Origin of the sequence: Acidaminococcus sp. AM05-11 (genome assembly GCF_003472805.1) — a bacterium.
Lineage (GTDB): Bacteria > Bacillota > Negativicutes > Acidaminococcales > Acidaminococcaceae > Acidaminococcus > Acidaminococcus hominis.
The window spans coordinates 114,485-166,073 of the sequence record NZ_QRMX01000005.1; the positions used below are offsets into that span (position 1 = coordinate 114,485).

At 54.3% G+C, this 51,589-nt stretch carries 54 protein-coding genes, 2 pseudogenes, 1 riboswitch and 1 other annotated feature (1 of these 58 only partly in view); of the genes and pseudogenes, 51 read left to right on the forward strand and 5 right to left on the reverse strand.

The window, feature by feature from the left end:
• The 19 genes from DW089_RS04545 to nrdR form a co-directional block, all read left to right on the forward strand.
• Positions 1-528: the 3' portion of a dihydroorotate dehydrogenase gene (locus tag DW089_RS04545; RefSeq protein WP_118286857.1), read on the forward strand. It extends 417 nt beyond the left edge of the window; the window shows 528 of its 945 coding nt (coding positions 418-945); its start codon lies off the left edge, out of view; the stop codon is at positions 526-528.
• The gene (pyrF, locus tag DW089_RS04550; protein WP_105327226.1) at positions 528-1,250 is read left to right on the forward strand and encodes an orotidine-5'-phosphate decarboxylase; all 723 of its coding nucleotides are present in this window, start codon (positions 528-530) and stop codon (positions 1,248-1,250) included. Before DW089_RS04545 ends, pyrF begins: the two co-directional genes overlap by 1 nt.
• The gene (gene pyrE / locus DW089_RS04555; protein ID WP_105327227.1) at positions 1,247-1,819 is read left to right on the forward strand and encodes an orotate phosphoribosyltransferase; all 573 of its coding nucleotides are present in this window, start codon (positions 1,247-1,249) and stop codon (positions 1,817-1,819) included. The genes pyrF and pyrE overlap by 4 nt, the downstream gene beginning before the upstream one ends.
• 95 nt (positions 1,820-1,914) lie before the next feature.
• Positions 1,915-2,133, forward strand: a complete 219-nt coding sequence (locus DW089_RS04560; protein WP_105327228.1) for a DUF1858 domain-containing protein — start codon at positions 1,915-1,917, stop codon at positions 2,131-2,133.
• Between the two features lie 347 nt (positions 2,134-2,480).
• The gene (gene mraZ, locus DW089_RS04565; protein WP_105327229.1) at positions 2,481-2,912 is read left to right on the forward strand and encodes a division/cell wall cluster transcriptional repressor MraZ; all 432 of its coding nucleotides are present in this window, start codon (positions 2,481-2,483) and stop codon (positions 2,910-2,912) included.
• A gap of 13 nt (positions 2,913-2,925) precedes the next feature.
• Entirely contained in the window at positions 2,926-3,855 is a 930-nt protein-coding gene (rsmH, locus tag DW089_RS04570) for a 16S rRNA (cytosine(1402)-N(4))-methyltransferase RsmH (RefSeq protein ID WP_199614568.1), read from the forward strand.
• A 184-nt stretch (positions 3,856-4,039) separates the two neighbouring features.
• The gene (locus DW089_RS11585; RefSeq protein ID WP_233547552.1) at positions 4,040-4,297 is read left to right on the forward strand and encodes a septum formation initiator family protein; all 258 of its coding nucleotides are present in this window, start codon (positions 4,040-4,042) and stop codon (positions 4,295-4,297) included.
• A 94-nt stretch (positions 4,298-4,391) separates the two neighbouring features.
• Entirely contained in the window at positions 4,392-5,885 is a 1,494-nt protein-coding gene (locus tag DW089_RS04580; RefSeq protein ID WP_105327231.1) for a UDP-N-acetylmuramoyl-L-alanyl-D-glutamate--2,6-diaminopimelate ligase, read from the forward strand.
• Entirely contained in the window at positions 5,878-7,260 is a 1,383-nt protein-coding gene (gene murF, locus DW089_RS04585; RefSeq protein ID WP_105327232.1) for a UDP-N-acetylmuramoyl-tripeptide--D-alanyl-D-alanine ligase, read from the forward strand. The genes DW089_RS04580 and murF overlap by 8 nt, the downstream gene beginning before the upstream one ends.
• Positions 7,257-8,216: a phospho-N-acetylmuramoyl-pentapeptide-transferase gene (gene mraY, locus DW089_RS04590; protein ID WP_118286858.1), complete on the forward strand. Its 960-nt coding sequence runs from the start codon at positions 7,257-7,259 to the stop codon at positions 8,214-8,216. Before murF ends, mraY begins: the two co-directional genes overlap by 4 nt.
• A gap of 18 nt (positions 8,217-8,234) precedes the next feature.
• Complete coding sequence (gene murD / locus DW089_RS04595; RefSeq protein ID WP_118286859.1) at positions 8,235-9,611, forward strand: UDP-N-acetylmuramoyl-L-alanine--D-glutamate ligase; 1,377 nt, start codon at positions 8,235-8,237, stop codon at positions 9,609-9,611.
• 11 nt (positions 9,612-9,622) lie between these two features.
• On the forward strand, positions 9,623-10,741 hold the full coding sequence (gene murG / locus DW089_RS04600) for an undecaprenyldiphospho-muramoylpentapeptide beta-N-acetylglucosaminyltransferase (protein WP_118286860.1): 1,119 nt from the start codon (positions 9,623-9,625) through the stop codon (positions 10,739-10,741).
• The gene (gene murC / locus DW089_RS04605) at positions 10,741-12,135 is read left to right on the forward strand and encodes a UDP-N-acetylmuramate--L-alanine ligase (protein WP_105327236.1); all 1,395 of its coding nucleotides are present in this window, start codon (positions 10,741-10,743) and stop codon (positions 12,133-12,135) included. The genes murG and murC overlap by 1 nt, the downstream gene beginning before the upstream one ends.
• Positions 12,128-13,060 (forward strand): D-alanine--D-alanine ligase, encoded by a 933-nt coding sequence (locus DW089_RS04610; protein WP_105327237.1) that lies wholly within the window; start codon positions 12,128-12,130, stop codon positions 13,058-13,060. The genes murC and DW089_RS04610 overlap by 8 nt, the downstream gene beginning before the upstream one ends.
• 1 nt (position 13,061) lies before the next feature.
• Positions 13,062-14,093: a cell division protein FtsQ/DivIB gene (locus tag DW089_RS04615; protein WP_105327238.1), complete on the forward strand. Its 1,032-nt coding sequence runs from the start codon at positions 13,062-13,064 to the stop codon at positions 14,091-14,093.
• Positions 14,094-14,107: 14 nt separating this feature from the next.
• Positions 14,108-14,803 carry a DUF881 domain-containing protein gene (locus DW089_RS04620; RefSeq protein WP_105327239.1) on the forward strand — a complete coding sequence of 232 codons (696 nt, stop codon included), beginning with the start codon at positions 14,108-14,110 and terminating at the stop codon, positions 14,801-14,803.
• On the forward strand, positions 14,800-15,126 hold the full coding sequence (locus DW089_RS04625; RefSeq protein WP_105327240.1) for a small basic family protein: 327 nt from the start codon (positions 14,800-14,802) through the stop codon (positions 15,124-15,126). Before DW089_RS04620 ends, DW089_RS04625 begins: the two co-directional genes overlap by 4 nt.
• Before the next feature lie 130 nt (positions 15,127-15,256).
• Positions 15,257-16,369, forward strand: coding sequence for a cell division protein FtsZ (gene ftsZ / locus DW089_RS04630; RefSeq protein WP_105327452.1), 1,113 nt, complete (start codon positions 15,257-15,259; stop codon positions 16,367-16,369).
• A 22-nt stretch (positions 16,370-16,391) separates the two neighbouring features.
• Positions 16,392-16,868, forward strand: a complete 477-nt coding sequence (gene nrdR / locus DW089_RS04635) for a transcriptional regulator NrdR (protein WP_105327241.1) — start codon at positions 16,392-16,394, stop codon at positions 16,866-16,868.
• 80 nt (positions 16,869-16,948) lie between these two features.
• Here the strand turns inward: nrdR and DW089_RS04640 are convergent, their stop codons facing one another.
• Entirely contained in the window at positions 16,949-17,941 is a 993-nt protein-coding gene (locus DW089_RS04640) for an aldo/keto reductase (protein WP_105327242.1), read from the reverse strand.
• A 126-nt stretch (positions 17,942-18,067) separates the two neighbouring features.
• Here DW089_RS04640 and DW089_RS04645 point away from each other — a divergent pair, with 126 nt between their 5' ends.
• Entirely contained in the window at positions 18,068-18,955 is an 888-nt protein-coding gene (locus DW089_RS04645) for a LysR family transcriptional regulator (protein ID WP_118286861.1), read from the forward strand.
• Here the strand turns inward: DW089_RS04645 and DW089_RS04650 are convergent.
• Positions 18,952-19,479, reverse strand: a complete 528-nt coding sequence (locus tag DW089_RS04650) for a flavodoxin (RefSeq protein WP_105327244.1) — start codon at positions 19,477-19,479, stop codon at positions 18,952-18,954. The genes DW089_RS04645 and DW089_RS04650 overlap by 4 nt on opposite strands.
• Before the next feature lie 178 nt (positions 19,480-19,657).
• Here DW089_RS04650 and DW089_RS04655 point away from each other — a divergent pair, with 178 nt between their 5' ends.
• Together DW089_RS04655 and DW089_RS04660 are read left to right on the forward strand one after the other, a co-directional pair.
• The gene (locus DW089_RS04655; RefSeq protein WP_105327245.1) at positions 19,658-19,987 is read left to right on the forward strand and encodes a cupin domain-containing protein; all 330 of its coding nucleotides are present in this window, start codon (positions 19,658-19,660) and stop codon (positions 19,985-19,987) included.
• A gap of 166 nt (positions 19,988-20,153) precedes the next feature.
• Positions 20,154-20,411 carry a hypothetical protein gene (locus DW089_RS04660; protein ID WP_118286862.1) on the forward strand — a complete coding sequence of 86 codons (258 nt, stop codon included), beginning with the start codon at positions 20,154-20,156 and terminating at the stop codon, positions 20,409-20,411.
• 88 nt (positions 20,412-20,499) lie between these two features.
• On the opposite strand, the gene DW089_RS04665 is transcribed toward DW089_RS04660, so the two are convergent.
• Together DW089_RS04665 and DW089_RS04670 are read right to left on the reverse strand one after the other, a co-directional pair.
• On the reverse strand, positions 20,500-20,763 hold the full coding sequence (locus DW089_RS04665; RefSeq protein WP_105327247.1) for a LysR family transcriptional regulator: 264 nt from the start codon (positions 20,761-20,763) through the stop codon (positions 20,500-20,502).
• Positions 20,764-21,132: 369 nt separating this feature from the next.
• The gene (locus DW089_RS04670; RefSeq protein ID WP_118286863.1) at positions 21,133-21,822 is read right to left on the reverse strand and encodes a Crp/Fnr family transcriptional regulator; all 690 of its coding nucleotides are present in this window, start codon (positions 21,820-21,822) and stop codon (positions 21,133-21,135) included.
• Between the two features lie 56 nt (positions 21,823-21,878).
• On the opposite strand from DW089_RS04670, the gene DW089_RS04675 reads away from it, so the two are divergent.
• The 3 genes and pseudogenes from DW089_RS04675 to DW089_RS04685 form a co-directional block, all read left to right on the forward strand.
• Positions 21,879-22,406, forward strand: coding sequence for a nitroreductase (locus DW089_RS04675; RefSeq protein ID WP_105327453.1), 528 nt, complete (start codon positions 21,879-21,881; stop codon positions 22,404-22,406).
• A gap of 12 nt (positions 22,407-22,418) precedes the next feature.
• Positions 22,419-22,955 (forward strand): flavodoxin family protein, encoded by a 537-nt coding sequence (locus DW089_RS04680; protein WP_118286864.1) that lies wholly within the window; start codon positions 22,419-22,421, stop codon positions 22,953-22,955.
• Between the two features lie 43 nt (positions 22,956-22,998).
• Positions 22,999-23,388, forward strand: a pseudogene (locus DW089_RS04685) (TIGR04076 family protein); the annotation flags it as partial.
• A gap of 366 nt (positions 23,389-23,754) precedes the next feature.
• Here the strand turns inward: DW089_RS04685 and DW089_RS04690 are convergent.
• Positions 23,755-24,735: a LysR family transcriptional regulator gene (locus DW089_RS04690; RefSeq protein WP_105327251.1), complete on the reverse strand. Its 981-nt coding sequence runs from the start codon at positions 24,733-24,735 to the stop codon at positions 23,755-23,757.
• Between the two features lie 129 nt (positions 24,736-24,864).
• Between DW089_RS04690 and DW089_RS04695 the strand changes: the two genes are divergently transcribed.
• The 26 genes and pseudogenes from DW089_RS04695 to dnaJ all read left to right on the forward strand — a co-directional run bounded on the left by DW089_RS04695 (position 24,865) and on the right by dnaJ (position 50,887).
• Positions 24,865-25,575, forward strand: a complete 711-nt coding sequence (locus tag DW089_RS04695) for an RraA family protein (protein ID WP_118286865.1) — start codon at positions 24,865-24,867, stop codon at positions 25,573-25,575.
• A gap of 2 nt (positions 25,576-25,577) precedes the next feature.
• Positions 25,578-26,339 (forward strand): HpcH/HpaI aldolase/citrate lyase family protein, encoded by a 762-nt coding sequence (locus DW089_RS04700; protein ID WP_118286866.1) that lies wholly within the window; start codon positions 25,578-25,580, stop codon positions 26,337-26,339.
• A gap of 14 nt (positions 26,340-26,353) precedes the next feature.
• Entirely contained in the window at positions 26,354-27,712 is a 1,359-nt protein-coding gene (locus DW089_RS04705) for a TRAP transporter large permease subunit (protein ID WP_118286867.1), read from the forward strand.
• A 9-nt stretch (positions 27,713-27,721) separates the two neighbouring features.
• Positions 27,722-27,961, forward strand: a complete 240-nt coding sequence (locus DW089_RS04710; RefSeq protein WP_105327255.1) for a hypothetical protein — start codon at positions 27,722-27,724, stop codon at positions 27,959-27,961.
• A gap of 180 nt (positions 27,962-28,141) precedes the next feature.
• Complete coding sequence (locus tag DW089_RS04715) at positions 28,142-29,335, forward strand: type II secretion system F family protein (RefSeq protein WP_105327256.1); 1,194 nt, start codon at positions 28,142-28,144, stop codon at positions 29,333-29,335.
• A gap of 18 nt (positions 29,336-29,353) precedes the next feature.
• Positions 29,354-29,800, forward strand: coding sequence for a type II secretion system protein (locus tag DW089_RS04720; protein WP_105327257.1), 447 nt, complete (start codon positions 29,354-29,356; stop codon positions 29,798-29,800).
• Entirely contained in the window at positions 29,797-30,258 is a 462-nt protein-coding gene (locus DW089_RS04725) for a hypothetical protein (RefSeq protein WP_105327258.1), read from the forward strand. The genes DW089_RS04720 and DW089_RS04725 overlap by 4 nt, the downstream gene beginning before the upstream one ends.
• A complete protein-coding gene (locus DW089_RS04730; RefSeq protein WP_105327259.1) occupies positions 30,245-30,586 on the forward strand; it encodes a hypothetical protein in 342 nt (113 codons plus the stop codon). The genes DW089_RS04725 and DW089_RS04730 overlap by 14 nt, the downstream gene beginning before the upstream one ends.
• Complete coding sequence (locus tag DW089_RS04735) at positions 30,567-31,085, forward strand: hypothetical protein (RefSeq protein WP_105327260.1); 519 nt, start codon at positions 30,567-30,569, stop codon at positions 31,083-31,085. The genes DW089_RS04730 and DW089_RS04735 overlap by 20 nt, the downstream gene beginning before the upstream one ends.
• The gene (locus DW089_RS04740) at positions 31,072-31,935 is read left to right on the forward strand and encodes a hypothetical protein (RefSeq protein WP_105327261.1); all 864 of its coding nucleotides are present in this window, start codon (positions 31,072-31,074) and stop codon (positions 31,933-31,935) included. The genes DW089_RS04735 and DW089_RS04740 overlap by 14 nt, the downstream gene beginning before the upstream one ends.
• A gap of 13 nt (positions 31,936-31,948) precedes the next feature.
• A complete protein-coding gene (locus DW089_RS04745) occupies positions 31,949-32,800 on the forward strand; it encodes a protease inhibitor I42 family protein (protein ID WP_105327262.1) in 852 nt (283 codons plus the stop codon).
• 443 nt (positions 32,801-33,243) lie between these two features.
• Entirely contained in the window at positions 33,244-34,731 is a 1,488-nt protein-coding gene (locus DW089_RS04750; protein ID WP_118286869.1) for an aldehyde dehydrogenase family protein, read from the forward strand.
• 139 nt (positions 34,732-34,870) lie between these two features.
• Positions 34,871-34,948: riboswitch (ZMP/ZTP riboswitch) on the forward strand.
• Positions 34,949-34,997: 49 nt separating this feature from the next.
• Positions 34,998-36,173 (forward strand): phosphoribosylaminoimidazolecarboxamide formyltransferase, encoded by a 1,176-nt coding sequence (locus DW089_RS04755; RefSeq protein ID WP_105327264.1) that lies wholly within the window; start codon positions 34,998-35,000, stop codon positions 36,171-36,173.
• A 94-nt stretch (positions 36,174-36,267) separates the two neighbouring features.
• Positions 36,268-36,499, forward strand: a binding site (T-box leader).
• 56 nt (positions 36,500-36,555) lie between these two features.
• Positions 36,556-38,250 (forward strand): 2-isopropylmalate synthase, encoded by a 1,695-nt coding sequence (gene leuA, locus DW089_RS04760; RefSeq protein WP_118286870.1) that lies wholly within the window; start codon positions 36,556-36,558, stop codon positions 38,248-38,250.
• A gap of 63 nt (positions 38,251-38,313) precedes the next feature.
• Positions 38,314-38,577 carry a 30S ribosomal protein S20 gene (gene rpsT / locus DW089_RS04765; RefSeq protein ID WP_105327266.1) on the forward strand — a complete coding sequence of 88 codons (264 nt, stop codon included), beginning with the start codon at positions 38,314-38,316 and terminating at the stop codon, positions 38,575-38,577.
• A 164-nt stretch (positions 38,578-38,741) separates the two neighbouring features.
• Positions 38,742-40,544 carry a translation elongation factor 4 gene (lepA, locus tag DW089_RS04770; protein WP_105327267.1) on the forward strand — a complete coding sequence of 601 codons (1,803 nt, stop codon included), beginning with the start codon at positions 38,742-38,744 and terminating at the stop codon, positions 40,542-40,544.
• Between the two features lie 115 nt (positions 40,545-40,659).
• A pseudogene (locus tag DW089_RS11790) lies at positions 40,660-40,791 on the forward strand (GntR family transcriptional regulator); the annotation flags it as partial.
• Positions 40,792-40,965: 174 nt separating this feature from the next.
• Positions 40,966-41,619: a GntR family transcriptional regulator gene (locus tag DW089_RS04775; RefSeq protein ID WP_370450904.1), complete on the forward strand. Its 654-nt coding sequence runs from the start codon at positions 40,966-40,968 to the stop codon at positions 41,617-41,619.
• A gap of 255 nt (positions 41,620-41,874) precedes the next feature.
• Positions 41,875-43,146, forward strand: coding sequence for an SLC13 family permease (locus DW089_RS04780; RefSeq protein ID WP_118286872.1), 1,272 nt, complete (start codon positions 41,875-41,877; stop codon positions 43,144-43,146).
• 65 nt (positions 43,147-43,211) lie between these two features.
• Positions 43,212-44,111, forward strand: a complete 900-nt coding sequence (gene ttdA, locus DW089_RS04785; protein WP_118286873.1) for a L(+)-tartrate dehydratase subunit alpha — start codon at positions 43,212-43,214, stop codon at positions 44,109-44,111.
• On the forward strand, positions 44,111-44,731 hold the full coding sequence (gene ttdB, locus DW089_RS04790) for a L(+)-tartrate dehydratase subunit beta (protein WP_105327271.1): 621 nt from the start codon (positions 44,111-44,113) through the stop codon (positions 44,729-44,731). The genes ttdA and ttdB overlap by 1 nt, the downstream gene beginning before the upstream one ends.
• Before the next feature lie 131 nt (positions 44,732-44,862).
• The gene (hemW, locus tag DW089_RS04795; protein ID WP_118286874.1) at positions 44,863-46,032 is read left to right on the forward strand and encodes a radical SAM family heme chaperone HemW; all 1,170 of its coding nucleotides are present in this window, start codon (positions 44,863-44,865) and stop codon (positions 46,030-46,032) included.
• A gap of 92 nt (positions 46,033-46,124) precedes the next feature.
• On the forward strand, positions 46,125-47,168 hold the full coding sequence (gene hrcA / locus DW089_RS04800; RefSeq protein WP_105327273.1) for a heat-inducible transcriptional repressor HrcA: 1,044 nt from the start codon (positions 46,125-46,127) through the stop codon (positions 47,166-47,168).
• 9 nt (positions 47,169-47,177) lie between these two features.
• Positions 47,178-47,780 carry a nucleotide exchange factor GrpE gene (gene grpE / locus DW089_RS04805; RefSeq protein ID WP_118286875.1) on the forward strand — a complete coding sequence of 201 codons (603 nt, stop codon included), beginning with the start codon at positions 47,178-47,180 and terminating at the stop codon, positions 47,778-47,780.
• 58 nt (positions 47,781-47,838) lie between these two features.
• Positions 47,839-49,698 carry a molecular chaperone DnaK gene (gene dnaK / locus DW089_RS04810; protein WP_105327275.1) on the forward strand — a complete coding sequence of 620 codons (1,860 nt, stop codon included), beginning with the start codon at positions 47,839-47,841 and terminating at the stop codon, positions 49,696-49,698.
• Positions 49,699-49,720: 22 nt separating this feature from the next.
• Complete coding sequence (gene dnaJ, locus DW089_RS04815; protein WP_105327276.1) at positions 49,721-50,887, forward strand: molecular chaperone DnaJ; 1,167 nt, start codon at positions 49,721-49,723, stop codon at positions 50,885-50,887.
• The last annotated feature ends 702 nt before the right edge of the window (positions 50,888-51,589 follow it).

Here is a 51,589-nt window from a genome sequence, read left to right on the forward strand (position 1 = left end):
GCCCAAGGCGGTCTGGCCTTTGGTACGGACTGCGGGGCTGCGGCCCAGGTGGTGAAAGCCGCCAAGGCCCGGACCAGCAAGGTGGTAATCACCAAACTGTCCCCCAATGTAACAGATATTACGGAAATTGCCCGGGCGGTGGAAGCTGCCGGTACCGATGCCATTTCTCTCATTAATACTTTGGTGGGAATGAAAATCGACATTACCACCCAAAAACCCGTTTTGGGCAATATTATGGGCGGGCTCTCGGGCCCGGCGGTGCGGCCGGTGGCCGTGCGGATGGTGTACCAGGTGGCCCAGGCTGTTAAGGTGCCTCTTATCGGCATGGGCGGCATTACCTGCTGGCAGGATGCAATAGAATTTATCCTGGCCGGCGCCACTGCGGTAGCTGTTGGTACGTCCAACTTTACGGATCCGGGCCTGGCCCAGCACATCAGTGAGGGGATTCAGGGCTATTTGGAAGCCCAGCAGCTTTCTTCCCTGGAAGAACTGAGGGGACGTGCCCTGCCCGGCAGAGGAGAAGCCTAATGGACCCTAAAGATCGCTTGATTACAGCTTTGGATTTCCCGTCCTTTGCTGAGGCCAAGGCCTTTGTGGAGGAACTGGGGGATTCCCTGAGCTTTTATAAAGTGGGTATGGAGCTGTTTTATGCAGCCGGCCCGGAAATCATTACCTATCTCAAAGAAAAGAACAAAAAGGTGTTCCTGGACCTGAAGCTCCAGGATATTCCCAATACGGTGGCCCATTCCTTGGCGGTACTTACCCGGCTGGGAGTGGACATCTTGAACGTCCACGCAGTGGGCGGCGCCAAAATGATGGCAGAGGGTGCCAAGGCGGTGCGGATTGCTGCGGCGGCCCTGCATAGACCCGCTCCCAAACTCATTGCCGTTACCGTGCTTACCAGCATGGATGACGCCCAGTGGGAGCAGCTCCATTATGCCCAGCCCATTGCCCAGCAGGTGCTGAGCCTGGCCCAGCTGGCCAAGGAAAGCGGCCTGGATGGGGTAGTGGCTTCTCCCCGGGAAGCTGGGGAAATCCGCAAGGCCTGCGGCAAGGATTTTCTCATTGTAACCCCGGGCGTTCGGCCGGCCTGGTCCGCAAAGAACGACCAAAGCCGGATTGCCACTCCTAAGGCAGCCCTGGAAAACGGTTCCACCCATTTGGTGGTGGGCCGGCCCATTACCCAGGCTGCGGATAAAAAGGCAGCGGCAGCAAAAATCTTGGAAGAAATGAAAGAGGCGGCAATATGAACGATAAGAATGTACTGCGTATGCTCGAAGAAACCCAGGCTGTCATGCACGGCCATTTCCTTTTGACCAGCGGCCTGCACAGCCCCATGTACGTGGAAAAATTTAACGTACTGCGGCAGCCCCGGTATACCGAAGCCCTGTGCAAGGAACTGGCCAGCCGCTTTATCAACGATAATGTGGAACTGGTGGTAGGCCCCATGACCGGCGGTATTCTCCTGGCCTATGAAGTGGCCAAGAACCTGGGCACCCAGTTCTTCTTTACGGAACGGGTCAACGGGAAAATGACCTTCAAACGGGGCTTCCACATTGAACCGGGCACCCGGGTGCTGATTGTGGAAGATATCGTAACCACCGGCGGCAGCGTCAAGGAAGTACTGGACGTGGTCAAGGGCGAAGGCGGCGTGCCGGTAGGCGTGGGCCTGTTGGTAGACCGGAGCGGCGGCAAGGTGGACTTTGGCGTGCGCACGGAACCCCTGCTGCAATTGGAAGTGGAAGCTTTCAAACCTGAGGACTGCCCCCTGTGCAAGGCCGGCGTACCGTTGACCCAACGGGGCCGTACCGGCAAATAAGCCGGCCCCTTCCTGGGAACGCTTCCCACGGGCGGCCTTATTGACAAATTATGGTATAATAGGGTTAGATAAATAGATTCTTGAGGAGGATTCCCATGGAAAAAGTTACTGCAGATTCCAGCATTATAGAAACGGTGCAGTTGCACCCCGAAATTATTGACATTTTCATGCAATATGGTTTGGGCTGCATCGGCTGCATGGCTGCCAACTTCGAAACCATCGGCCAAGGCGCCTCCGCCCATGGCATTGATGTAGAAGCCCTGATTGCAGACATCAACGACTGCATTGCCGCTGTGGAAGGCGGAGAAAACTAAGAGCTGGCTAGACTGGCTGCGTAAATCCCTTTACCGAGAGAAGTTCTTTCGGTAAAGGGATTTTTTTGCGTTTTGGGGGGAATAGAGCTGTACTGAAACTGATAACAGTTCGAAAACGGTACAGCCCAAATACCCTTGTAATGTACTAGCTATTGTTTATAGAACGTTTAAAACAAAGAAAATAAGTGAGTAAAAATAATTTTATGCATATTTTCGGCCATAAATGGCGAGAACACCGAAACTTCAGTTAAATTGTCACGATTCGGCGTGAATTCGTTGATTTTTTGCCGAAAAGGTTTTATAATGGTGAAAAATGGTGAAAAGTGGAGCGAAGGGGGTGAACAGATATGCTGATGGGAGAGTTCGAACATACCATTGATGCCAAAGGCCGTCTGTTCATGCCTGCAAAGCTTCGTGAAACCTTGGGCACACCGTTTGTAGTTACCAAAGGCGTGGATGGGTGTTTGGATGTGTATCCCATGGCAGCCTGGGAAAAACTGCAAGTTAGCTTTTCCCAAAAAATGATGCCCAAACATAAGGAAAGAGACGTTTCCCGTTTTATTTTCGGCGGCGCCGCAGAAGTGGAGCCGGACAAGCAGGGGAGAATCCTCCTGCCGTCCAACCTGCGTACCTATGCCAAAATCCAGGACCGGGTCCTGATTGTAGGGGTGGGGAGCAAGGCCGAAATATGGGATGCTGAGCGGTACGCCGCTTACACCAGTGCTGTAGAAGATGATGTAGCGCAATTGGTAGAAGAACTGGATTTTGAATCATTGTAAACGGGGACTGAATATGGAATTTGTACATAAAAGTGTGTTGTTAGAAGAAAGTGTCTCCTGGCTGGTTACCGACCCCCAGGGGATTTATGTGGACTGCACCCTGGGCGGGGCTGGCCATTCCAGCCGGATTGCCCAAAAGCTGGCTCCGGAAGGGCTGCTGATTGGCATCGACCAGGACGAGGACGCCATTGCCGCCGCCACTGAAAAGCTCAAGGGAGCACCCTGCCAGGTCCGGATTGTGCACAACAATTTTCGGAATCTGGGAGACATTCTGGACCAACTGGGACTTGCCGCCGTGGACGGTATTTTTTTTGACCTGGGGGTATCCTCCTATCAGCTGGATACGCCGGAGCGGGGCTTTTCCTATATGCATGACGGGCCCTTGGATATGCGCATGGACCAGGAACGGTCCCTGACCGCTGCCAAGGTGGTCAATACCTATTCAGAAGAAGCCCTGGCAGAGCTGATCTACAAGTACGGGGAAGAACGCTGGAGCCGCCGGATTGCCCAGTTTATTGTGGCTGCCCGGAAAGAAAAGCCGCTTGCGACCACCTTTGACCTGGTGCATGTGATCAAGGCAGCCATTCCCAAGGGCGCCCGGCAGGATGGACCCCACCCTGCCAAACGGACCTTCCAGGCCATTCGGATTGAGGTCAACGATGAACTGAAAATCCTGGACAAAACCATGGAAACAGCCGTGGCCCATCTGAAAAGCGGGGGACGGATTGGGGTTATTACCTTCCATTCCCTGGAAGACCGGATCATCAAGCAGGCTTTCAAGCGCATGGCCAAGGGCTGCATCTGCCCGCCGGAACTGCCGGTGTGCGTCTGCGGCCATAAGCCGGAACTCAAGAAACTGAAAGACTTTACCCCCTCGGAAGCAGAACTGGCCGATAACCCCCGGGCCAGAAGCGCCCGGCTAAGAGGCGCCATTAAGATTTGACTTGAGGAGAGAAGCGATGTATACTCGGAAGAATTCGCGCCATGAACTATGGTCTAAAGATATCAGCTATAATTACGGATCTTCCGCTGTACAGGAAGAGCCGGAAACTACCGAAGAAGAACCTTCGGAAAAAAATAAACAAAGGGAGACGAAGATTTTGCGTCGCCAGGTTGTGTTTTTGTTCTTGTTGGGTGTATTATGTTACTTCGGGAACGTGGTGCTGAGCCAGCAGTACATTGTGAAAAGCAATGAGCTGGTCCAGCTGAAAAAAGTTGAGGCGGAATGCCTGGACGAGAACGAAACCCTGAAAATTGATGTGGAGCGGCTGAAAAGTCCGGAACGGATTACCAGCATCGCCAGCAAAGAGCTGGGGATGAGCACAGCCCGAAGCAATATTTACGTGCGGGTGGATGGAACTGATAACGCGCCCGGGAAAAAATAACACGGCAGGCGGAGTACCGGACTCCCCCTTGCCGCGGTACATTACACAGAAGCAGCCGGAAAGGCTGCTTTTCTTATAATTGGAGGAATTGAACATGGAAAAAAAGCTGGCAGCCGTGCTGCAGCAGCTGCCCCAGGCAGTGGTGACAGGAACAGTAGAAAATCAGGTAATCACGGATTTGACCATTGATTCCCGTACGGCAGGTCCTGGCGGCCTGTTCATCTGTTTAAAAGGCGTGCATACCAATGGCCACGCCTACATTGGCAAGGCTGCGGCCCAAGGGGCTGCTGCCATTTTGGTGGAGGAGGACGTGCCCACTGTGCCCGGCGTGGTGCTGATCCGGGTAAAGGATACCACGGCCGCCATGACGGCCCTGGCCCCCTGGTTCTACGATTATCCCGCAGAGAAAATGCGGGTCATCGGGGTAACCGGCACCAACGGCAAGACCACCACCACGACGATTCTGCGCAATCTGCTGACCCGCTGCGGTCATAAGGTGGGCCTGATTGGCACCATCTCCATTATGATCGGCGAGGAAAGTGAAGTCAGCCATAATACCACCCCCGATGTGGTGGATTTGCAGCGGACCCTGTACCGCATGGAGCAGGCCGGCTGCGACTACGTGGTGATGGAAGTGTCTTCCCACGCTCTGGCCCTTAATCGGGTGGCCGGCATCGAATACGATACGGCGGTGCTCACCAATATTACCCAGGACCACCTGGATTTCCATAAGACCATGGAAAACTACCGGGAGGCCAAGGCCCTCTTGTTTACCCGGCTGCACCTGGGGAAGAAACCTGGCAAAACGGCCATCTTCAATAGCGATGACCCCAGCTCCCCGCTGATTATGAACCGGGTGAAAACCAAAATCCTGACCTACGGCAAGGGCCCGGAGAACGCTGTATATCCCCTGTCCTTCCACGTAGGTGCCCGTCATATGGAACTGAACCTCCAGACCCCTGCTGGGGAAATGGACCTGCAGCTCCATATTACCGGGGAATTTAACGTATATAATGTAATGGCGGCGGTTTGCGCCGCCCTGGCCGAAGGTCTCAGCCGGGAAGAAGTCATTCAGGGCCTGGACCAGTTCGGCGGGGTGCCTGGCCGCTTCCAGCTCATTGACGCCGGCCAGGACGCTACCGTGGTGGTGGACTATGCCCATACCCCGGACGGCCTGGAAAACGTGCTCCATACCGCCCGCCAGATTACCCAGGGCAAGCTGTGGGTGGTCTTTGGCTGCGGTGGGGACCGGGATGCCAAAAAGCGCCCTATTATGGGCAAATTGGCCTTGGATTTGGCCGACCAGATTGTGGTTACCACCGACAATCCCCGGAGCGAGGATCCGGAAGCTATTATCCGGGATATTGAAGCCGGTATGCAGGGCGCTGCCCCCGGCAAGGAAATCCACAAGATTACCGACCGGAAGGACGCCATTGAATTTGCCGTAGGCCACGCCCAAAAAGGCGACGTGGTGCTCATTGCCGGCAAAGGCCATGAGAATTACCAGATTTTGAAGGACCGCACCATCCATTTCGATGATGGGGAAGTAGTAAGAGACTTTGTACAAAAGGGGAAACTCCATGATTGATATAGCTTTAGTGACCCGCGCCCTGCCGGTGGAAACCAGTCTGCCGGCGGACACCGTATTTACCGATGTAACCACCGATTCCCGACAGCTTGCGCCGGGAACTCTTTTTGTCGCCCTCCGGGGAGAAAAGTTTGACGGCCACGCCTTTGTCAGCAAGGCCCTTGCCGCCGGTGCAGCTGCCGCCGTGGTGGACCATGTGCCGGAAGGGGTGGACCCGGGCAAATGCCTGGTGGTCAAAGACACCCTGGACGCCTACCAGAAGCTGGCCTCTGCCTACCGGCTCAGCAAGCCAAAGGTAACGGTGATTGCCATTACGGGTTCCAACGGAAAAACCTCCACCAAGGACCTGATTAGCGCCTGCCTGTCCGCCAAGTACCGGGTCATCAAGACCCAGGCCAACTTCAACAACGAAATCGGCCTGCCCAAGACCCTGTTCACCATCCAGGACGACACGGAATTTGCCGTAGTGGAAATGGGAATGCGGGGCCTGGGCCAGATTCGGGCCATGAAAAAACTGGCCCTGCCCGACGCAGCAGTGATTACCAATGTGGGGGACACCCATTTGGAGCTGCTGGGCAGCCTGGAAAATATTGCCAAGGCCAAAAGTGAAATCCTGGAAGACTTTACCCCAGCCAATCACGCCTTCCTGAACGGAGATGACCCCCGGGTGTCCGTGATGCCCACTGGCGCTAAGGTAACCACCTACGGCATCGACGCAGACTGCGACGTGAAAGCCCTCTCCCTTACGCCTACCGGCCTGGGCACGGACTTTACCTACCGCAGCCGGGTTACCGGCCAGACCCAGGCGGTGCACCTGCCCCTGGCCGGCCGGCACAACGTAATGAATGCCCTGGCGGCCATTGCCGTGGCTGAAGTCTACGGGGTGGCCGATGGAGCCATTGCTGGGGCTCTGGAGCACCCTGCCATGACGGGGATGCGCCAGGAAGTCCTGCACTTTGGGGACATTACGGTTATCAACGACGCCTATAACGCCAGCCCTGCCTCTATGAAGGCGGGCCTGGAAACCCTACGAGACCTGGTCAAAAACCAGGGCCGGGGCCGGGCGGTTGCCGTTCTGGCCGATATGCTGGAACTGGGAGCCCACTCCCAAAGCGGCCATACCCAGGTAGGGGAATGGGCTGCGGACTGCGGCGTGAAAGAGTTGATTGTCTACGGCACCGAAGCTAAATATATAGGTGAGGCTGCCGCCAAACGGGGCGTCATCGTTACCTATGCGGCAAACAAGGAAGAAGCCGCCCGGCTGCTCCAAAAAATTCTTCAGCCGGGGGATGTGGTCCTGTGCAAGGGCTCCCATTCCATGGCAGTGGACCAGGTGATTCCCCTGGTCTTTGGGAAAGAAGGCGCTGACGCATGAGTGCTCTTGGCATGCTGGTAACCTCCTTTGTCCTTACCGTACTTTTTGGCCGGCTGCTGCTGCCGCTGCTGCACAAATGGCATTTTGGCCAAAGCATCCGGGAATGCGGCCCCAAGGAACATTTGAAGAAAAGCGGGACCCCCACCATGGGCGGTCTCATGATGATTGCAGCCCTTTTGGTTTCCACCCTGGTGTGGATTCCCCTGAGCGGCCGGGTCTTTTTGGCCCTGTGGCTGTTCTTGGGCTATGCGGTCATTGGTTTTATTGACGATGGTCTGAAGATTTTCTTCCATCGGAATTTGGGCCTGACCTCCAAGCAGAAAATGCTGCTCCAGATTCTGGTAGCCGCCGTGTATCTGCTGTATCCGGGAGCCGTCAGCGTCTACAGCACCAGCGTGTGGATTCCCCTGGTCAACACCACGGTTTCCCTGGGTGCCGGTTACTATGCTTTCCTGCTCCTGCTGCTGGTGGGAACCACCAACGCAGTGAATTTGACCGATGGTCTGGATGGCCTGGCAGCCAGTGTTACGGTGCCGGTCATGCTGGCCTTTGCTTACATTGGGTATCTCAGCCACCTGCCGGCGGAAATGCTGTTTGCGCTGGGCGTTTGCGGCTGCTGCCTGGGTTTTTTGGTGTACAACCACCATCCTGCCCGGGTGTTCATGGGTGATACCGGTTCCTTGGCCCTGGGCGGCGCTGTAGCGGCCTGTGCCATTGCAACCCATACGGAACTGCTCCTGGTCCTGATTGGCGGCATTTACGTGCTGGAAGCCCTGTCAGTGATTATGCAGGTCACGTATTTCAAGCTGACCCATGGCAAGAGAATCTTCCGGATGAGCCCCCTGCATCACCATTTTGAGCTGGGCGGCTGGCCTGAAGTGCAGGTGGTCAAGAGATTTTTCCTGATCAGTTGCGTTTTCTCCCTTTTGGGAGTACTATTATTTATCTGTCGATAAATGAGGGGGTAATGTAAAATGGCAGACAATCGGGCAATTTTTGTATACGGAGCAGGTATTAGCGGGCAAGGTGTGGCCGAAGTCCTGGCAGACCAGGGCGAGGAGGTCGTTTTATATAATGATACGGACGTGGATCTGGAACCGGAATGGTGCACTGCCTTTGGGGCAGTGGGCGGCCTGTTTATGACCGAAGTGGATCCCACCGATGAACTGAAAAGAAGTAAGCTGATGATCATCTCCCCGGGGATTCCCTTTACCACCGATACGGTGAAAAAAGCCAGGGAACTGGGCGTAGAAATCATCGGGGAAGCAGAAGAAGCCAGCCGGCTGTACAAAGGCAAATGGATTGGCATTACCGGTACCAACGGCAAGACCACAACCACCACGCTGGTGGGGGAAATGCTGGATACCCTGCCGGTAAAGACGGCGGTGGCCGGCAACATTGGCCGCTCTCTGTCCAAAGAGGTCATCAATCTGGACGCAGATTCCTACGTGGCTGCCGAACTGTCCAGCTTCCAGCTGGAAGGCGTCACCACCATGCGGGTGAACATTGCCCTGATTGTGAACATTACGCCGGACCATTTTGAACGCCATGGCAACATGGAAAACTACATTAACGCCAAGGCCAATATTTTTGCTCACCAACAGCCGGAGGACGTACTGATTTTGAACGCTGACGATGCCAACTGCGTGGCTCTGGCTCCCCGTGCCAAGGGCCGGGTGGTGTTCTTCAGCACCCAAAAACAGCTGGATGAAGGCGCCTATATTGAAGACGGCTGGTTCGTCCTGAACCTGGACGGCAAGAAGCAGCGGATTCTCCAGGTTTCCGACATGAAGATTTTCGGTTCCCACAACGAACAAAACGTGCTGGGAGCCCTGTGCTGCGCCTACTTTGCCGGCGTTACCCCGGAAAACATGGCCAAGGTCCTGAAGAACTTCCAAGGCGTGGAACACCGGCTGGAATACGTAACCACCATCAAGGGCGTACCCTACTACAACGATTCCAAGGCCACCAATACGGACTCCGCCGTGAAGGCCATGGAAGCCTTTAAGAACGGCCACGTAATCCTTTTGGCCGGCGGCCATGATAAGCTGACGGACCTGACCGAATTTATGCAGGTGGCAGCCCGCCAGACCGATGCCCTGATTCTTTTGGGCGAAGCCCGGCAGCGTTTCTACGAAGCCGCGGTGAAAAACGGCGTAAAGAACATCTATATGATTGACGGCAGTTTTGACGATGCCGTGAATAAAGCAGCCAGCCTGGCCCAGCCGCCGGAAGTGGTCCTCCTTTCTCCTGCCTGCTCGTCCTATGATATGTTTGACAACTATCCGCAGCGGGGGAGATATTTCAAGGAACTGGTCCGGAAACTGGAAAAACAGCAGGAAAACGCGTAGGAGGCTAGATTGTGAAAGTAATCCTTTCAGGCGGCGGCACGGGCGGTCATATCTACCCGGCGCTGACCATTGCTGATGCCATACGAGATTTGGAGCCCTCTGCGGAAATCACCTTCGTGGGAACCCGGAAGGGCCTGGAAAAAGATATCATTCCCCGGTACGGCTATCCCCTGGAATTTATTGAAGTGGCCGGGTTTGAGCGCCATTTGGGGCTAGGTACCCTGAAAAGCGCCGGAAAGTTGGTGGTGGGTCTCAGCGAGGCCTACCAGCTGCTGAACCGGATTAACCCCGACCTGGTCATCGGTACCGGCGGCTACGTGTGCGGCCCCATTTTGTTTTGGGCCGCCCTGAAGCGGGTACCCACGGCCATTCAGGAGCAGAATGCCATGCCCGGGGTAACCAACAAGATTCTCTCCCGGTTTGTGGATGAAGTCTTTTTGGGTTACAAGGAAGGGGCCCGGTACTTTGCGTCCCACGCCAAGAAAATCTTTACCGGCAACCCGGTGCGCAAGGAAATCCTTGTGGCCGAACGGTCTGCGGGAATTGCCAAATTTCAGCTGGACCCCAGCCGGAAAACCCTGCTGGTGTTTGGCGGCAGCCGGGGCGCCCGTTCCATCAACCAAAGCATGATTGCGGTGGAAAAGGCCCTAGCCGGCGACCGGCATATCCAGATTCTCCATGCCACCGGCCAGCAGGGGTACCAGAGCCATATTGAAGCCCTGGGAGAAAACCTGCTCAAGGCGGACAACCTGCACATTGTGCCCTACCTGCACGATATGCCCCTGGCCCTGGCGGCTGCGGACGTAGCCGTTTCCCGGGCCGGGGCCATTGGCCTGGCGGAACTGATGGTCAAGGGAATCCCGTCCATCTTGATTCCCTATCCCTACGCCACGGCCAACCATCAGGAATTTAACGCCCGTGCCCTGGCAGCCCTGGGGGCAGCCAAGGTGGTCCTGGACAAGGACCTTAGCGGAGAAATTTTGCTGCGGGAAGTAGAAAGTCTGCTGAAAGATGAAGAAGTCTTAGCCATGATGCATCGCAGCGCCTGCAAAGCAGGTATGCCTCAGGCAGCTGAAACCATTGCCCAGGAGGCGCTGGCTTTGGCAGAACGTGATAGGAGGAACGCATAGTGCTGGATTTGGATAAAATCAAAAATATACATTTTATCGGTATCGGCGGCGCCGGTATGAGTGCCCTGTCGTATGTTATGATCAAACGGGGCTACCAGGTTTCCGGCTCAGATGCCAAACCGGGCTACATGGCCACCAACCTGGCCAAAGAAGGGGCCCTGGTTTTCATCGGCCATTCTGCCTGCCAGATTGAACGGGCGGAAGTGGTGGTGGTTTCTACCGCCATCCATCCGGACAACCCTGAACTGGTGGAAGCCAAAAAAAGACAGGTACCGGTAATCCACAGAAGTGATGTGCTGGCCTATCTCATGAACAAACACAAGGGCGTGGCCGTAGCCGGCGCCCATGGCAAGACCACCACCAGCTCCATGCTCTCCTGCATTACCTGTGAAGGGGGCCTGGATCCCACCATCGTGGTAGGGGGCATCGTTAACAACCTGGGCAGCAATGCCGTCAACGGCAAAAGCGATTATGTGGTGGCAGAAGCCGACGAAAGCGACGGCTCCTTCCTGAAATTCCATCCCTACCTGGCGGTGATTACCAATATCGAAAATGACCACCTGGACCATTACGGCAGCGAAGAAAACATCCAGGCAGCCTTTGCCAAATTTGTGGAGCAGATTAAGGAAGACGGCAAGGCCATCTTGTGCTACGATAACGCCAAGGTCCGGGCCCTGGGAGAAAAGACCGGCAAGACCGTAATCTCCTACGGCATCGACAGCAAGGACGCCGATTACCGGGCAGAAAATATCGAATACGGCAAAAACGGCACCACCTATGATATCCTGTATAAGAACGAAGTCATCGGCAAGGGGCAGCTCATTGTCCCCGGCCGTCATAACGTATTAAACTCCCTGGGGGCCATTGCCGCCGCCCGGGAACTGGGTATCCCCCTGGAAAGCATTCTGGCCTCCCTGGCCCATTTCAGCGGTGCCAAGCGCCGTTTTGAAACCAAGGGCAAGGTTGGCGGCGTTTGGGTAGTGGACGACTACGCCCACCATCCCACGGAAATTGCCGTGACCTTAAAGGCTGCCCGGCAGACCCAGCCGGAACGACTGGTCTGCGTGTTCCAGCCCCACCGCTATACCCGGACCCAGCTTCTCCTGGACCAGTTTGCGGTGGCCTTCAAGGACTGTGATGAGCTGATCATCACCGACATCTACGCTGCCAGCGAAGACCCCATTCCCGGCGTCAGCGGGGAAATGCTGGCCCACAAGATTGCCGAAACCACCGGACAAAAGGTCCGTTATATTTCTGGGCAGGATAAAATCGAAGAAACCCTGGAACGGGAAGTTCGGCCAGGCGACCTGGTGATTACCATGGGCGCCGGGGACATCTACCGGCTGGGGGAGCAGTTAGTGCAAGCATTAGAACGGAGTGAAGCAAATGCGTAAAGAAGACAAAGTCGCAGTGGTTATGGGCGGTCCGTCCAAAGAAAGAGAAATTTCCTTTTTGACTGGCAACGCCATTTTGGCCGCTTTGCAGGAAAAGGGCTACAACGCCGTAGCCATCGACCTGGATCCGGCTCATTTTGTAGAGCAGCTGAAGGAAAGCGGCGCCAAGGTGGTCTTTAACGCCGTTCATGGACTGTACGGGGAAGACGGCCGGCTCCAGGGCGTCCTGGAAATGCTGGGCATTCCCTATACCGGTTCCGGGGTGCTGGCCAGCGCCCTGGCCATGGACAAGGCTTATACCAAGCACCTGTTTGAAAACAACCATGTGCCCACGGCCCGCTGCCTGTACCTGAACAAGCACGATGCCGTCAGCCCCAAGGAACAGATTCTCAAGGAACTGGGCCTGCCGGTAGTGGTAAAGCCGGTGGCCCAGGGCTCCAGCATTGGTGTAGTTATCGTTAAAAGCGAGGCTGAACTGGACAGCGCCCTGGAAGAAGCCTTCTCCTACGGTGACCGGGTACTGGCCGAAGCCTTCTTTAAAGGCAAGGAAGTGGCTGCCGGCGTCATGATGGGCGAGGATGGCAAGGCCATTCCCATGCCCCTGGTGCTCATTGAGCCCCACTCCGGCTCCTACGATTTCCATTCCAAGTACACCAAGGGCGCAACCACCTATACCTGCCCGGCACCTTTTTCCGAAGAAACCACGCAGAAGCTCCAGCAGGTGGCAGTGGCTGCCTATAACGCCCTGGGTTGCCACGGGGTTGCCCGGGTGGACCTGATGCTGGCTGACGATGGCAGCTGCATTGCCCTGGAAGTCAACTCCATTCCGGGGATGACCGCTACCAGCCTGATTCCCAAGGCTGCGGCTGCCATGGGGATTTCCTTCCCCGACCTGTGTGAAAAAATTCTGCTGACGGCTCATTAAAATGAACAAGCCAAAGGTTTTTCGCCCCCGGCTTCACACCAGAAAAAGCGGTCAGGAGGAAGCCCGGGAGAAACAACGAGAGCAGGCTCCCGTCCAGGAAGAACGGGCTTTCCAGCGGCAGCTGCGGGAAGCCCGGGAGGCACGGGAAGCCCGGGAACGCTGGCAGGAAGTAGAGCAGCGGGAGCGGGAAAAGAAGGCGGAGGAGGCAAACGCGCCTCGTAGCCGGACCACCTACCATGAACGGCGCCGCAATAAGCGCAGTACTCCTCCGGAGGAAAACCTGGAGCATTTGACCACCCGGCAGAGAATCCGGAAAAGACGCCGGCTGAACAAGGTGAAGCTCTTTCTCATGCTGGGCTCCATTCTGCTGCTAGTGGCCTCCTACGTGCTGCTGCACCAGCCCTGGCTGGCCTTTGGACGGCTGGACGTCCAGGGCAACAGCCGGGTGACCCGGGAAGAAATCAACCAGTGGGGGAATGTGCCCACGCCCCTGAACATCTTTAACGTGGACAAAAAAAGCCTGGCCAAAGCGCTGCAAAACGATTACCGGGTGGAATCCTCCTCCGTGTCCTACGGCTGGCCCAACGTGCTCCGGGTAGTAATCAAGGAGCGGCAGCCGGCCCTGTACGTAGCCTGCGAAGGAGGAGAATACGCCAAGCTAGACCGTACCGGCCACGTCATCGATTTGCAGCCCGGCATTCCTGACGACAGTGCGCCCTATGTATCCGGGTGCTATGTGGGCCAGGTGCAAAAGGGCGACGTAATCAAGAACCAGGACGTGCTGGGGCTTCTGGATTTTCTCAGCAAGCTGAAGCCCGACCTGAAGAAACGGATTACGGAAATTGCCATGGACGACCAGAAAAGCATCAAGATTTTCCTAGAAGGCGGTGTTCCCATTATTATCGGAACCTACCAGAACGGGGAAGAAAAAATGGATACGTTCATTGCCATCTGCCAGGAACTGGAGTCCAAAAAAATCAAAGCAAAATATATTGATCTGACCTACGACAAACCCTACGTGAAACTGCAATAAAGAATGGGGGACTTATGTTACTAAATGGAAAACGGGAAAAGTTCTTCTTATTTTTGGTCTGCCTGATTCTGGGCACCATGATTTCCACCCAATTCCGCAGTGCAGAAAATGCCAGGCACAACACCCTGAACCAGCAGCGGGCTGAGGATTTGGCCGAAAAGCTGCAAAATACGGAAAAAGAAAACAAGGTGCTGACGGAACGGCTGGAAAAACTGGAAGCCCAGGGCTCGGGAACCGACGCGAAAGTCCTGCAAAGCCTGAAGCTCAAGGCTGGGGAAACCCAGGTGCAGGGCCCCGGGGTCCTGGTAACCCTGGACGACAGTAAGGTGACCCCCAAAAACGGGGAAAACCCCAACCTGTACATTATCCATGACGACGACCTGCTGCGGCTCTTGAACGAGCTCAGGGCCGCTGGGGCAGAAGCACTGTCCATCAACGACGAGCGGCTCCTGGACGTTTCCGAGGTGCGCTGTGCCGGTCCTACGGTATCGGTGAACAACACCCGCTTTACCCCGCCCTACGTCATCCGAGCCATTGGGGACCCCAAGACCCTGGAAGGAGCGCTCCGGATGCGGGGCGGCGTGGTGGAAACCCTGAAATTCTGGGGCATCCAGGTGGACGTAGCCCAGAAGAAGGAAATCATCATTCCGGCCTTTAAGGGCACCCGGCATTTTGAATATGCCAAAGCGGTGGAAGGAGGCAAGTCATGATTTATGCAGTGGCTGGCCTGGCTCTGGGCATCGCCATCGGCGTGTACCTGCCGGTCTTTCCCCAAGCCTACGCCAAACTGGTGGCGGTGGCCTTTATGGCCTGCCTGGACGCAGCCTTCGGCGGTTTTCGTTCCGCCAAGGAAGGCCATTACAACAACAGCATCTTCATCAGCGGCTTTTTCGCCAACGGACTTTTTGCGGTTTTTCTCTGCTACTTTGGCATGAGATTGGGCATAGACCTGTATTATGTGGCGCTTATTGCCTTTGGCCTGAGGATTTTCAACAATATTGCGATCATTCGCCGGCTCTTCATGAAAAAGTAACGGAAAAAGTTGGCGTTTTGCATGAAAAGTGCGTGAAATATTACCTGTCAGATGATATACTATACAGTATAGTGTTATTTTAGAACTACTCAATCTTAGAAAGAAAATAGATTAGGAGGACCATGGTATGATGTTTGAGGCAGATAAGGATAAGCTGGATCAGCCCCTGGAAAAAATAAAGGTTATCGGTGTAGGCGGGGGCGGCAATAACGCCGTTGATCGTATGATCGAAGCCGGGTTGCAGGGGGTGGAATTTGTTGCTGTCAACTGCGACGCTCAGGCTCTGCAAAAATCCAGTGCGCCCACCAAGATTCAAATTGGTGAAGACGAAACGAGAGGCCTGGGAGCCGGTGCCAATCCTGAAGTAGGTGAAAAATCTGCCGAGGAATCCAAGGATGTACTGGCAGAAGTTGTAAAAGGTGCAGACATGGTCTTCATTACCGCTGGCATGGGCGGCGGTACCGGTACCGGTGCTGCTCATGTAGTGGCTGAAATGGCCAAAAATGCTGGTGCCCTGACCGTGGGCGTTGTAACGAAACCCTTCTCCTTCGAAGGCCGTCGTCGTTACAATGTAGCTGAACAAGGGATTGCCAACCTGAAAGCAAAAGTAGATGCGCTGATCACCATCCCCAACGACCGTTTGCTGCAGGTTGTAGACAAGAGAACTTCCATGAAAGATGCCTTCAAACTGGCCGATGACGTACTGCGTCAGGGCGTACAGGGCATCAGTGATTTGATTTCCGTTCCTGGCCTGATCAACGTTGACTTCAACGACGTAAAAGCCGTTATGAGCAACGCTGGCAGTGCTATGATGGGTATTGGTTCTTCCAAGGGTGACGAAGGCGCTGCTGCCGCTGCAGAAGCTGCTGTAAAGAGCCCGCTGCTGGACAGCACCATCGAAGGCGCCAAGGGCGTACTGCTGAACATCACCGGCGGCCCTAACCTGTCCCTGATGGACGTGAACGAAGCCAGCAAGATTATTACCGACGTGGTAGACCAAGATGCCATCATCATCTTCGGTGCCAACATTGACGAAAGCATGGAAGACGAAATCCGGGTAACCGTGATTGCCACCGGTATTGACGAAGGCAAAGGCTCCACCTCTGCCAGACCCCAAAGCTTTGTAAAACCGGAAACCCAGCAAAGCCGTTTCACCCAAAAAGCTGAATCTGCGGCTTCTGCTAAGGTAAGCTCCTTCACTTCTCCTTCTTCGGAGATTCCACCCTGGATTCGCAACAAATAAGCAGTAGAAGGGGGTGTAAGTTATGAAATGTCCATTCTGTTCTTACGGCGACAGCCGGGTAGTCGATTCCCGTTCTATTGATAATGGGGCATCCATCAGACGCAGAAGAGAATGTCCCAAATGTGGACGGCGTTTCACCACTTACGAAAAGTATGAACAAGTTCCCCTGCTGGTCATCAAAAAGGACGGCCGCCGGGAAATGTTCGACAACAAGAAACTTCTGGCCGGATTATTGCGGGCCTTTGAAAAGAGACCCTTCTCCTATGAGCAGATCCAGTCCCTGGCTTCCCAAATCGAAGGGGAACTGCGGGCCAGCGGAGAAAACGAAATCAAGTCCACCCAGATTGGCGAAACTGTCATGAAGTATCTGGAAAAGATTGACCAGATTGCCTACGTACGGTTTGCCTCTGTTTACCGGCAGTTTGCCGATGTGAACAGCTTCATGCAGGAAATTCAAAACATGCTGAAAAAGGGCGGTCCCGATACGGACAAGAAATAATCCGCCGGCAGTGCGGACAACCTGACTGCAAAAAGGCACAGCGCTTAGCGCTGTGCCTTTTTCTCATATGCAGTTTGGAATTAGTACAGTCCGGTTTTCACGTGGGGCACATAGGGTGCCTCCAAAGCTTTGATTTCTTCTTCGTCCAGGTGGATGGACAGGGCGCTTACCGCTTCTTCCACGTGCTGTACCGTGGTGCAGCCCACAATGGGAGCTGTAATAGAGGGCTTGGACAGAAGCCAGGCCAGGGCTTCCTGGGCCATGGAGCGTCCGTGTTTTTGGGCGACGGCAGCCAGGTTATCCACCACTTTTTTATCCTGCTCCTTGGTGGCATCCCACACCAGAGGGGAGACCGTATCCACCTTGGTCCTGGGGGTTATGGTGCCCCAGGGATGGGCACAGCGGCCGCCGGCCAGGGGACTCCAGGGCACCACGGCCATTTTCCGGTCTTGGCACAGGGGCAGGATTTCCCGTTCTTCTTCCCGGTAGATTAAATTGTACTGGGGCTGCAAGGATACAAACTGGGTCCAGCCGTGCTGGGCGGCCAGGTTTTGCAGCCGTTCCAGCTGCCAGGCAAAAATGGTGGAAGCACCAAGGTACCGGGCCTTGCCGCTTTTTACCACGTCGTGGAGGGCTTCCTGGGTCTCCTCCATGGGGGTATTGGGGTCCAGCCGGTGAATCTGGTACACATCCACGTAATCCAGCCCCAGACGTTCCAGACTGTGGTCGATTTCTGCCAGAATGTTCTTCCGGGACAGGCCGCCGCCATTGGGACGGCCGGGCCGCATGGCAAAATTCACCTTGGTGGCCACCACGATTTCATCCCGGTTCAGGCCAAATTCCCGAATGTAGCGGCCGGTATTTTCTTCGCTGCTGCCCATTTGGTACACATTCGCGGTATCAAAGTAATTGATGCCCAGTTCAAGGGCCCGGTGGAACAGGGGCTTGCCGGCTTCGTAGTCCAGCGCCCAGGGAAACAAACCATTTTCCGCACCGGGCTTTCCGAAGCTCATCATACCTAGACAAATCCGGGAAACCTCCATGCCGGTATTGCCAAACTTAACGTAGTCCATAACTGATTCTCCTTTTTATAGTGCCTGCATTTTTGCAGGACTTTTTCTTTTTTGACTTGTTCCGGAGCGATGCCCCAGGTACAATAAAAGCAATAACAATCAATGAATTGACAGGGAGGGACGTGTGTGAATACCAAACAGATGGAATATATTCTGGAGCTGGCCCGAACCGGCAACTTTAACCGGGCGGCGGAAAACCTTTATATTTCCCAGCCCACCCTGACCTACCAGATTAAATTGGCAGAGCAAGAAATCCGTTTCCGGCTGTTTGACCGTTCCGGCCGAGGGGCAGCTCTGACCCCAGCCGGGGAGCAGTTTGTCACTACCTTGCAGAATGTGATGACAGAACTGCGGATTGCCGTAGAGCAGGGACAGAACTTTGCGGCCCGATTCCAGGAGAATCTCCGGCTGGTAATGCCCATCCGTTCGGCGCTGTACTTTTTGCCCCAGGCCCTGGAGCGTTTCGAACAGGAGCATCCGGGGATTTCTGTAACCCCTGGCTTTGATTGGCATCGGGGCATCGAAGCATTTCTTAAAGGCGAGTACGATATCTGCTTTGCCTACCAGGGGGATGTGCGCCATCTGCCAGATGTGCAGCTGCATCCTCTGTTTGACAGCAAGATTTATCTGGTGACCCGGCAGGATGACCCACTGGCCCAAAAAACGCGAATTACGGAGCAGGACCTGGCAGATCGGACCCTGATGGTGGGCGGCCCTTCCCAGGACCCCCTGCGTCAGGTCCAGCGCCGGGTGGTGGAGCATACCGGCTGCCAATATTTCAACAGTGAAAGCCACGACATGTCCCTGACCTATGTGGCCTCCCAGCGGGGAATCGTGCTGTCCCCAGGGTTTCTCAACGACCATACTGGGGCCTTTGCCTGGATACCCTTTGACTGTCCGGAAACCCTGCCCTGCGTGCTGTGTACCCACAAGGAGGACCGCCGCACCAGTGTCTGGCAGTTTGTTGCCCTGCTCCAGGAGCTGTACGCCGGGCAGCCGGATTTTCCCTGCTAAGCCTGTTTTAGGCCGCAGGCCCTGGCCCAGTCCAGCAGCTGCTTTTCTGAAGCATCTACGGCGGCTCCCTGAATAGCCAGGCTCTGGCCCAGACGGGCGCCCTTGCAGGCCTTTAGCAGATCCTTTGCGGCGTGGCCCAGGCCAGAGCCCTCGTGGGTCAGCAGGGGATAAATGGTTTTTCCGGTAAAGTCCAGCATTTCCACCTGGGTAAAGATTGCCATAGGGTAGGTGCCCCACCAGCAGGGCCCCGCAATTACCACCTTGTCGTAGGCGGAAATATCCGTCAGGGGCTGTAAAATCGCCGGCCGGGCGCCAGTGTGCAGCTCCTCCAGGGCCTGTTGGGTGCAGGTGTGATAATCCGTACTGTAGGGTTTCACCGTTTCCACCTGAAAGGTGTCGGCGCCGGTGGCCTTTGCCAGGTATTGGATGGCCTTTTTGGTCTGCCCAACCGGCAGGGAAACAATCCGGCCGTTCACGTAGTTTTCCCCTGACCGGGAATAGTAGAGAAGCAAGGTTTTACTCATAGGAATCATCCTTTCTTGGAACCGGCTAAGGGGCCGGGAATGGTTGGTTGTTTTTTGGATTACTTGTATTGTAGGCTAGTAGATACTTATAAATCAAATTGAAATATTGGATAATCAATTTAAAAATTTAATCGTAGTGCGGAAAATCATTTCTGCTGCACTGTCTAAGGAGGATATTATGCTGCTTCAGTTTTCCAAATCCGAGGAACGGGTTTTTTCAGCTATGAATGGGGGTACAGGAGAAGTGGCTGCCCAGCTATTGCCCTATCCGGGCGGCAAGGTCATTGCCTCCCGGCTGCTGCCGGGAGCGTCCATTGGGCTCCACCGCCACGAAACCAGTACGGATATCAACTTTGTCCTGTCCGGCACGGGCACCGCCCTGTGTGATGGAGTGGAGGAGCCCCTGACTCCGGGCTGCTGCCATATCTGCCCTAAGGGTTCTTCCCACAGCCTGACCAATACAGGGAGCCAGGACCTGGTGCTGCTGACAGTTGTTGTAGAAGGGTAAGAGAAGTACAGCCTGTATAGGCGCACCCGGTCATGCCCCTGCCAATTGAACCCCACGGCCTACCTCCCAAAGTACCCGGTTTTTCTTTTTCTTTCTTTTATATTGTTATGATATAATATACATAATAGGAAGTTGTCCTTGTTTTTTGTAAAGCGAGGTGATGGGTATGGGGAAGTTGTTCCGGGCTTTGGCGAGCTTCGTGTTTGTTCTAGGACTCATTGGCGGGGCTTTGATGGACCTCCTTTGTCTGCTGCCGCTGCTGCTTTTGGCGCTGGGGGTTGAATTAGTGGCGATGTATATTCTCGCCTCGATTTTTGTGTCTCCCGAGCATGCTGGGACAGTGGCCGTCGTCCTTACGGTACTCATGGTGGTTTTTGCACTCATCTACGCCTGGGCGGAGGACCATCAAGACCAGTTGTTTTGATAGCTGCTGTTGTTCCAACAGGTGCACTCTAAAACAAAACACCCCTGAAGAAATGCCAGGCATTTCTTCAGGGGTGTTTTGTTTTATTTTAACTTTGCGGTTCAAATTTTTCAAAAGCCTGGTTGGCTTCCAGCCAGTTCTTGGCCAGGGGCAGCAGCCGGCGGCCATTGTCCGTTAGATCCGCCCGGCGGATTCCCTTGCTGCGCAGCACCAGTTCTGCACCCACCTGCCGTTCCAGGGCTTTCAGCCGATAGCTCACCGTGGCTTGGGATACGTATAAAAGCTTGGAGGCCTTGCTGATATTCCGTACGGTTGCTACAGTCAAAAACGTTTCTACCAATTCCTTATCCATAAGGTGCGCCTCCTAGTATACTTTGTACCCGGTGGGAAGGAAGCCTTCTCCTGGCCCCAGATCAGCAACTGGAGATGCTTTGTGTGATTTGAACAGGACCAGGAAGTGCGCTTCATTCTTAAAACAGAGGGTAAAATGGATTTCAATTCCCCCTAATTTGGGGGATTGGGAACTATTATAGCGAAACGGCAATTTTTCTGCAAAAGACTGTAGGAATCAACAGCTTTCTTTAGAAATAATGTTAGTATAATGCGTACAGATAGCAGTGCTTATTGCCTGGCAGCAGGGGGCGTGAAGCGGCTATTTTGGGTTGGAAACGATTTGTTGTTTATCATTTGATGCGGAAGAGAAGGAAGAAATTTGGTATACCTATAGTGAAGCCTGGGGCAGGGTTTCCCCGGAGCAGAGCTGCATCAGGCGCTCCGGCTCCAGGATGGTGATGGTCTTTCGTTTGGTTTCGATAATGCCCAGGTGGCGCAGCTGGGTCAGCCCCCGGCTCACGTTGATCAGGCTGACGCCCAGGGTATCCGCCAGTTCTTCCTGGGTCAGGTCCTGGAGCATATTCCGCCGGCCCACTTCGCTGAGCTTTAGCAGGTACAGCAGGTTGCACAGCCGGACAAAGGAGCTGTTGTATTCCTGGTGGGCGCCATCGTAGATTAACAGGTTGGTGTAGGAGGAGAACCAGTCGATGACCCGGCGCACCAGGGCCGGATTGGCTTCAAACAGCTGGGCGAACTGGGCCTGGGTAAATTCGTAGGCCTGGACATGGGTCATGGCCCGGCTCAGCAGGGATTCTTCAATCTTGTAGTGCAGGTAATGGAAGCCAGGGAAAATAGTTCCCCCTGCATGAAAGGAGAGAATCTTCCGGTGGCCGTTTTCGTGGATCAGGTAGTTTTCCACTACGCCGCTTCTGATGTAGTGAATCCGGTCAAAGGGTTCGCCCGGTTCCCACAGGTAGTCCCCTTTGCGAAAGGAAACATCCTTGTGGGGCGCTGCGGCAAAATACCCTTCCAGGCTGCGAAAGTCATCAGCAAAAATGTATTTGGGAGTCCATTCCATCGTTGTTCACCTCAGTATATACTGAGATTTATTTTACCATTTTTGGAGGCGAAAAAATGAACGAAATTTTGGCGTGCATCAAACAGCGCCGGAGCATCCGGAAATTTAAACCGGACCTGATTCCCTGCGAGGACATGGATGCCATCATCGAGGCCGGCCTGTACGCCGCCAGCGGCATGGGCAAGCAGGCCACCAAGATTATTGCGGTCACCAATAAAAAGGTCCGGGATGAACTTAGCGACCTGAACCGGCAAATCGGAGGCTGGAAGCCGGGCTTTGATCCTTTCTACGGAGCCCCGGTGGTGCTTATTGTCCTGGGGGACAAAAGCTGGGTGAACCATGTGTACGACGGCAGCTTGGTAATGGGCAACCTGATGCTGGCTGCCCAGGCCCTGGGCATTGGCAGCTGCTGGATTCACCGGGCCAAGGAAGAATTTGAACTGCCCTACGGCCAGGAGCTTCTGCAAAAACTGGGTATCCAGGGGGAATGGGAAGGCATCGGCCACTGCGTGCTGGGCTATCCGGAAGGCCCCTTGCCTGAGGCCCCGGCCCGGAAACCGGACCGGGTGTATTATATTGAATAGGAGGCATTACGCATGAAGGTACTGGTGATTACCGGCAGCCCTCATCGGCAGGGCTGCTCGAATTGTCTGGCTGAGCAGGCCATGGCCGGCGCTCAGGCAGCAGGGCACAGCCTGGAACGGGTGGATGCGGCTTTTGCCAATATACATCCCTGTATTGGCTGCAATCATTGCGAAAGCGGCAAGCATCCCTGCATCTACCAAGATGATATGACGGCGATTTATCCCAAAATTGAAAGGGCGGAGGCTCTGATTTATGCTACACCCTTATATTACCATGCTGCATCGGCCCAGTTTCTTACCCTTATCGACCGTTACCATGGCATTGATGCCCATATTCGCGGAACCCACAAAAAATGCATTCTTCTGGTAACCGGTTCCAATCCGGACCCTTCCTATATGGATGGTATGCGTATCTGGTTCCAGACGGATATGCGCTATTTGGGGTGGCAGGCTGCCGGCGCTGTCTATGCCCACGGCTGCACAACTGCGGCCCAGCTGAAGGAAACGGCTTTTGCCCAGGAAGCCTATCGGTTAGGTTATACTTTATAAAAACGTTTTTTAGGGAAGCACAACGCAAGAGGAGGAATTTTCCATGCAGTACAAAGTAAAAGTCACGGTAATCGACAAGAAGCTGTACCCGGAGCTTCAGGAGGCCTATTGCGCAGACCCCCAGTCCGGGGCTTGTCCCTGCTACAATGTGGGGGATACCTTCGTATTTGAGCGATATGGCCTACAGGACGATTTCTGGCATATGGGGCTGAATACCTTGAAGGAAACCCAAGGAACGGCAGCCGGGGTGGCCGGCGGTCCGGCTATGCCCCATTGCTCCGAGGCTTGGGATGCCATCAGCCGGTACATCTACACCGGCCTGCAAGGGGGCTCCATTATGCGGGGCTGGATGCGGGACGAGCACCAGATGATTGCCTGCTGCTCCGATGGCACCCGTCCGGTTATCTTTAAAATCGAGCGTTTGGACTACAAGCTGGTGAAGCTGCCCCAGGGGGACCTGACAAAGGCAGCGGCTGCCCTGGGAAGCGTGCCCGGGGTACAGCAAGCCACGGTGCGGGAAGACCTGGGAGCCGTGGAAGTGTATATGGACCGGAACCAGGAAGTGGGCGATGAAGCCCTGCGTCAGGCTCTGGAGGGCAGATCCGTTACCATTGAATAACCTGCAAAAGAAAAACGACCTATTCTGCACTTGGCAGAACAGGCCGTTTTTCTTTTTGGCGGACAATTTAGCACTGCTTTTTTTAGTGGCGATTTCCCCGATTTTGCACCTTGAAAGTACTCCGTCAGTCCCTGCACTTGGCAGAACAGGCCGTTTTTCCTTCTGGTGGACAATTTAGCACTACTTTCTTTTTGGCGTTTCCCCCGATTCCGCACCCTGGAAGTACTCCGTCAGTTCCTTCAGGAGAATCTTCAGGGCGTAGGACTGGGTTTTGTGTTTTTTGGTCAGGCAGCAGATTTCACTGTCAAAATGGGGAATCTGCACCAGGGTAATGGGGGGCTGTTCCTTTTGCAGGGCCTGGTATTCCCGGTTCATCTGGGCGGCAAACTGGGCAAAGGAGAAGGAATAGCCTAGCCCCCGCAGGGTCAGCTTGGTGACGGTTTCCAGGTCGTGGATGGAGTACAGGGGCCGGGGGTTGATGCCCAGCTGATAAAAGAAGGAATCCCCGTTGTTTTTGATGGCCGAATGGATCATCTGGAGAAAGGGTTCCTGGACCAACAGGTCCATAAGCCGGCCCGGGTCCAGCTGCTCCACGGACAGTACGGCGGGCTTTTTGCCGGCGAGCTGCGGGAAGTAGCCTGTGAGCAGCTTTTGGGGCAGCAATAGGCAGAAGGGGTCCCGGTACAGCAGCTGCCGCTCTATATGGCTGGCGGCCGTCCGGGAGGTGGCTACCAGCACATCCAGGGTATCGTCCTGGAGCTGTTCTTCCAGCTGCCGGTAGCCGTCCACCAGGAGGGTCAGGTCAATATGGGGATACTTCTGGTAGAACTGGGGCAGAAAGTCCGGGAGAATCAGCCGGGAGCGGATAGGGGTGATGCCCAGGGTAATATGCCCCCGCAGGTTCTGGGCCACCTCATCCAGGGTATCGGTCAGCTTGTTTTCCAGGGCCAGCATTTCCCGGGCGTAGGTGACCATGCAGTGACCTGCATCTGTCAGCTGGAGATGGGGACCCCGGAGGAAAAACTGGGTATGGTATTCCTTTTCCAGCCGCTGGATGGCCGAGCTCAAGGTCTGCTGGGAAATAAACAGCTTTTTGGCGGCCTGGGTCATGTTCCGTTCTTCCGCCGTGGTCAAAAAATAAAGCAAACTCCGCTGGTTCATGGGTCCTCCTATCCACAGAATTTTATCTGTGATAATTGACTATAATTAACTGTTTTACACTGTAGCTTGCAAACAGTATACTAAATATATAGAAAAATCGCAAGACTTTCCACAAGAAGGAGCAGAACCATGGAATTACAAGAAAAGAATGGACAGGTAGGGTTTCGCTACCGGACTTGCAGCGGCACGTGCAGCAGCAAGGCACTGAAGGCCCTGGAACCCTACGGAGTATGCAATCTGGCAGACGGCACCCACGGTTTTTATGTGCTGACCCCGGCCATCCACAGCCTGGGGGTGTATCGGAAGGTCATTGGACCCGCAGTGACGGTGGAAATTCCCCCGGGAGATAACCTGATGGTCCACAAGGCCATGGCCCTGATTCAGCCGGGAGCGGTGCTGGTCATCAAGATTACCGGCGAGGGCTGTGCGTCCGCCTGCGGCGGCATTATGCTCCGGCGGATGCAGCGGCTGGGCATTCAGGCCGTCATTGTGGACGGCTACGTAAGAGACCTGGACGAGCTGCTGCAAACGGATATGCCGGTATTTGCCCGGGGGCTGATGCCTGCCGGCTGCAAAAAGAACGGCCTGGGGCAGATCAATTACCCCATTGCCTGCGGGGGCGTGGTTGTCCGGCCCGGGGATATCATCGTAGCAGACCGGGACGGAGTGATTTGCCTGCCGGAAGAAGATGTGCAGGAAGTGGCCCAACGGGCCGCCGAGAAGCTCCAAAAGGAAGCCCAGGCCCTGAAGAACATCGCAGAAGGACACCTGGTTATGGAGAACGTGGACGAAATCCTGGCCCAGCGGGGATTAAAACAGCTGGGAGGCAAGGAGGGGTAAGCATGGGCGTACTGGCGAACATAAAACAAGGAAAACCTTCTTTTGGCCTGAACCTGGCCCTGACGGACCCGGTGGTGCTGGAATATGCCAAGCTGGCCGGTTACGATTTTGTCCGGCTGGACTGTGAGCATATCCTCTACGACTACAGCACCCTTGGAGAAATGCTCCGGCTGGGCAGAGCCTTGAATATTGACGTGCAGCTGCGGCTGGCGGACCCGGCACAGGCGGGGCCTCTGCTGGATATGGGGGCCACAGCCCTGATGTTTCCCCATGTGAGCAGTGCCCTGGAGGCCAAACGGATTGTGGAGCTGACCAAGTTCCCACCCTTGGGGGACCGGGGCCTTACCGGGGCCAGCCGGGTGGTACAGCTCAGCGGGCTTACCACCAGCGCCTACCAGGCCCAGGCCAACACCAAGGTGTACAATATCATCCAAATTGAAAGCAAGGAAGCCCTGGAACGGATCGACGAAATCCTGTCCGTGCCGGGTATTGATTTGGTGGCCACCGGCCGCAACGACCTGTCCCAGTCCCTGGGGGTACCGGGGCAGAAGAACCATCCCAAGGTTTTGGACGCAGAAAACACCATCATCCGCAAGACCTTGGACTACGGCAAGACGCCCACCATTTTGTGCAAAAGCCAGAAGCGGTATGCAGAACTGCTGGAGCAGGGCGTGCGCTGCTTTTCCGTAGGCAGGGATGACAGCCTGCTGAAAACCGCCCTGGAAACCCAACTGCAAAAATTCACGCAGCCCTGTCAGGAATAACGGAGGAATCAATTATGGAAATTGGGATTGGCATCTGGGCCTTCTTGGCCTACATTGGATTTATCCTTATTTGGAACCTGGTGGTGAAACGGAAATTGGCGGAAGCCATGATGATTTCCTGGATCATCGTCTGCCTGCTCCACGGCCTGGACAAGGCACCGGCGGCCCTTTGGAGTTCCTTCCTGAGAGGCACCCGTACGTCTTCCTGTCTGTCGCCTATTTTGTTTGTAGGCATGGCAGCCCTGATGGAAGAAACCAATATCATCGGCCGGCTTATTGATATTTTGAACTCCCTGATTGGACGCCTGCGGGGCGGCCCGGCGTACATTTCCGTACTGGCCAGCGCCCTCATGGGGCTGATTTCCGGCTCCACCGCAGCCAACGCCGCCACCGTAGGGAGCATTACCATTCCCTGGATGATGGAAACCGGCTGGAGCGCCGACATGGCCGCCATCATGAACTCCGGCAATGCTGGCCTGGGGGTATCCCTGCCGCCCAGCACGTCCATGTTCCTGATGCTGGGCTTTGCAGATGTGGCGGCCTATACCACCACCGGGGACGTGTACATTGCCGTTCTCTGCACCGGCCTTTACGGGGTGCTGTACCGGCTGCTGTTGACCTCGTACTTCATCCGCCGGTACCACATTGAAGCCCTGAAAGAAGAAGACGTGCCCAACTTCTGGACCACCATCAAGGAAAAATGGGGCTCCCTGATTATCTTCGTAGGGGTTATGATTCCCCTGCTGCTGACCACCGGCCCCATTTCCCAAATGCTGCGGCACAGCCATTTTGGCGCCAAGGGCGTCAAAGCCATCGACATCATCATCTGGGTGCCGGTGCTGATCATCCTGGGGGTGCTGTTTGAAGGCAGAAAACACCTGCCCCACGACGCCGCCGGCTGGAAGGGCTTCTTTAAGCCCCTGGCCAAAAAGTTTTTCAACGTGGCCCCCATTATCATGTTCGCCATGTGCGGCTCCGAAGCCCTGAGCTCCATCGGCTTCGGCCACGACGTATCCGTTTTCATGAACGCTTTGGGCCTGAGCAAGGTACTGACCATTCTCCTGCTGGTAGTGGTGGTAGAATGCGTGGTAGGCCCCCTGAATGCCTCCGCCGCTACCATGGCTCTGGGCCCCATGTGCTTCCTGTGCCTGAAGGATGCAGGCGTAGCCCCGGCCACCGCCGTAGCCGTCTTCCTGATGCTGGTGTCCAACCAGGGCGCCATTCCTCCCAGCTCCTCGGCCATCTACATTTCCTGCGGCATTTCCGGCAGTGACGTCACCCGGACCTTCAGCAAGCTCATGTGTAACTACGCCATACCCATTGCCTGCATCGCTGCCCTGATCGCCCTGGGCATTCTGCCCGTTATCAGTTAGGAGGCTGCCATGAAAACCTTGAACCCGCTTTTACTCACCATATTTTATATCTTCCTGGCCCTGACCTTCGGCTGCGCCATCTTCATCGTAATGGGCCAAGCCGTGGCCATCGTTACCAGTAACCCTGGCCTGGCCGTCTGGTGCAAAAAACTCATTGCCTTGAACGCCCGCTTCGGTGCCGGCCTGTCCATTACTACCCTGATTATGGGGTATCTGAACGGCTGGATGAAGGGGAAGAAGGAAGGGTAAGGGAAAAAAGTAAATAGCAAGGACCTGTGGAAAAGAGGTAATCCTCTTCGCCACAGGTCCTTTTTTGTGTAGCGCATTACCGATGATGCAGCAAAAATTACCGATGGTTTGTCGGCAGCAGGATTCGGGAACATTACGGTTAAGTAGGATAGAAGTATTCCTGTCAAAGGAGGTGAATTCATGCAAAAATTTCGCTGGAAAACCTTGAACCAGGAAGGGCAGACGATAACCGGAGAAATGTATGCCGGCAGCCAGGCAGAAGCAGGGCAGAAATTGCTTTTGACCTATCCCTATGTACTGGAACTGAAGCCCGTTTTCCAATGGAAACTGGGGTTGGGCAGGCGGAGAAACCTTACCGACCTGGAACGGGAAACCCTGTACAGGCAATTGGCCATCCTTCTGGAAGGGGGTATTCCAATTCTGAGAGCGGTCCACGTACTGGGCCTGGGCAAAAGCCAGAAACTCCAGGATTTGTGCCAGGCCCTGGAACAGGATCTTCAGGCGGGCTTTTCCCTTTCCCAGACTTTGCAGAAACATTGGCAGCAGGCGGGAAGCTTGGCACCCAAGTTGGTGGCAGCGGGGGAAGAAAGTGGCAAGGTGCCGGAAACGCTTCAGGGTTTGGCAGATTTCTATGGGGAACAGCGGGAAAACAAGAAAGCGGTGATTCAGGCCTGTATGTATCCAGGACTGGTTTTTCTGCTTTCCTTATGCATTGCCCTGTATTTTGCCTGGGCTATATTGCCCATTTTTATGGACGTGTACCAGCTGATGCGGCTGGAACCAACACCGCTTCTTGTGGGAGTCCTGAACCTGCGGAATCTGGCGGCAGAGTATCCTCCCCTGGTTTTCCTCTTTCTAGCAGGACTGGGCTGGTGCGGCACCCAATTGCTGCAGGGAAAAGGCGGTTTTTGGCACAAACTGCCCATTTTGGCTTCCCTCTACCATGATCTGTGGGAAGTTCGCTACAGCCGGCTGCTTTCCCTGCTTTTGGCTAGCGGCTTGACGTTGGATAAGGCCCTTACCGCCGCAGGAGCTATCCTGCCGGAGGAGAAACTGCGCACTGTAAGCCGACAGCTGGAGCAGGAGGTCATTGCAGGTATGTCCCTTCATGGTGCCAGCGAAAATCATCCCCAATTTTTTGGGTCGTTGACCCGGGAATTTATTGCCATTGGGGAAGAAAGCGGCAAATTGCCGGAAATGCTGGGAGAGGCGGCAGCCCTTATGGAAAAAGAACTGCGGAGCCGGCTGAAGAACCTGAAGACATTGCTGGAACCCTGCTTGCTACTGCTGCTTGCAGGGGGGAGTGCCGCACTTTTGTATCTTGTACTGTCCCCCATGTACACCATTATGAATCGCTTGCCCGCTCAATTTTGAAAGGAGATTAAGAAACTTATGCTGCAGAACCAATTCGATTCCAAAGAAACCCAAAATTTTCAACAGACTACACTTGTAAATACACCCAAAAAGAAAAGAAAGAAATCTCCCGGTTTCACCCTGATTGAAGTCATTGCTGTAATGGCCATTATCGGGGTCATGGCGGCTGCCCTGATGCCCAGTGTAGAATCTGCCATGAACAAGTCCAAGGATACCCAGTTGGTGAGCAATCTGTCGCTGCTGGACAGCGGCGCCAAAATCTACACCATTGAGAACGGCAAGGCTCCCACTAGCCTTCAGGAATTGGTGGATAAAAAATATGTGCCCGACAAGAACTATGAAGGAATAACGTATTCCGCAGGTACAGAAGGTGGCAGTGCTTCCTTTACGGGCACGTTAAGCAGCGGGGAAAAGGTCAGCAGTACGGACCTGGGCCTGCGTACCCCCAGTGGCAATTCCCTATGAGCTGCGGTGCCCGGAAAAGCCCGGGCTTTGTGATGCTGGACCTGCTTTTGGGGCTAAGCCTGTACCTTACCCTGGCCTTTTTCTGCCTGCCTCTGTTTTCCAGCATCAGTGAATTGAGTAAGGCTGTCAAACTGAACTTGGCTTCTCAAGCTATGAGTACCTTTGCCTCTACTGCCCAGCAAAAGGTCATGTACCAGCACGAGGGAATTCTCTGGCTAAAGCGGAATTGGCAGAACCCGAAGGAGCTTCAAATTGGCCAGCAGTACCAGGTCCAGCGGCAGATTTCCATGGCAGAATTGGGGCTGGGAGACTTCGAAGCCAAGTCCTTTAACACGAGCTTTATCCGCAGCGGCAATGCCACTGGCTATATACATGTTGCCCACCGGACGGACCCGGGGTACAGCCGGATGCTGATTTTTCAGCCTGTAACAGGACGGATGGTTTATGCAGATCCATGAAAAAGCCGCAGGCTTTATCCTTTTGGATGTATTGTGGGCTACTGTGCTGGCAGGGCTTTTGGCTGTGCTGGGCCTGGAAACCTGGGCGGTAACTGCCAAAATGCTGGAGCGGTATCAGCGTCTCCAGGCGGCTGCCCGTTTGGCCCGGGAAGCGGTCTGGAATGTGGAAGACGGACTGCCGGTTCCGGCAGAACGGGAGGGCCTGACGCTGCAGGTGACCCAGCGCGCAATGGCGGGTTTTGACCAGCCCCAGGTGCTGTATCAGATTGACGTGCTGGAGCAGGACGGAAGGAGGTACTTCACCTATTATGCGTTTGGGAAAAAGTAGGGGCAGTCTCCTTTTGGAAAGCTATATTGCCCTGGGATTTTTTATGCTTATTACGGCGGGAATTCTTCAATTTGGCGGCCGGCTGGTGCAGCTGTTTGCTGCTCAATACGGTCAGTGGGAACTGGAACGGGCAGCCCAGGACCTGGAAGCACGAGTGGGTAGCCATTTAGAGTTTGCTGTGGACCGGGTGGAAATCCACCCTTCCTTGACTGGCTCTAGAAATGGGATTGCTACGTATGGCCATTTGCAGCCCCTGAAACGCAGCTATTACCTGAACCACCCCATGAAGAATCCCCAACAGCAGCTGCTGTATATGGCCTCCTGGGTGAATTCCACCCGGCCGGGGGCGAATCCGCTCTTGGCTCCTCAGCTGGAAATAGAAGACCTGAAGGTGGAAAAGACGGGGCCTAACCGGCTGCGGTGGCGTCTGTTGCTCAGCTATCCTGCCACCGGGCAGAAAAAGCAGGTGGAGGAGGTCTTTCGCTATGGCAATTACTAATGGAAAAAGTACCGGCATGGTGTCCCTGCTGTTCCTGTATCTGTTTGCGGCCTTTGCCGGCATTCTGTATGCCCTAAAGCAGGTTACCTTCCAGGAGGTGGATGCCCTGGTCTACCGGGAGCAAAGCCGGCAGTGGGCGGAGTTGCTCAGCAGTTTCTGCCGCAGCAGGAATGGACTTCCTCTGAATCGGGAGAACAGCATTAAGGAACTGCCGCCTATGGGGTTTCCGGGGTCTCCGGACCAATTCCAAATCCGGGTAAAAACCTGGCAGAGGGGCGTGCAGCTGCGTATGGAATATGCTAGCCTGCACCGGCTCAACCGGGGCCTTCTGATGGATGGAGCCCGGTATGAAATCCGGCCGGTGGGGAAAAACCTGGAGGTGGAGTATCCTGTGGGCCAGATTCGGGACAAAAATTCCGGGCTGGGTCTTTTGGGAATGTCCGCAGTGGATTTTGCCCACGCCATTACCAGTCCTATGCCGCCCCAGGCTAGGCTGGAACAGCCGCTGGAACCCTATCTGTACCAAACGCCCAGCCGTAAGCCCATTACGTATACCAAGGCGGTGCTGCGGGGCAGCGGGGTGCTGGTACCCCAGGGAGCTCTGACCTTTAGCAACGGCTTTCGGGTGGAAGGGGATTTTCGGATCTATTGCGGCGGCTCTCTGACTCTGGGTGAAGGAGTCTATATGGACAAGGTGCTGCTGTATTCGGCCGGGGCCATGAAAATCGGAAAAAATTCACATATCAATGGTATAATAGTCTCCGACGGCATTGTGGAGCTGGGGGAAAACGTCACCTACACGGAGGACCGCAGTGTTTTGCAGCCGTTTCTCACGAGATATTTATTATAACAGGAGGATTTTCATGAAAAAACTGTTGACGCTGTTTGCTGCTTTCTTATTCTGTCTGCCGGAAACGGTGCTGGCTTTTGGGCACACCACGGTGCTCCAGGAGCATTATGCCGACGGCAATGCAGAGGGCGTGGTTCCCTATGTGGACGGCCTGAAGGAGCAATATCTGGAAAACAATCTGAATCATGTGATCAAGGAAAAGGCCAATGCCCTGGGCAAGGAGGCCGGGGGCAAGGCGGTGCTGTCCTACCAGATTACGGTGAACCGGCCTACGCTGTTTAGTGTAATCCTGAAGGCGGAAGGGGACAAGACGGTCTACGACGGCCTGAATCTGGACACCACCAGCGGCAAGGAGGTGGAACCTCGGGATCTGCTCTATACCAATACGGCGGAGTATACGGAAAAGCTCCTGGGCAAGGATTTTGTCTTTGGGGAAAACGGGATTCTGCTGCCGGCGGCTCCGGGGGGCGCGTATACCACCAGTGTACCCTATGCGTCCCTGGTAAAATCCATCAATGTGGCGGAGGGGGCCCGGCTCCTGACCAGCTATAAGCTGACCCAGGACGCTGCGGACAAGACCCTGGTACTGCACCCGGGGGAATTGGTGGCGCTGTACCTGGATGCCAATCCTACCACGGGCAATACCTGGCAGCTCCTTGACCAAAGCAGCCAGGGGGGCTTTGCCAATCTGGGCCATTCCTTCTACCTGCCCATGGTGAACGAATCCGGCCAAAATGGTTCTCCCGGCAGCACAATTTTGTTCCTGAGCTTTACCCAGGCCGGGGACTACAAGATAAAGGCTGAGTATGCCAAAACGTTAAACCTGCCGTTGAAAGATATTGTATTCAATTTTAAGGTAATTTAAGAGCAATATAAGCAAAAGCTGTCCAGCCAATTGAAAATAGTTTACCAAGGCGCGTCTGCGGACGCGTCTTTTTGTATAAGGGGGATATTTCAGCATTGAACTTAATAAAAATACAAGAAACGGGGAAATATGTCCCAAACCGGGGTAAAATGAAAGATTCTGAAAAAATGAACTTCGTCAACCGTAATTGACAAAGGCACAGTTATAGGATAAAATTATACACATATTAATATATTTAATATTAAAATAACATGAAACTGTTGAATATCTGAAAATTCAGTGCTATACTAATGTTGTCGCTAAGAGATATAGCGAAGCATATTCGAAAATAAGCGTACATTAATTAAACGAAATCCATAGCCTACTGGGGTGACTGAATCCAAGGCTTACGGGGAGAAGCCTCCAGGGGATCCATGGACTCAGATTGAGGGAGGAATGATTTTATGACAAAAGCAGATATCCAAGAAACCTACGGTTTGTTTATTAACGGCGAATTTGTTCCTGCGTCCGACGGCGCTACTTTTGATGCCCATAACCCGGCCAACGGGGAGCATTTGGCTTACTTTGCCGAAGCTACCAAAGAAGACGTGGACAAGGCCGTCAAGGCTGCCAGAGCTGCCCTGCCTGCCTGGGGCAGAACTTCCCCCATTGAACGGCAGAACGTGCTGCTGAAGATTGCTGATATTATCGATGCCAACCTGGACCATCTGGCCCTGGTAGAAACCCTGGATAACGGCAAACCCATTCGGGAAACCAAGGCTGCCGATATTCCTCTGGGCTCCGACCACTTCCGGTATTTCGCCGGCTGCCTGAGAGCCTGGGAAGGTTCCGCCAATATGCTGGATGACAACACCATGTCCCTGATTCTCCACGAACCGGTAGGCGTGGTAGGCCAGGTCATTCCCTGGAACTTCCCGTTCACCATGGCCTGCTGGAAATTGGCTCCTGCCCTGGCCGCTGGTGACACGGTGGTCATCAAACCGTCCTCCCATACCTCTCTATCCCTGATGGAACTGGTACGGCTGATCAAGGACGTAGTACCCAAAGGCGTTATCAACGTTATCACCGGCAAGGGTTCCAAATCCGGCCAATGGATTCTGGACCACCCGGATCTGGACAAACTGGCCTTCACCGGTTCTACCGAAGTGGGCCGGGGCGTATACCAGGCTGCCTGCGACAAATTGATTCCGGCTACCCTGGAATTGGGCGGCAAATCCGCCAACATCGTCTTTGATGATGCGGATATGACCCAAGCCATTGACGGCGCCTGCAAGGGCATTCTGTTCAACCAAGGCCAGGTTTGCTGCGCTGGTTCCCGGCTGTTTGTACAGGAAGGCATTTTCGATGAATTCCTGAAACATTTGAAAGCCACCTTCGAAGCGGTGAAGATTGGCGATCCTACGGATCCTACCACCCAATTGGGTGCCCAAATCTATAAAGCCCAGCAGGATAAGGTCCTGAACTACGTGAAATTGGGCGTAGAAGAAGGCTGCCAGCTGATTACCGGCGGTGAAAAATACACCGAAAACGGCTGCGATAAGGGCTTCTTCATGAAACCCACCATCCTGGTGGCCAACTCCAACGCTGACCGGGTATGCCAGGAAGAAATCTTTGGACCTGTGGTTGTGGTACAAAAATTCAAGACCGTGGACGAAGTTATCAAACTGGCCAACGACAGCGATTATGGCCTGGGCGGCGCCGTATTCAGCAGCAACATCAATACGGCTTTGAAAGTAGCCCGCAGCGTACGCACCGGCCGTATGTGGGTCAACACCTACAATGACCTGCCTGCCGGCGCTCCCTTCGGCGGCTACAAACTGTCCGGTATCGGCAGAGAAACCCATAAGGTGATTTTGAACCACTACAGCCAGATCAAGAACATCCTGATCAACCTGCGGCCTGGCCCCAGCGGGATGTATGATGTGAAATAAAAGCCTTTAACAAACTGGTAAAGAACCCCATAAGAGCAGCACAGCCGTCCTTGGTTGTGCTGCCCCTTTTGTTTTGGGACAGGAACTGCTTCTCCGCCTTTAGATTGACACTGGCCTGTGGAAAGTTTATAATTTTTGTAGCAGGTCATGTAACTGACGGAAGTGGGTAAACCACAGGGAGCATGGCCCAAGACCGCCGACCGTCTGGGCAGAAAAGCTGACCCGGGATAGGTCGGTTTTTTCGTAAAAAAGGAGGAAAAGCATCTATGAAAGAATTGAAATTAAAGTACGGCTGCAACCCCAATCAGATTCCTGCCAGAATCTATATGGCTGGCGGTGAAGATCTGCCGATTACGGTGTTAAACGGCAACCCTGGCTATATCAACTTCCTGGATGCCTTCAACAGCTGGCAGCTGGTGCGGGAACTGAAAAAGGCCACGGGCCTGCCTTCTGCCGCTTCCTTTAAGCATGTGAGCCCGGCCGGTGCGGCTGTGGCCAGCCCGCTGAACGCAACCATGGAAAAGGTGTATGGGGTGGAGGGTTTGGAGCTGTCGCCTTTGGCTTCGGCCTATGTGCGGGCCAGAGGTGCTGACCGCATGTCCTCCTTTGGGGATTTTGTGGCGCTGTCCGACGTGTGCGACGTGGCTACGGCACGGGTGCTGAAGCACGAAGTGTCCGACGGGGTCATTGCCCCGGGCTACGAACCGGAAGCCCTGGAAATCCTGAAAAGCAAGAAAAAGGGCCGCTACAATGTAATTGAAATCGACCCGGATTATGAACCGGAAGAACTGGAAACCAAGCAGGTGTTTGGTATTACCTTTGAACAAAAACGCAACAATGACCAGATTACGGAAGCGCTGCTGCAAAACCGGCCGACCAAGAACAAGGAACTGCCGGAGGAAGCGGTCCGGGATCTGCTGATTGCCATGATTGCCCTGAAATACACCCAGTCCAACTCTGTGTGCTACGTCAAAGACGGCCAGACCATCGGCGTAGGCGCCGGCCAGCAGTCCCGGGTACACTGCACCCGGCTGGCAGGGGACAAGGCCGACAAATGGTGGCTGCGCCAAAGCCCCAAGGTCCTGGCGCTGCCCTTCAAACCGGGCCTCAGCCGTCCGGAAACGGACAACACCATTGACGTCTACACCTCTGACGAAGCGGAAGACGTGCTGGCCGACGGCAAGTGGCAACAATACTTTACGGAAAAACCGGAACCTATGACCCGGGAAGAACGGGCTGCCTGGATTGCCCAAAATACCGGGGTGTCCCTGGGTTCTGATGCCTTCTTCCCCTTCGGCGACAACATCGAACGGGCCTATAAGAGCGGCGTGGCCTATATTGCCCAAACTGGCGGCTCCATCCGGGACGACCTGGTGATTGCAGCCTGCGATGCCCACAACATCACCATGTGCATGACCGGCGTCCGTCTGTTCCATCATTAACACTTTTCGCCCGGCGTGGAGGTTTTTTAGGGAATTTGTTGACATCTGTTACTAAAAACCGTATAATTACCACCATAAACTATAAAGCTTGTAAACAATGACTATGACGGAAGAAAAGATGCGCAGTGAGATTTTCAGAGAGTCGGCGGCTGCTGTGAGCCGATAATCTGCTGGGCATGGATAACTGGTTCCTGAGTCGTCCGGGTGATACGTAGTCCGGAACGGGAGGTCCCGTTACAGACCTTAGCCTTAGCAGAGGTGAAAGGGTCAGCAGCGCTGACTGAAACAAGGGTGGTACCGCGTGGAAATTTTTCCCCGCCCCTAGACAATACCTGGGGGGCGGGGATTTTTGTTGCCCCCGGAAAACAAGGAGGAAACAAAAATGCAAAAACCCATTAAAAAATACATTCCTTTTCAGGGGGTATCCCTGCCGGACCGGACCTGGCCGGACAAAACCACTACCCAGCCGCCTATCTGGTGCAGCGTGGATCTGCGGGACGGGAACCAGGCCCTGGTAACCCCCATGCAGCTGGAAGAAAAGCTGCTGCTGTTTACCACCCTGGTGAAAATCGGCTTTAAGGAAATCGAGGTGGGATTTCCCTCAGCCTCCGAAACGGAATACGAAATCCTGCGCACCCTGATCGAGGACCACTATATCCCTGACGATGTAACCATCCAGGTGCTGGTCCAGGCCCGGCCGGAGCTGATTGAAAAGACCTTTGAGGCCGTAAGGGGCGCCAAGAACGTGATTATCCACTTCTACAATTCCACCTCCACCCTCCAGCGGAAAGTGGTGTTTGACAAGGAAATGGACGGCATCACCAAGATTGCCGTGGACGGGGCCAAGTTGATCCGGGAGCTGACGGAGAAGGAAGTGGCCAAAAGCGGCATGAACATCCGCTACGAGTACTCCCCGGAAAGCTTTACCGGCACGGAAACGGACTACGCTGTGGAAATCTGCGAAGCGGTGCTGGATACCCTGGGGGCCACGGCGGAAAAGCCGGTCATCATCAACCTGCCCTCCACGGTGGAAATGTCCACCCCCAATACGTATGCGGACCAGATTGAGTACTTCTGCCGGAAGCTGAAGGACCGCAGCCGGGCCATTATCAGTCTCCACCCCCACAACGACCGGGGCGAAGGGGTAGCCGCGGCAGAGCTGGCCCTGATGGCCGGCGGGGAACGGGTAGAGGGGACCCTGTTTGGCAACGGGGAACGGACCGGGAACGTGGATATTGTCACCCTGGCCCTGAATATGTACACCCACAATGTGGACCCCAAGCTGGACTTCTCCCATATCAACCGGATCAAGCGCATCTGCGAAAGTGTCACCAAAATGAAGGTCCACGAAAGACATCCCTACGCCGGGGAGCTGGTGTTCACCGCTTTCTCCGGGTCCCACCAGGACGCCATCCGCAAGGGCTTCAAGTACATGGCGGACACCAACAGCCGGTATTGGGAAGTGCCGTACCTGCCCATCAACCCGGCGGATATCCACCGGGAGTACGAACCGGTGATCCGCATCAACAGCCAGTCCGGCAAGGGGGGTGCCGCCTTTGTGATGCAGCAGGCGGTGGGCTACTACCTGCCCAAGGAAATGCACCCGGAATTTGGCCATATTGTTAAGGAAGCCGCCGACCAGTACGGGGACGAGCTGTCCGCCAGCCAGATTGTGGAGCTGTTCAACAAGGAATACGTGGATTTCCAGGGCAATTATCAGCTGGGCAAGCATCGGGTCTACGACAACCAGGAAGCCGCTGAGGACTCCAATACGGTGTTTGAGGGAGATGTGAAGGCCGGGGGCACCGACGTGCATATTATCGGCTCCGGCAACGGCCCCATCGATGCCTTCTTCAGCGCCCTCCACAAGATTGGGGTGGACGGCTACAGCTTCATCAACTACCACGAACACGCCATTTCCCAGGGCTCCAATTCCAAGGCCATTTCCTATATTGAGCTGGCCAAACCGGACGGCAAGCACATTTTTGGGGTAGGCATTCACCCCAATATCAACACCGCTTCCCTGTTAGGAATCATCAATGCCATCAACCGTTCAGAAAAATCTCTTGAGAAATGACTTGCACATTATGCCCAACCATGGTAGAATACTTTGGTAAAGCTTATTGGTGGAGGTGAAAACATGCCGAATATTAAGTCTTCCATTCGTAGTGTCAAGACTGATGCCGAACGACGCGCTGCCAATGGCCCGGTTAAAGCTGAAATCCGCAGCACCGCACGCAAGGTTGAAGCTTTTGCTGCTGCAGGATCCAAAGATGAGGCCCAGGCCACTTTGAAGGTAGCAACGAGCTTATTAGATAAAGCTGCTCGCAGAGGTACGGTGAATAAAAAAGCCGCAGCTCGCAAAAAGTCTCGTTTAGCAAAGAAAGTAAATGCAGTAAAATAAGATTGGCCAGGAAGGCTGACAACTCTTTACAGTTGCCGGCCTTTTTTGTCGTATAAAACAGGCAAAAGGCGCAGCCTTAGACAAGATGCGGCTTTTCATGATATAATAAACTATTCGATTGTAAATTCCAAAGCTTGAATTACCTTTTAGGGAGAGAAATAAGAATGGCCAAAAGCGATCATATCAGAAATTTTTCCATTATTGCCCATATTGACCATGGCAAGTCAACCTTGGCAGACCGGCTGATCGAGAAAACCGGAACCCTTTCCAAACGGGAAATGGAAGACCAGGTACTGGACTCCATGTCACTGGAAAGAGAACGGGGCATCACCATCAAGGATCAGGCTGTTCAGCTGCATTACCAGGCCAAAGACGGACAGGAGTATATGCTGAACTTGATCGACACCCCGGGGCATGTGGACTTTACCTACGAAGTATCCCGGGCCCTGGCTGCCTGCGAAGGGGCGCTGCTGGTGATTGACGCCACCCAGGGCATCGAAGCCCAAACCCTGGCCAATGTGTACCTGGCCATGGAGCACGACCTGGAAATCATTCCCGTCATCAACAAGGTGGACCTGCCCAGCGCAGATCCCCAGCGGGTGGAAAAGGAAGTAGAAGACGTGTTGGGTATTGACGCCAGCGACGCCGTCCTGTGCAGTGCCAAAACCGGCCTGGGCGTGGACGAAGTACTGGAAGCTGTGGTAAAGCGGGTACCGCCTCCCAAGGGCGACCCGGAAGCCCCTCTCCAGGCACTGATTTTCGACTCCAAGTTTGATGCCTACAAGGGCGTTATCCTCTACGTCCGGGTAATGAACGGGGTCCTGAAAACCGGTATGTCCATCCGGCTTATGGCTACCGGCAAGGTGTACGAGGTCACCGAGGTGGGCGTCTTCCGGCCGGCCATGGTGAATGTGGACCAGCTGGGCGAAGGCCAGGTAGGGTACCTGGCAGCCGCCATCAAGACCGTCAAGGACGCCCGGGTGGGCGACACGGTAACGGACAACAAACGGCCCGCCAAGGAGCCCCTGCCCGGCTACCGGAAAGCTACCCCCATGGTGTACTGCGGCCTGTACCCGGTGGACAACTCCGACTACGATAACCTGCGGGATGCCCTGGAAAAACTCCAGCTCAACGATGCGTCCCTGCTGTTTGAACCGGAAACCTCCTCGGCCCTGGGCTTTGGCTTCCGCTGCGGCTTTTTGGGCCTGCTGCACATGGACGTTATCAAGGAACGGCTGGAACGGGAGTACAATCTGACCCTCATTACCACCGCCCCCAACGTAATCTACGAAGTGGTGAAGACCAACGGGGACGTGGAAATGGTGGACAATCCGTCCCAGTTCCCCAATCCTACGGTGATTGAACACGTGGAAGAACCCTTTGTGAACGCCACCATCATTGTGCCCAAGGACTATGTGGGCGCAGTCATGGAACTGTCCCAGGAAAAACGGGGCGAATACGAGAATATGACCTACCTGGACGAAAACCGGGTGATGATCCATTACGCCCTGCCGCTTAGTGAAATCATTTTCGACTATTTTGACCGGCTGAAATCCGTATCCCGGGGCTACGCTTCCCTGGACTACGAACTCAGCGGCTACCGGCCTTCCGACATGGTGAAGGTGGATATTCTCCTGAACGGGGAAGGGGTGGACGCCCTGTCCGCCATTGTCCATCGGGACCGGGCCCAGGTCTGGGGCCGTGCCTTGGTAGAAAAGCTGCGGAAACTGATTCCCCGCCAGCTGTTTGAAATTCCCATCCAGGCAGCCATCGGCAGCAAGATTATCGCCCGGGAAAACGTCAGCGCCATGCGTAAGGACGTATTGGCCAAGTGCTACGGCGGCGATATTACCCGGAAACGGAAACTGCTGGAAAAACAGAAGGCTGGTAAGAAACGCATGAAGCAGGTGGGCTCTGTGGAACTGCCCCAGGAAGCCTTTATGGCCATCCTGAAGATGGATAAATAACCCAAAGCAGGAAAGCTCCTTGACCTGTGAACTACACTAGGAAATGCACCAAGGAAGAAGCTGCGAGATTGATACAGGCCCAAGGGGGCCGCGGGAGATGAGCAAACCAATGGAAATGTATAAACCCACCCAAGAGGTGATTTACGAATCCATCAGGAACCAGATTTGCAAGGGGGAGCTGCAGCCTGGTACGGAATTAAAACAAGTGGAATTGGCCCAGCAGTTTGGGGTATCTAGAATGCCCATCCGGGAGGCGCTGCAGAACCTGCTGGCCTCCGGGCTGGCTACCCGGCTGCAGAACCGGCACGTGGTCATTGCGGACGATGCCCGCAAGCTGGCCCTGGAGGAGCAGGGCACGGAAACGGGGGAAGTGGACCGGCCCCGGGTGAAGGCGGAACAGACGGCGAAAACCCAGGTTCCCATGAACAAGATTCATTTACTGCCTGCCCGGGAGCAGGTGGCTGCCTATTTGCGCAAAGCCATTCTGCGCCAGGAAATCCGGGAAGGCACCATCTTGAACCTGGCGGATACGGCCAGACAGATGGGGGTGTCCGTGACCCCCGTGCGGGAAGCCTTGCAGCTGCTGGCGGCCCAGGGACTGGTCCGGCTGCGGCCCAATAAGGGCGCCGTGGTCATGGGCATCAACGAAAAGGCCATTCGGGATCATTTTGCCGTCCGTACCCTTTTGGAAGGGGAGGCGGCCGCCCTGGCGGCCCGGCCGGGCAGCGATATTTCCGAGGTGGAGGAAGTGTACGCCGCCATGAAAAAGTGCATGGAAGAACAGCGCTACAGCGAGTACACCCACTACAACGAAAGCTTCCACATGGCCATTTGGCAGGCCTCGGACAATCCCAAGCTGGCCCAGATTCTGGCCAGCCTGTGGAACGGTTTATCCCTGGGCTTTCTGGTCAGCGAAAACGAATACGCCCAGATTTCCTTTGCGGAACATACCAAATTCATGGCTGCCCTTAGAGCCCACGATGCGGTAAAGGCCAAGAAGCTCATGCGGGCCCATATGGAACGGAGTATGGAAAACCTCCTGACCAACTATCGGAATACGGTTAATAAAGGATAAATGGATTTTTTTGGCTGCACAGGAAATGGGGAATGTCCTTGTGCGGTAGAATAATAGGAATAACAGGCACTGTTCTAGTTTGCAAGACTAGGGCGGTGCCTTTATTTGTACCCAATTATGAGAAAATTCAAATGTGCGTGTTGACAGGAGAAAAAATCAGCGGTATATTATGGCTATGAAATGGATACATTATCACATATCACATATGTATCCAAAATAAACAACGGAAATCAACACCCTGAAGGAGGAATTGTCATGACCCCGATTTCCATCACCTTGCTTCTCTTGCTTTTTGTCATCATCCTATTCGTTACCGAGAAACTCCCCCTGGCCGTAACATCCATGATTGCCCTGATCACCCTGGTGCTCACCGGCGTGCTTTCCCCCAAGGATGCTTTTGCCGGCTTTGTGGACAATAACCTGATCCTGTTCGTCGCCATGTTCATCATCGGCGGTGCCTTCTTTGAAACCGGCATGGCCAACAAGACCGGCGGCATTGTTACCAAGTTTGCCCATTCCGAACGGGAACTGATTGTAGCCGTGATGACCGTTACCGGTCTCATGAGCGGGTTCCTGTCCAACACCGGTACCGCTGCGGTATTGATTCCCGTGGTTATCGGTATTGCCGCCAAATCCGGTTTTGCCCGTTCCCGGCTGCTCCTGCCGTTAATCTTTGCAGCAGCCATGGGCGGCAACCTGAGCCTTATCGGCGCTCCCGGCAACCTGTTGGGCAAATCCGCCCTGCAAGCCATCGGCGCTGACATCGGCTTCTTCGAATACGGGTATGTAGGCCTGCCCATCCTGGTGGTTGGCATTGCCTTCTTCGCCACTGTAGGCTACAAATTCCTGCCCAACAAGAAACCTGGTTCTGAAGGCGAAAGCGTGTACGACGAAGCCCAAGACTTCTCCTCCGTACCGGCCTGGAAACAAAAAGCTTCCCTGATTATCATGGTACTCACCATCATCGCCATGATTTTCGAAAAACAAATCGGCATCAAATTCTATCTGTCCGGCTGCATCGGCGCCATCATCCTGGTAGCCACCGGCGTTATCTCTGAAAAACAAGCCTACAAATCCATCGACCTGCAAACCCTGTTCGTGTACGGCGGCACCCTGGCTCTGGCCAAGGCCCTGGAAAAAACCGGCGCCGGCGCCTACATTGCAGACTCCGTAATCGGCCTGTTGGGCTCCAACGCTTCTCCCTTCATGCTGCTGGCTGTAGTGCTGCTGCTGTCCTGCGTCATGACCAACTTCATGAGCAACTTTGCTACCGCAGCCCTCTTGATTCCCATCAGCCTGAACATCTCCGCTGCTATGGGCGCTGACCCCAAAGCTGTTATCGTAGCTACGGTTATCGGCAGCTCCCTGGCCTTTGCTACTCCCATCGGCATGCCGGCCAACATGATGGTCTTTGCCCCCGGCGGGTACAACTTCAACGACTACGTGAAAGCGGGCCTGCCCATGGTAATCGTAGGCTATGTAGTCTCCCTGATTCTGCTTCCCATCTTGTTCCCCTTCTACCATTAAGGAACAAGTACCTTAAATAGAGTATCCCAACCCATTTTGATTGTCCCAATAAGGAGGAAATGAACATGTCCAAAGAAGAACAAGTAAAACAGATGACCGACATTATGGCCAAATTTGTAGGCTATACGGCCAAGGTGCTGCCCGATGATGTAGCAGCCAAATTAAAGGAATTGGCATCCAAGGAAACGGTGCCCATTGCCAAGCTGCTGTATGAAACCTACGCCAAGAACCAGGAACTGGCCAAGGAACTGGATCGTCCTTCCTGCCAGGATACCGGCGTGCTGCAATACTTTGTAAAATGCGGCCAGAACTTCCCCCTGATCGGCCAACTGGAAGCCCTGCTGAAAGAAGCTACCGTACAGGCTACCTTTGCTACCCCGCTGCGCCACAACAGCGTAGAAACCTTTGACGAATACAACACCGGCAAGAACGTGGGCAAAGGCACTCCTACCGTATTCTGGGAAATCGTTCCGGACTCCGACACCTGCGAAATCGACACCTATATGGCTGGCGGCGGCTGCACCCTGCCGGGCCATGCCATGGTACTGATGCCGGGCGAAGGCTATGAAGGCGTTACCAAGTTCGTGCTGGAAAGAATGTACACCTATGGCCCCAATGCCTGCCCTCCTTTCCTGGTTGGCGTAGGCGTAGCCACCTCCGTGGAAACCGCTGCCCTGCTGTCCAAGAAAGCCCTGATGCGTCCTTTGGGCACCCACAACCCCAACCCCAGAGCTGCTGAAATGGAAGACCTGCTGGTGGACGGCATCAACAAGATTGGCCTGGGACCCCAAGGCATGACCGGTTCCGCTTCCGTATTGGGCGTGCACATCGAAAACACCGCCCGTCACCCGTCCGCTATCGGCGTAGCCATCAACATCGGCTGCTGGAACCATCGCCGCGGCCACATTATTTTCGATAAAGACCTGAACTACACCATCACTTCTCACAAGGGGGTACAATTATAATGGCTAATAAAATCGTTCTGCATACACCTATTAAATCCGAAGACCTGGTTGACCTGAAGATTGGCGATATCGTCTACCTGACCGGCAAGATTACCACCTGCCGGGATGTAGCCCACCGCCGGCTGATTGAAGAAAAGAGAGCCCTGCCCGTAAACCTGGAAGGCGGCGCTATTTTCCACGCAGGCCCCATCGTTCGCCCCATCCCTGGCAGCGAAGACCAATACGAAATGGTATCCATTGGACCTACCACTTCCATGCGTATGGAAAAGTTCGAAAAAGCCTTCATTGAACAAACTGGCGTAAAGCTGATTGTGGGCAAGGGTGGCATGGGCCAAGACACCATGGAAGCCTGCAAAGAACACAAAACCATTTTCTGCGTATTCCCTGCTGGCTGTGCTGTAGTTTCCGCTGTGCATTTCAAGAAAATCATTGATGCCCAATGGAAAGACCTGGGTATGCCGGAAACCCTGTGGACCAGCGAAGTAGAAGAATTGGGACCCTTGATCGTGGCTGTAGATACCCACGGCGGCAACCTGTTTGAAGAAAACAAGAAGCAATTCAAGGCCACCGCTGAGAAAGTCTATGAAGACATCAGCAAACACGTAGGTTTCATTAAATAAAGTAAGATGGGTACAAAAAAGTCATGCTGCGGCATGGCTTTTTTGTTTTACTGCCGCCGTTTTCTCCCCGGTCCCATTTGTGCTACAATAGGTAGGAACTTGCGAAATGTACAGAAAGAGGGGAGAACTCCATGCGGCCACGCTGGCAATTGTACCAAGGTATCTACATTCATATTCCTTTTTGCGTCCATAAATGCTGCTATTGTGATTTTGCTTCCTATCAGATCCAGTCTCCCCAGGTAATGGAAGCGTATACCCGGCGGCTGGTGGAGGAAATTCGCGCCTATGAGCCGGACCTGCCGCTGAGCCCTACGGCTACCATCTACTTTGGCGGTGGTACGCCCAGCGTCCTGCCCCCGGAGCTGCTGGCCCAAATTGTCCAGGCCCTGAAGGACCGGAGGTTCTGGCAGCACCCGGCAGAGGCTACCCTGGAAGCCAATCCGGGCACGGTAACCCTGGAAAGTCTCCGGGCCTATCGCCAGCTGGGCTTTGACCGGCTGAGTATGGGAATCCAATCCTTCCAGCCCGGGGAGCTGGCCCTGATGGGCCGTATCCACACGGCAGAGGAGGCGGCGGAGGCTGTGCAGCTGGCCCGGGAGGCCGGTTTTGCCCGGATTAGCGGGGACTTAATCTACGGGTATCCCACCCAGACCCTGGCGGGAGTCCAGGATTCCCTACAGAAGCTGATTGCCACCGGCGTGGACCATATTTCCGTCTACGGCCTGACTGTAGAGGAGGGGACCCAGCTGGAGCGGCAGCTGGCCAAGGGGCAGCTGAGCCTGCCCCCTGACGAGGCGGTGGACGCCATGTACGACTACCTGATGGACGCCCTGCCCCAGGCCGGGTACCAGCGCTACGAAATCGCCAACTTCGCCCGGCCCGGCCAGGAGTCCCTCCACAACCAGGTATACTGGCATTACCTGCCCTATATGGCCTTTGGCTGCGGGGCCTGCCGGTTTAATGGTAAGCGTCGGGAAACCAATCCTGCGGGTATCCGGGAATATATTGAAGGAAAACCCCTGGAAGTGGAAACCCTCACCCCGGAAATCCGTCGGGAGGAGCTGGTCTTTATGAGCCTGAGAACCCGGCAGGGGCTGAACCTGATGGAGTTTCAGGAGCGCACGGGAACGGCCTTCTTTCCCTTTTATGAAACAGCCTGGGAGGAGTGCCAATCCCGGGGCTGGCTGGAGCAGGAGGGGGACAATATCCACCTGACGCCCCAGGGCATGCGCTTTGGGAATCTGGCCTTTGAGACTTTTCTCACGGTGCCGCCGGAGGCTAAAAAAGAAAAAAATATTTAGTCAAAAGTATTGACAATTTGACTAAATAGGTGTATCTTTACCATTAGATGTTAGCACTCCAATGGTTTGAGTGCTAACAATCTAGAAAAGAGATGATTACAGTGCTAAGTGACCGCAAGAAAAAAATACTTCAACTCATCATTGAAGATTATATCGAAACGGCTGAGCCTGTAGGATCTCGCACCATCGCCAGAAAATACAACCTGGGAATCAGCCCCGCTACCATCAGGAACGAAATGTCCGACCTGGAGCTTTTGGGCTATTTGGAGCAGCCGCACACTTCGGCTGGCCGGATTCCCTCCGCAGCAGCCTACCGCTACTACGTGGATTCTCTGGTGAAACCGGACACCCTCTCACCCAATGATGTGGCGCTGATCAACAGCTGGTACCGGGAACGGGTACACAGCATCGACGACATTTTTCAGTCCACCGCCAAGATATTATCCAGGATGAGCAAGAACGTGTCCGTGGTGCTGGCCAACAAGGACCGGGAAAGTGCTTTTTCCTATATCCGGTTCCTGCCCCTGAATGAGCATCAAGCCATTTTGTGCATCGTAGAAGATGACGGGCAGATGGATAATGGTGTAATCCAAATCCCTGCCGGCATGAGCAAGATGGAAATGGATGCCCTGGCAGAACGGGTGACCAACAGACTTCATGGGATGAAGCTGAACGATATCACCGATGCGGTTCTGCAAGAAGTGCGCGACACCCTCCAAGGGGACAAAGCCCTGTACGTTTCCCTGATCAAGGGAATCCGGCAAATGCAGTCCGGACAAAGTGAGGACAAGATGTTCCTGGGAGGCACCAAGCAGCTGCTGAGCCAGCCGGAATTTCGGGATCCAGAACGGATCAAGGAGCTGCTCAGCGTCCTGGAAGAGGAGCAGATGCTCAAGGATATGCTGAAAGCGGACAGTGCCCATTCGGGCATGCGCGTGACCATTGGCAGCGAAAACAAATTCTCCGGCATTCAAGATTGCAGCATGATTCAGGCCACCTACCGGCTGAACGGACAGGTGATTGGAACCCTGGCCGTACTGGGGCCAACCCGCATGGAGTACAAGAAAGTAATTTCCGTTATGGATTACCTGCATGATTACCTACGGGTGGTTATGAGTAAAATAGACGAAAAGTAGGGAGGAACTATGGTAGAAGAACAGCAGAAGGTAAAAGAAGAAACTACTGCCGCAGCTGAAACTGAAGCACAGGCACAAGCCGCCGCACAGGCTGCTGAAAAGGCAGATGCCAAGGCCCAGACTGAGGACGGCAAAGCAGAAGCCGTGGATCCCAAGGATGCCAAGCTTGACGCACAGGCCAAGGAAATCCAGGACCTGCAAAACCGTCTTTTAAGATTGCAGGCAGATTTCGATAACTTCAGAAAGCGCAACAATGAAGAACGGGAACAGCTGAGCCAGTTTGTTACGGCCCAGGTTTCCAAGGAGTTTTTGAAGGTGCTGGACAACTTCGAACGGGCGGAAGAAAGCCTGAAGAACTCCACTGATACCAGCGCCATCCAAGTGGGGATGGAAAAAATCCACAAGCAGTTTGAAAAAGCCCTCAAGAATCTGTCCATCGAGGAAATTCCTGCGGAAGGAAAACCCTTCGATCCCAACATTCATGAGGCCGTTATGCAGGGCGGGAACCCTGACCTGCCGGATGAAAGCGTGGATCTGGTCCTGGAAAAGGGCTACAAGATCGGCGACAAGGTCATCCGCCATTCCAAGGTTCGTGTTGTGCGTAACTCTTAATCAATAGATAACCTTTGCGTAAAGCGTAAGAAGCGAGATTTGACAGGAGGAATTCATTATGTCTAAGATTATAGGTATTGACTTAGGTACCACCAACTCCGTTGTAGCCGTTATGGAAGGCGGCGAACCTACGGTAATCACCACCCAGGAAGGCGGCCGTCTGACTCCTTCCGTTGTAGGCTTCACCAAAAATGGTGAAAGACTGGTAGGCCAGCTGGCCAAACGCCAGGCTGTGTCCAACCCGGAACGGACCATCAGCTCCATCAAACGGCACATGGGCACCAAATACACCGTGACCATTGATGGCAAGGACTACACCCCGGAACAGATTTCTGCCATGATTCTGGAAAAGATGAAGGGCGATGCAGAACGCTACCTGGGCGAAAAAGTAACGGAAGCCGTTATTACGGTTCCTGCCTACTTCAACGACAGCCAACGGCAGGCCACCAAGGACGCTGGCCGGATTGCCGGTTTGGAAGTAAAACGGATTATCAACGAACCTACCGCAGCTGCACTGGCTTACGGCATTGATAAGACCGATGACCATACCATCCTGGTTTATGACCTGGGCGGCGGCACCTTCGATGTGTCCATTTTGGAACTGGGCGACGGCGTATTCGAAGTAAAATCCACCAACGGTGATACCCACCTGGGCGGCGATGACTTCGACCAGCGCATCATGAACTGGATGACCGACGAATTCAAGAAAGACACCGGCATTGACCTGACCGGCGACAAGATGGCTATGCAGCGGATTCGTGAAGCTGCTGAAAAGGCCAAGATTGAACTGTCCAACATGCTGACCACCAACATCAACCTGCCGTTCATTACCGCAGGCGCCAATGGCCCGCAGCATCTGGATATGGACCTGACCAGAGCCAAATTTGACGAAATGACCAGCGACCTGGTTGACCGGACCATCGACTGCACCCACAGAGCCCTGTCCGATGCTAACCTGAGCCCCAAAGACATCAACAAGATTCTGCTGGTAGGCGGTTCTTCCCGTATTCCTGCTGTTCAGGAAGCCATCAAGAGAACCCTGGGCCAGGATCCTGCTCACGGCGTAAACCCTGATGAATGCGTTGCTATGGGCGCTGCCATTCAGGCCGGCGTACTGGCAGGCGATGTAAAAGACGTTCTGCTGCTGGATGTTACTCCTCTGTCCCTGGGTATTGAAACCATGGGCGGCGTAATGACCAAGATCATTGACCGGAACACCACCATTCCTACCTCCAAGAAACAGGTATTCTCCACCGCTGCTGATAACCAGCCGGCTGTAGATATCCATGTACTGCAAGGCGAACGGGAAATGGCTGCCGACAACAAGACCCTGGGTCGTTTCGAACTGGGTGGCATTCCTGCTGCTCCCCGGGGAGTACCTCAAATCGAAGTTGCTTTCGATATCGATGCCAACGGTATCGTTAACGTAAGCGCCAAGGATTTGGGCACCGGCAAGGAACAAAAGATTACCATTACGTCTTCTGGCAGCCTGAGCAAGGAAGAAGTGGACAAGATGGTGAAGGAAGCTGCTGCCAACGAAGCAGCCGATAAGAAACGCAAGGAAGCCGTTGAAGCCAAGAACCAGGCTGATACCCTGATCTACCAGGCTGAAAAGACGGTAAAAGATATGAACGGCAAGGGTCATGACGACCTGGTGAAGAAGGTAGAAGACGCCATCGCTTCCCTGAAGGAAACCCTGAAGTCCGACGATACCGACAAGATTAAAGCTGGTACCGAAGCCCTGCAAAAACCGCTGTATGACCTGTCCGCAGAACTGTACAAACAAAACCAGAACACCGGTGCTGGTGCCGGCGCAGGCGCTAATGCTGGCGCAGGTGCAGGTGCCCAAGGCAGCGAAAGCAAGAAAGCCGACGACGATGTAGTTGACGCTGAAGTTGTGGACGACGACAAGAAATAAGCTTTCCTAGAGGGAGATACTGATGGCAGACAAGAGAGATTATTATGAAGTGCTGGGTGTGTCCAAAAACGCAACCGCAGATGAGCTGAAGAAGGCTTATCACAAACTGGCACGTAAGTATCATCCTGATCTGAACAAAGACAACCCCGAGGCAGCGGAGAAGTTCAAGGAAGCCAACGAAGCCTACAGCGTACTCAGCGATCCCCAAAAGAGAGCCGCCTATGACCAATACGGCCATGCGGCTTTCCAGAACGGGGGAGGCGCCGGGGCTGCTGGCGGGAACCCCTTCCAGGGTTTCCAGGGCTTTGGCGGCGGCTTTGGCGGCGAAGGCATGGACGACATCTTCAATATGTTCTTTGGCGGAGCAGGCGGCCGCAGCCGGAGTCAGGCTGACCGGGGCCCGCGCCAGGGTTCGGATTTGCGGATGGATATGCAGATTACCTTTGAGGAAGCTGCCTTTGGCACCGAAAAGAAGGTTCGCCTGAACCGGGAGGAGGAGTGCTCGGACTGTCATGGTACGGGTGCTGCTCCCGGCAGCGAGCCGGAGGTCTGCCCTCAATGCCATGGTACAGGGGAGATTCGGGTTACCCAGAATTCTCTCTTTGGCCAGGTGGTCAACGTGCATACCTGCCCCAAATGTAATGGTACGGGCAAGATTGTCACCAACCCCTGCAAGTCCTGCCATGGTACTGGCCGGGTAAAGAAGAAGAGAGAACTGAAGGTCAAGATTCCTGCGGGCGTGGATAATGGATCCCGGCTGCGGGTTGGCGGCGAAGGGGAAGCAGGCTTCCGGGGCGGACGCCCTGGGGATCTGTACGTATACCTGTACGTGAAACCCCACAAGTTCTTTGAACGAGATGGTACTACGGTCACTTGTGAAGTGCCTATCAGCATTGTCCAGGCAGCCCTGGGCGATGAAATCAAGGTACCGACCCTGTATGGCCAGGTTACGGTGAAGATTCCGGAAGGGACCCAGCCCAATAAGGTGCTGCGCCTGAAAGGAAAAGGGATTCCCAGCCTGCGTACAGGACAAAAAGGCGACCAGCTGGTACGGGTAAAGGTGGTTGTGCCTACGGGCCTCAGCGATGGACAAAAAGATGCACTGAAGAAGTTCGCAGAAGCCGGCGGCAGCAACATCAACCCGGAAGAAAAAAGCTTTATGAACAAAATAAGAGATTTGTTCAAATAGGATTGAAACAGGACCGTTCCTTGAGGAGCGGCCCTGTTTTTTTCTGGGTGCAAATGGAAAATGGGTAGCCAAACAAAACACAAAGCAATTAATTATAAAAACACTAAGAAGAATATTATGTGTTTGGACCGCAGAAATACAAGGAGTTTGACATATCGAGCGTTTTGTTATATTCATTTCACAATTAATTCAAAAAATAGGGGTTTATTTTTTGCGGCTAATGCGTTATACTTTAACTGTAACAGGGATTACCCCTCCTTGTTACATCTTCCCCATCAAATCATCATAAACAACTTCCTTTCGAAAAAGAGCTTTCTGCTTCCCCAGGCAGAAGGCTCTTTTTCTGTCCGGAGTTTGTCCGGGTGAGGTGTAGTGCAATCCGCGGACATTTTTGGGGGGATTTGAAAGGAAAAAATTAAACTTCCTTAGTGGTTCGCAGCTAGCTGTTCATCTGCACTCAAAGAGCTTGATTCACAGACTGCTATCACATGGTTCACATTAACCAAGAATCCCTTTGAAAAATTGTTGGACTCTTAGATGTGAGCGCAACGCTTTAAAGGGGGGGGTGCCCAAACGGTTTTCAGTTCTTCTCAATACTAATACTACAGTTCAGTTAGCAGCTGATCAGTAGTGGCTTGAATGCCTTCTGCAAGCGTGGTGTGCTCCCCGTCAAGTAGACAGTTCCTAATAATATAAACCTCT

Bases quoted from the DNA above. Each gene is read 5' to 3' on its own strand.
- pyrF (WP_105327226.1), top strand. From the start codon at position 528: ATGGACCCTAAAGATCGCTTGATTACAGCTTTGGATTTCCCGTCCTTT.
- pyrE (WP_105327227.1), top strand. From the start codon at position 1,247: ATGAACGATAAGAATGTACTGCGTATGCTCGAAGAAACCCAGGCTGTC.
- DW089_RS04560 (WP_105327228.1), top strand. From the start codon at position 1,915: ATGGAAAAAGTTACTGCAGATTCCAGCATTATAGAAACGGTGCAGTTG.
- mraZ (WP_105327229.1), top strand. From the start codon at position 2,481: ATGCTGATGGGAGAGTTCGAACATACCATTGATGCCAAAGGCCGTCTG.
- rsmH (WP_199614568.1), top strand. From the start codon at position 2,926: ATGGAATTTGTACATAAAAGTGTGTTGTTAGAAGAAAGTGTCTCCTGG.
- DW089_RS04580 (WP_105327231.1), top strand. From the start codon at position 4,392: ATGGAAAAAAAGCTGGCAGCCGTGCTGCAGCAGCTGCCCCAGGCAGTG.
- murF (WP_105327232.1), top strand. From the start codon at position 5,878: ATGATTGATATAGCTTTAGTGACCCGCGCCCTGCCGGTGGAAACCAGT.
- mraY (WP_118286858.1), top strand. From the start codon at position 7,257: ATGAGTGCTCTTGGCATGCTGGTAACCTCCTTTGTCCTTACCGTACTT.
- murD (WP_118286859.1), top strand. From the start codon at position 8,235: ATGGCAGACAATCGGGCAATTTTTGTATACGGAGCAGGTATTAGCGGG.
- DW089_RS04610 (WP_105327237.1), top strand. From the start codon at position 12,128: ATGCGTAAAGAAGACAAAGTCGCAGTGGTTATGGGCGGTCCGTCCAAA.
- DW089_RS04615 (WP_105327238.1), top strand. From the start codon at position 13,062: ATGAACAAGCCAAAGGTTTTTCGCCCCCGGCTTCACACCAGAAAAAGC.
- DW089_RS04620 (WP_105327239.1), top strand. From the start codon at position 14,108: ATGTTACTAAATGGAAAACGGGAAAAGTTCTTCTTATTTTTGGTCTGC.
- DW089_RS04625 (WP_105327240.1), top strand. From the start codon at position 14,800: ATGATTTATGCAGTGGCTGGCCTGGCTCTGGGCATCGCCATCGGCGTG.
- ftsZ (WP_105327452.1), top strand. From the start codon at position 15,257: ATGTTTGAGGCAGATAAGGATAAGCTGGATCAGCCCCTGGAAAAAATA.
- nrdR (WP_105327241.1), top strand. From the start codon at position 16,392: ATGAAATGTCCATTCTGTTCTTACGGCGACAGCCGGGTAGTCGATTCC.
- DW089_RS04640 (WP_105327242.1), bottom strand. From the start codon at position 17,941: ATGGACTACGTTAAGTTTGGCAATACCGGCATGGAGGTTTCCCGGATT.
- DW089_RS04650 (WP_105327244.1), bottom strand. From the start codon at position 19,479: ATGAGTAAAACCTTGCTTCTCTACTATTCCCGGTCAGGGGAAAACTAC.
- DW089_RS04655 (WP_105327245.1), top strand. From the start codon at position 19,658: ATGCTGCTTCAGTTTTCCAAATCCGAGGAACGGGTTTTTTCAGCTATG.
- DW089_RS04660 (WP_118286862.1), top strand. From the start codon at position 20,154: ATGGGGAAGTTGTTCCGGGCTTTGGCGAGCTTCGTGTTTGTTCTAGGA.
- DW089_RS04665 (WP_105327247.1), bottom strand. From the start codon at position 20,763: ATGGATAAGGAATTGGTAGAAACGTTTTTGACTGTAGCAACCGTACGG.
- DW089_RS04670 (WP_118286863.1), bottom strand. From the start codon at position 21,822: ATGGAATGGACTCCCAAATACATTTTTGCTGATGACTTTCGCAGCCTG.
- DW089_RS04675 (WP_105327453.1), top strand. From the start codon at position 21,879: ATGAACGAAATTTTGGCGTGCATCAAACAGCGCCGGAGCATCCGGAAA.
- DW089_RS04680 (WP_118286864.1), top strand. From the start codon at position 22,419: ATGAAGGTACTGGTGATTACCGGCAGCCCTCATCGGCAGGGCTGCTCG.
- DW089_RS04690 (WP_105327251.1), bottom strand. From the start codon at position 24,735: ATGAACCAGCGGAGTTTGCTTTATTTTTTGACCACGGCGGAAGAACGG.
- DW089_RS04695 (WP_118286865.1), top strand. From the start codon at position 24,865: ATGGAATTACAAGAAAAGAATGGACAGGTAGGGTTTCGCTACCGGACT.
- DW089_RS04700 (WP_118286866.1), top strand. From the start codon at position 25,578: ATGGGCGTACTGGCGAACATAAAACAAGGAAAACCTTCTTTTGGCCTG.
- DW089_RS04705 (WP_118286867.1), top strand. From the start codon at position 26,354: ATGGAAATTGGGATTGGCATCTGGGCCTTCTTGGCCTACATTGGATTT.
- DW089_RS04710 (WP_105327255.1), top strand. From the start codon at position 27,722: ATGAAAACCTTGAACCCGCTTTTACTCACCATATTTTATATCTTCCTG.
- DW089_RS04715 (WP_105327256.1), top strand. From the start codon at position 28,142: ATGCAAAAATTTCGCTGGAAAACCTTGAACCAGGAAGGGCAGACGATA.
- DW089_RS04720 (WP_105327257.1), top strand. From the start codon at position 29,354: ATGCTGCAGAACCAATTCGATTCCAAAGAAACCCAAAATTTTCAACAG.
- DW089_RS04725 (WP_105327258.1), top strand. From the start codon at position 29,797: ATGAGCTGCGGTGCCCGGAAAAGCCCGGGCTTTGTGATGCTGGACCTG.
- DW089_RS04730 (WP_105327259.1), top strand. From the start codon at position 30,245: ATGCAGATCCATGAAAAAGCCGCAGGCTTTATCCTTTTGGATGTATTG.
- DW089_RS04735 (WP_105327260.1), top strand. From the start codon at position 30,567: ATGCGTTTGGGAAAAAGTAGGGGCAGTCTCCTTTTGGAAAGCTATATT.
- DW089_RS04740 (WP_105327261.1), top strand. From the start codon at position 31,072: ATGGCAATTACTAATGGAAAAAGTACCGGCATGGTGTCCCTGCTGTTC.
- DW089_RS04745 (WP_105327262.1), top strand. From the start codon at position 31,949: ATGAAAAAACTGTTGACGCTGTTTGCTGCTTTCTTATTCTGTCTGCCG.
- DW089_RS04750 (WP_118286869.1), top strand. From the start codon at position 33,244: ATGACAAAAGCAGATATCCAAGAAACCTACGGTTTGTTTATTAACGGC.
- DW089_RS04755 (WP_105327264.1), top strand. From the start codon at position 34,998: ATGAAAGAATTGAAATTAAAGTACGGCTGCAACCCCAATCAGATTCCT.
- leuA (WP_118286870.1), top strand. From the start codon at position 36,556: ATGCAAAAACCCATTAAAAAATACATTCCTTTTCAGGGGGTATCCCTG.
- rpsT (WP_105327266.1), top strand. From the start codon at position 38,314: ATGCCGAATATTAAGTCTTCCATTCGTAGTGTCAAGACTGATGCCGAA.
- lepA (WP_105327267.1), top strand. From the start codon at position 38,742: ATGGCCAAAAGCGATCATATCAGAAATTTTTCCATTATTGCCCATATT.
- DW089_RS04775 (WP_370450904.1), top strand. From the start codon at position 40,966: ATGAACAAGATTCATTTACTGCCTGCCCGGGAGCAGGTGGCTGCCTAT.
- DW089_RS04780 (WP_118286872.1), top strand. From the start codon at position 41,875: ATGACCCCGATTTCCATCACCTTGCTTCTCTTGCTTTTTGTCATCATC.
- ttdA (WP_118286873.1), top strand. From the start codon at position 43,212: ATGTCCAAAGAAGAACAAGTAAAACAGATGACCGACATTATGGCCAAA.
- ttdB (WP_105327271.1), top strand. From the start codon at position 44,111: ATGGCTAATAAAATCGTTCTGCATACACCTATTAAATCCGAAGACCTG.
- hemW (WP_118286874.1), top strand. From the start codon at position 44,863: ATGCGGCCACGCTGGCAATTGTACCAAGGTATCTACATTCATATTCCT.
- hrcA (WP_105327273.1), top strand. From the start codon at position 46,125: ATGATTACAGTGCTAAGTGACCGCAAGAAAAAAATACTTCAACTCATC.
- grpE (WP_118286875.1), top strand. From the start codon at position 47,178: ATGGTAGAAGAACAGCAGAAGGTAAAAGAAGAAACTACTGCCGCAGCT.
- dnaK (WP_105327275.1), top strand. From the start codon at position 47,839: ATGTCTAAGATTATAGGTATTGACTTAGGTACCACCAACTCCGTTGTA.
- dnaJ (WP_105327276.1), top strand. From the start codon at position 49,721: ATGGCAGACAAGAGAGATTATTATGAAGTGCTGGGTGTGTCCAAAAAC.